The organism is Phenylobacterium hankyongense (assembly GCF_003254505.1).
Classification (GTDB): Bacteria; Pseudomonadota; Alphaproteobacteria; order Caulobacterales; family Caulobacteraceae; genus Phenylobacterium; species Phenylobacterium hankyongense.
Map to the genome: position 1 here is coordinate 2,491,467 of NZ_QFYP01000001.1, position 52,625 is coordinate 2,544,091.

The window sequence follows — 52,625 nt, forward strand, 5'->3', positions numbered from 1 at the left end:
ACGCCGACATGGCCCAGGCGGCCAGCCAGCTGCAGATGGCGCAGCTGTCGGTGCAGGCCGCCGCGCAGGTCTACCAGACCCTGCAGCAGAGCTCCCTGCTCAACCTGCTGAAATAGCGCCGCCTAGCTGAGCGAGAACTCGCCGCCCAGGCGCGCCACCAGCCGCTCGCCGTCCCAGACTTCCGCGGCGAACTGGCCGGCGCTGAGGTCTTCGGCGGTTTCCAGCGCCTCGCGATCGGTGGCGAACGCGTCTTCGATCACTTCGGCGACCCGTTCTTCCGGGCTGAGGACGTAGATCCGATAGGTGTTCATCTCTGCTCCCCCGTGAGCCAATTTTTGTGCGGGAGCGCTTCTCATAGTCTCGCGTCGCTGGCGCTCTTCGATGACCTGCCGACGATGGCTGCACTTTAGCGCAATTCTGTGACGGGGCGGATCACGCTTGCGGGACCCGCAGCCGGCCTCCCGGCTGTTCTGACCGGCGCCCCTCGCAAACCCCTGACCCAACAGCTAAATAGGGGCCCATGACGCTTGCCCAGACCCTGGTCCGCGACGCCCCCGAGGGCCTGCTCGGCGCAGCGCGCGACGCCGTGCGCCTGCCGATTGGGGCCAGGATCGTGGCGGCGATGTCCGGCGGGGTGGACTCCACGGTCACCGCGGCCCTGCTGGCCAAGGCCGGCTACGACGTGGTCGGCGTCACCCTGCAGCTCTACGACCACGGGGCGGCGATCCAGAAGAAGGGCGCCTGCTGCGCCGGCCAGGACATCCACGACGCGCGCACCGCCGCCGAGGGCCTGGGCATCCCGCACTACGTCCTCGACTACGAGAGCCGCTTCAAGGAACAGGTCATCGAGGACTTCGCCGACGCCTACCTGCGCGGCGAGACGCCGATCCCCTGCATCCGCTGCAATCAGACGGTGAAGTTCCGCGATTTGCTGGACGTGGCCCGCGACCTGGGCGCCGAGGCCATGGCCACCGGCCACTACGTCCGCCGCGAAGTGGGTCCGGCGGGCCCGGAGCTGCACCGGGCGGCCGATGCGGCCCGCGACCAGAGCTACTTCCTGTTCGCCACCACGGCCGAGCAGCTGGCCTACCTGCGCTTCCCGCTGGGCGGCCTGCCGAAGCCGGCGGTGCGCGCGGCGGCGGCGGAGCTGGGCCTGGCGGTGGCCGACAAGCCCGACAGCCAGGACATCTGCTTCGTGCCGGAAGGCCGCTACACCACCATCATCGACCGCCTGCGCCCGCACGGCGCGGAGGCCGGCGACATCGTCCACATGGACGGCCGCACCCTGGGCCGCCACGAGGGCGTCACCCGCTACACCATCGGCCAGCGCCGCGGCCTCAACGTGGCGGTGGGCGACCCGCTGTTCGTGGTCCGCATCGACGCCGACGCGCGCCAGGTGATCGTCGGGCCGCGCGAGGCCCTGCTGACCTCCGCCCTGACGCTGAAGGAGACCAACTGGGTCGGCGACGGCGCCTCCCTGGAGGCCGCCTGCGAGACCGGCCGTCCGGTGCTGGCGCGCGTGCGCTCCACCCGCGAGCCGGCGCGCGGCCGCCTGGCCCTGGTCGACGGCCAGCCCGGCGTGGCCTTCGACACCGCGGAGGAAGGCGTCGCCCCCGGCCAGGCCTGCGTCCTCTACGCCCCCGAAGCCCCCAGCCGCGTACTGGGCGGCGGCTTCATCGCCGGCACGGTGCGCCAGAACCTCTAGCCGCGCTCGCGTGTTGTCTCCGCCAAAGGAGACACCTCATGGCTGCTGAGAAGAAATGGATCGCCGGCGCGACCAAGAAGAAGGGCGCGCTGCACGAGGCGCTGCACGTGCCGAAGGACGAGAAGATCCCTGCCGCCAAGCTGCACGCCGCGGCGAAGAAGGGCGGCAAGGTCGGCCGCGAAGCGCGCCTGGCCGAGACCCTGAAGGGCCTGAACCACAAGCACGACTAGCCGCAGGTGACGTGGCGTCAGGATGACGATGCGGGGCGGCGGGCCTATATCCGACCCATGACCCAATCCTCCGATCCCGTCGTCATCGCCGCCTACGCCCGCACGCCGATGGGCGGCTTCCAGGGCGCGCTGTCCGGCCTGAAGGCCACCGAGCTCGGCGCCGCCGCGGTGAAGGCCGCGGTCGAGCGCTCGGGCGTCGACCCTGCGGCCGTCGAGCAGATCCTGATGGGCTGCGTGCTGCCCGCAGGCCTCGGCCAGGCGCCGGCCCGGCAGGCGGCGCTCGGCGCGGGCCTGCCGAAGTCGGTGCAGGCGACCACGGTCAACAAGATGTGCGGCTCGGGCATGCAGGCCGCGATCCTGGCGCATGACGCCCTGGCCGCCGGCTCCGTGGACGTGGTGGTCGCCGGCGGCATGGAGAGCATGACCAACGCCCCCTACCTGCTGCAGAAGCACCGCGCCGGGGCCCGCATCGGCCACGACACCACTTATGACAGCATGTACCTGGACGGGCTGGAGGACGCCTACGAGCCCGGCCGGCTGATGGGCTCCTTCGCCGAGGAGACCGCCAAGCAGTACCAGTTCACCCGCGAGGCCATGGACGAGTACGCCATCGGCTCGCTGAGCAAGGCCCGGGCCGCCGTCGAGAGCGGCGCCTTCGCCCGCGAGATCGTCCCGGTCGAGGTGGTCGGCCGCAAGGGCTCGGTCACCGTCAGCGACGACGAGCAGCCGCTGAAGGCCGACCCCGCCAAGATCCCGACGCTGAAGCCGGCCTTCGCCAAGGATGGGGCGATCACCGCCGCCAACGCCAGCTCGATCAGCGACGGCGCCGCCGCCCTGGTGATGACCCGCGAGAGCGTCGCCAAGGCGCTCGGCATGACCATCGTCGCCCGCGTCGCCGCCCACGCCGCCCACGCCCACGAGCCCGGCCTGTTCACCACCGCGCCGGTCCCCGCCATCCAGAAAGCCCTGAAGCGCGCCGGCTGGAGCGTCGACGACGTCGACCTGTTCGAGGTCAACGAGGCCTTCGCCGTGGTGGCGATGATCGCCGAGCGCGACCTCGGCCTCGACCGCGCCAGGCTCAACGTCAACGGCGGCGCCTGCGCGCTCGGCCACCCGATCGGCGCCTCGGGCGCGCGGATCCTCGCCACCCTGTTGAGCGCCCTGCAAGCCCGCGGCGGCCGGCGCGGCGTCGCCAGCCTCTGCATCGGCGGCGGCGAGGCCACGGCGATGGCGGTGGAGCTGGTTTAGGGATTCAAATTCCTCCCCCGATGGGGGAGGGGGACTGCGAAGCGGTGGAGGGGGTCAGCACGGACCTCGGAGGACCCCCTCAGTCGGCTTCGCCGACAGCTCCCCCAGTGGGGGAGCAACTCGCCGCTGCGCCAGGAGTGATGAATGAGCGAGCTTCGCAACGACACCGCCAGCGCCCGGTACGAGATGGACGAGCAGGGCATGACCTCCTGGGCCGACTACCGGCTGGCGGGAGAGCGCCTCTACATCGACCATGTGGAGAGCCCGCCGGCCCTGCGCGGCTCCGGGGCGGCGGGACGGCTGATGGCGGCGGTGGCCGCCGACGCGCGGGAACGCGGCCTGAAGATCACGCCGATCTGCGGCTACGCCGCCGCCTGGCTGCGCCGCAGCCACGAGTTCCGGGATCTGGTGGGGTAGGGCAGCGCCCTGAAGTTCCTCCCCCTCTGGGGAGGGGAACCGCGAAGCGGTGGAGGGGGTCAGCGCGCACCTCGGAGCCCCTCAGTCGGCTTCGCCGACAGCTCCCCCGGTGGGGGAGCAACTGTCTGGCAAAAGCCCTTAGGCTTATCGAAGCTGGTTAACGCGGGCGGGTTTGAAAACGGATTTTCGACGGCGGCCCTGGCCTCGTCGATCCCCTGCGGCGCCCTTGGGCCGCGGCTGTGCCGGACTGGCTCTGCGGCCTGTTCCGGACCGGGATAGCGGCGTTCGCACCGGCCGGGTCCGCCATGGCGCAACCCGGCCGAAGTCGACGCTGTCGCCCTTAGGTGCGGGCGACGATGGCTTCCAGGGTCTGCACCCGGGCTTCGCAATCCTCGACCATCCGACGGGCCAGGTCGCGGACGCCGGGCGGATAGGCGTCGCCGCCCTCCGAGATCTCGGCCGCGATCTGCTCGACGGCGACAAGCGCCTGATTCAGCGAGCGAATGTGATCCTTGGCCAGGTTCTTGGCTTCCAGTTGCAGGCGGCGAACCCGCTGCGCAACGGTCTCGATCTTAGGCGCCGAAGTCTTCAGGTCGTTGTCGGCGACAACACTCAGAGACGGTGACATCCGATAATACCTCAAATACCCAATCCAGGTCTCGCAAGGTCCGCGGCCCCCGGTGGACCGGCTCCAAAGCCTCGCTCGCCTGCTGTCTCGATAAGGACCAGAGACAGCACAGGTTCCCTGACCGCCGCATGAACGGCGCCAGGACTTTGAAGGTGGGGATTTGCAGCCACACTGTGTAGTTAACCGGAGCCGTAGACGCGGCTAAGATGGCAATTCGGGCTGCGAGATTTTTTGAGGGCGGCGGGAGCGGGGCTATCCGAGAGCCTCATCCGTGAGTTGAACTAGCCCAGACGTCCGTCTAGGTTTGTTGAAAATATGCGTCGCTGCGTGTCCGGGGGGAACGTTTGGCCAGTCAGAAACCAACGCCCGTTGCCGCAAACGATGCGCAGGCGATTGATCTTTCGCCACTCTCGCAAGAACTCGTAATTGGCTTAGTCGGTTATGCGGGCGCTGGGTGCTCCACGGCCGCACGACGGCTTGATGTTTTTCTAAGCAACTTGGATTACGATGTTCATATAATAAAATTGAGTAAGCTTATTAGCGCGCAGAGGTCAGATGTGACGCTGCCGGTAGCAGTTCCTGGGAAAAATGAAGGGCAATTGAAGCTTGATCGAGCGATTGCCCTTCAGGACCTTGGTGATGAGCTCAGGCAAAGGTTTAACGCCAACGCCGTGGCGTCGCTCGCAATCCGAGAAATTCGCGCGATCAGAGGTGTGGGGGATGTTGGTCGAAAAAAAACGGCGTTCATATTGGAATCTCTTAAGCATCATGAAGAGGTAGATCTCCTACGCAAAGTCTACGACCTTACGTTCCGCCTGATTGCGGTACACTGCGAGCGTGAGAAGCGGGAAGCGCGATTGATTGGTACCGCTACTTCAACCGCAAAATATCGCGGCGTGCCCAGGGCCGACGTTCAGAAATTCATGGATAGGGATGAGAAGGACGCCTCGGTCTCCTTCGGGCAAGAAGTCCGGGATGCGTTTTATATTGCAGATTATTTCTTAGATAACTCAACCAATTCGCATGACGGAGCCAACCTGAGTGATGATCTCGAGCGGTTTGTTGCGTTGATCCTTGGTGAGGGCTTGGTCCGACCGACCAAGTCAGAGCGAGCAATGCATCATGCGCATGCCGCCGCGCTGCAATCGGCGTGTTTGTCGCGCCAGGTCGGCGCGGTGCTCGCCTCGGGTGAGGGGGAGATTTTGGCGACCGGCACGAACGATGTCCCCCGCTTTGGTGGCGGCGTTTACCAGGAAGGTGGCGAGCCAGACCACCGGTGCCACGTCTGGGAATGGGGGGAGGGTGAGCTTACATTTGTGGGCTGCCACAATGATCGCAAGAAGAAGGCTCTCCGAGCCGAGATCGGTAGCTGGCTTGCCGAGAACATCGCCTCGCAGATGGCCACCCTCGCTCATCCCATCCAGTCTGGCGAATTTGACGCAGCCGCATCTGCGAGAAGTGCCGCAGAGAAAGCAATAAGAGACTATCTTGCTGCTCCTCCGATATCGTTTGATAAGATTCCGGGTATTAAGGATCTTATAGAGTATTCAAGAGCCATTCACGCGGAAATGGATGCTGTTCTTGCCGCGAGTAGAGCTGGGATTTCCCCGGTCGGAACGGTGCTGTATTGTACTACGTACCCCTGTCACAACTGCGCGCGTCACCTCGTTACTGCTGGTGTGGAGAAGGTATATTTTATCGAACCGTACGTGAAGAGCTTGGCGACGGAATTGCATTCCGACGCTATTACGGCCGAGGATGAGGGTCAGGATAGGCCGACAAAGATGGCGATCTTGCCCTTCACGGGGGTGGGCCCCCGGATGTATGATGATTTGTTCGTCAAGCGTGGCCCCTTGAAGGGGGCTGGCGGCGTTTATGATCCGCCAAAAGCAAGCGTACCTGCATTCGCCGTGCGACTGAAGGAGTTGGCTGGGGTCGAGGAGGCGGCGGCGTCTCTGGTTCCTGAGGTTTCCGGTGGTTGATGTATTAGCGTTTCGCTCGTCTTCTGTAGGCGGAGCTCACATGCCGGAGCGGCAATCCGACCTCTTTAACGCGTTGTCCCACGGTCCTGTGCTCGCGTTCATGGACGTGGCGCGGGTTGGCCAGGATTCTTTTCTAGACATATTGGCGAGAAACGCGGTTGGTCGAGTAGTCGACCTGCGGTCAAGTCCGGTTTTCAGGCGGCCGAGATTTGAACACAAGAAGATAATGTCCTACTTTTCTAAATACCAAATATCATACTTAGAATTGTCTTTGCGGATATCGGTCTTGGGTTCCGAAACTAAAGCGTTCGAGGGAATAGCGTCCGAATGTATTGGAGAGGGTCGAAGCGGGGTAACGCTATTCCTCTTCGATGAGTTGGCAGAGCAGAATGATCGACCGGTGTTGATGAGAAAATTTCTGAAATCTCATGCAGCGCGAGTAATCGAAATGAATTGCAGGGCCCTGCCAGGCTATAAGACGGGCTGACGGCCACGGGCTAGCCCGTGGCCCCCTCTGATGCCGGGGCCACCTACCGCTTCCCCTTCCGGAACCGCTCCGCCGCCTCGGCGCGCGCCTCGGACTTCACCCGCTTCACCGCCTCGCGGTCCACGGCCTCGCCCGGCGCGGTCATGGCGTCGTTGGCGAATTCGAGGTCGAGGAGCTTCAGGCGCTTGATCTCGTCGCGCAGGCGGGCGGCGGTCTCGAACTCCAGGTTGGAGGCGGCCTCGCGCATCTTGCTTTCCAGATCGCGCAGGGTGGCCTTGAAGTTGTCGCCCAGGAACGGCTTGGCGCCGTCCTCCGCCACCCCGACCGGGACGGTGACGCGGTCCTTCTCGTAGGGGCTCGCCAGGATGTCCTTGATCGAGGACTTGATGCTGGCCGGGGTGATGCCGTGGGCGGCGTTGTACTCTTCCTGCTTCTCGCGCCGCCGTTTGGTCTCGGAGATGGCGCGCTCCATCGAGCCGGTGACGCGGTCGGCGTAGAGGATCACCCGGCCGTCGATGTTCCGCGCCGCCCGGCCGATGGTCTGGATCAGCGAGGTCTCCGAGCGCAGGAAGCCCTCCTTGTCGGCGTCGAGGATGGCCACCAGGCCGCACTCGGGGATGTCGAGGCCCTCGCGCAGCAGGTTGATGCCCACCAGGGCGTCGAAGGCGCCAAGCCGCAGGTCGCGGATGATCTCGATGCGCTCCATGGTGTCGACGTCGGAGTGCATGTAGCGGACCCGAAGGCCCTGCTCGTGCATGTACTCGGTGAGGTCCTCGGCCATCTTCTTGGTGAGTACGGTGATCAGGCTGCGGTAGCCCTGGGCCGCCACCTGCCGCACCTGGTCGATGACGTCGTCCACCTGGCTGAAGCCGTCGCTGGAGACCGGCTTGATCTCCACCGGCGGGTCGATCAGGCCGGTGGGGCGGATCACCTGCTCGGTGAAGACCCCGCCGGTGCGCTCCATCTCCCACGGGCCGGGAGTGGCCGACACGTGCACCGTATCGGGACGCATGGCGTCCCACTCCTCGAACTTCATCGGCCGGTTGTCCATCGCCGAGGGCAGGCGGAAGCCGTACTCGGCCAGGGTGAACTTGCGCCGGTAGTCGCCGCGGTACATGCCGCCGATCTGCGGCACCGTCTGGTGGCTCTCGTCGACGAACAGCAGGGCGTTCTCGGGGATGTATTCGAAGAAGGTCGGCGGCGGCTCGCCGGGCCGGCGGCCGGTCAGGTAGCGGGAGTAGTTCTCGATCCCGGCGCAGGAGCCGGTGGCGTCGATCATCTCCAGGTCGAAGGTCGTGCGCTGCTCCAGCCGCTGGGCCTCCAGCAGCTTGCCGTTGGCCACCAGCCAGTCGAGCCGCTCCTTGAGCTCGGCCTTGATGCCGTTGATCGCCTGCCGCAGCGTCGGGCGTGGCGTCACATAGTGGCTGTTGGCGTAGACCTTGATGCCCTTGAGGTCGCCGGTCTTCCTGCCGGTGAGGGGGTCGAACTCGCTGATGGTCTCGATCTCGTCGCCGAACAGGGAGATGCGCCAGGCGCGGTCCTCGTAGTGGGCGGGGAAGATCTCGATGGTGTCGCCGCGGCGGCGGAAGGTCCCGCGCTCGAAGGCCTGGTCGTTGCGCTTGTACTGGAGGGCCACGAGGTCCCCCATCAGCTTCTTCTCGTCGATCCGCTGCCCCGGCTCCAGGGTGAAGGTCATGGCCGTGTAGGTCTCGACCGAGCCGATGCCGTAGATGCAGGACACGCTCGCCACCACGATCACGTCGTCGCGCTCGAGGATCGCGCGGGTGGCCGAGTGGCGCATCCGGTCGATCTGCTCGTTAATCGAGGAGTCCTTCTCGATGTAGGTGTCGGTCCGCGGCACGTAGGCCTCGGGCTGGTAGTAGTCGTAGTAGGAGACGAAGAACTCGACTGCGTTCTCCGGGAAGAAGCTCTTGAACTCGGAATAGAGCTGGGCGGCCAGCGTCTTGTTGGGGGCCAGGATCAGCGCCGGGCGCTGGGTCTGCTCGATCACCTTGGCCATGGTGAAGGTCTTGCCGGAGCCGGTGACGCCGAGCAGCACCTGGTCGTGCTCGGAGCCTTCCAGCCCGGCCACCAGCTCGGGGATGGCGGTCAGCTGGTCGCCGGCCGGCTGGTAGTCGCTGACCAGCTTGAACTTCTGCCCGCCCTCGGACTTCGCCGGCCGCGACGGCCGGTGCGGCTTCCACAGCAGCGGCATGGTGTTTTCGTCGTAGTCGAACGTCGCCGACATGTCGGACACGCCGGATTGCGTGGGGGTGCTGGCGGGGGAACGGGGCATGAACGGCAAGGTAGGAGCGCCGGGGCGGGAAAGCTACCCCGCCGCGGCGCCCTGCTGACGGCAGGCTGGCAGCAGGCTATCAAGCCGGCGCTCATGCCGGGCGGAGTTCGCGATGGTCCAGTCCAACCACCCCCACGCCGAGGCCATCGAGGCCGCCCAGCAGGTCCTGGACGACTTCATGACCGCCTTCAACGCCCGCGACGTGAAGGCCTGGGACGCGACCTTCAACTTCCCCTCGGTGCGGCTGGCGTCCGGCAAGATGGTCATCATCCGGCCCGGCGACCACAAGGCCGAGATGTTCGGCCGCGGCCCGCTGGCCGAATGGGACCACTCCGCCTGGGCCCGCCGCGCGGTGGTCCACGCCGGCGACGACAAGGTCCACCTCGACACCCGCTTCACCCGCTATCGCGCCGACGGGTCGGTGATCGGCGGATTCGACTCGATCTACGTCATCACCTGTGAAGGCGGCCACTGGGGCGTGAAGATCCGCTCCAGCTACGCGCCGTAGTGGTCAAAAATCCGCTCTTCCCGGCGAAGGCCGGGACCCAGACCGGAGCGCGATGGCGGATGGCTTGACGCGGAGTCCGTGGAGAGCAGGTCTGAGCCCGCCATCTGGGTCCCGGCCTTCGCCGGGAAGAGCGGGGTAGGAGCTAGAGCGCCAGCAGGTTGATGAGGTTGTTCGACAGGTCGCGCCAGTCGGGGTTCTGCGCCTCGATCATTCGAAGCTTCCAGGCTCTGCGCCATTCCTTGATCCGGCGTTCCCTGCGGAAGGCAGCCTCTCGCGACTCGTGCGTCTCGAACCAGACCAGCATGTGGACGCCGTAGCGTCCGCAGAAGCTCGTCTTGTCATGGGTCTTGTGCTGGTGGACCCGCGTCGCGAGATCGTCTGTCGAGCCCGCGTAGAGGGTCCCGTTGCGCCGACTCGCCATTAGGTAGGTGTAGAACAGGGCTCGCAGATCCTGCCGTGGGCACGCTTCTGCAAAGCATAGTCCGACCGACGGCTCAGCGCACCCACAGCAAAGCCTCCCCCGAGTGGCTCGGGGGAGGCTGGCTGGCTGGGAGGGCGTGGAGCTAGTGCTTTTCGGCCTGGCCGACGACCGCGCCCGCGGCGCCGCCGACGGCTGCGCCGACCGGGCCGCCGACCACGGCGCCCGCGACCGCGCCGGTGGCGGCCTTCTGCTCGACGTTGTGCCCGCAGGCGGCGAGGCTAAGGGCCGCGCCGGCGGCGGCGAGCAGCATGAATGTCTTGCGCATCGTGGTCCTCCAGTGATGTCGGGCAGACAACGTACGCCTCGCGGTGAAGGTTCCGCTCAAGCTTCGGGAGCGAGGCCGTCCAAGTAGAAGCTCGCGTCGCCCTTGAATTCGCAAGTATGGTTACAGATCGTCGCGCGCCGTAGACCATCCGCGCCCCTGGCCCGTGTCTTGCCCCACCAGATTAAGAGTGGATCAAAAGGGTACAGCACCAAGCGTCACATTAAATCTTATGCTGCACTGCAAAATGGGCTTGCCAGCCCCGCGCTTTGCATTCATAAACCCTTCACCATTTGCCGTCGCCTGCCCCACAACGAGTCCCGGGCAGGCCAGCCGGCGGGCGCTGCCAGCATGAGCAGGGGCGACCGCGGCGACAATTGTCGGGGGGCAACTTCGCCCTCGCCGTGCAGGACACGATCGTTTTGAAAATTGGAACGCAGGCAAGCGCCGAATGGCGCGTGCTGCTCAGCGCCGCGTTGATCGGCTCCGGCGTCGGCATGGCGCTGGGCGCCGCCTACATGGTGGGCGGAATGGCGCAGGCCGCCACCGACTACAGCCGCGCCGCGCGCATCGCCGAAGCCGCCTCCGGGGGGTTCTCGGAATCCGTGCTGCAGCGCGAGGTCGCCGCCATGGATCCCGGGGCCTTGCGCCTGGCCCGCGAGCACGACCCCTTCACCAGCGCCGGCGCCGCCGAGCGCGACCGGCAGGCGGCGATTATCGCCACCCGCCTGGAACGCCGCGCCGACTCGCGGGTCGCCACCATCTCCTATGGCGCGCAGCCCGGCACCGCGCTGGACTCCTCGCGCGACCTCGATTGCCTGACCTCGGCGGTCTACTTCGAAGCCCGTGGCGAGACGCCCCGCGGCCAGGCGGCCGTGGCCCAGGTGGTGCTGAACCGGGTCAAGAACCCCAGTTTCCCGAAGACCGTCTGCGGCGTGGTGTTCCAGGGCGCGGCGCGCCATACCGGCTGCCAGTTCTCCTTCGCCTGCGACGGCTCGATGCGCGGCCGGCGCGAAGCCACCGCCTGGGACCGCGCCCGCAAGGTCGCCGCCCGCGCGCTCTCCGGAGCGGTGCTGGCCGACGTCGGCTCGGCGACCCACTTCCACACCACCGGCGTCGCGCCGGTGTGGGGTCCGCGGATGCTGCGCGTGGCGCAGGTCGGGCTGCACGTCTTCTATCGCTTCAATCCGCATGCGAACGACCGCGGCCTGACGACGGAGCGGGCGGTGTTCGCCAGCCTGCCGACCCCGCCAGCGCCGACCGAGTTTCGCCTGGCTTCGGCCCTGGTGGACAAGGCCTCCGAGGCGGCGGCGCCGGTGGTCATTACGCCCGCTGCGCCGGCTTTGGCCGCCCAGCCGACGCCGACCGCGACGCTTGAGGCCAAGCCGCAGGCGAAGGTCCTGGACGTTCCGCCCGTCGGGCTGACCAAGGCCTCGGATCAAGCGGCCGCCAGGCCCGCGGCCACCAACGCTTCCTGATCTGCGCTTGCCGCCGCCCAGCGCGGTGCCAAGCTGATGGTCGGCGAGCGCCGACCTCGGAGAACCCCCTCAGTCGGCTTCGCCGACAGCTCCCCCAAGGGGGGAGCAACTATCTGGCCTCCCCGCTCAGGCCCGCGCGGCGCGGCGCAGGGCCTGAGGCGGCTGGCCGAAGCTGCGGAGGAAGGCGCGGCGCATGCGCTCGGGATCGCCGAAGCCCACGGCTTCGGCCACCCGGTCGATGGGTTCGTGGCCGGCTTCGACCCGGGTCCGCGCCGCCTCCAGGCGCAGGCGCTCCACCGCCTTGGCGGGCGTGAGGCCGGTGTCGGCGGCGAAGGTGCGGGCGAAGTTGCGCGGGCTCATGGCCGCCTGGGCCGCCAGCCGCTCCACGCCCAGCGGCTCGGCCAGCCGTTCGCGCATCCAGTCCATCAGCCCGGCGAACCGGCCGTACACGCCGCCGTCGTCGAGCAGGGCGGAGAACTGCGACTGCCCGCCCGGCCGGCGCTGGTGGACCACCAGCTGCTGGGCGGTGCGCCGCGTTACCGTCGCGCCCAGGTCCTCCTCGATCAGCGCCAGGGCCAGGTCGATGCCGGCGGTGATCCCGGCCGAGGTCCAGACCTGGCCGTCGCGCACGAAGATCCGGTCCGGCTCCAGCCGCACCTTCGGATAGCGCCGGGCGAAGTCGTCGGAGCGGCCCCAGTGGGTGGTGGCGCGCCGGCCGTCCAGCAGTCCGGCCTCGGCCAGCAGGTAGGCGCCCGAACAGACGCTGGTCACCCGCCGGGCGTGCGGGGCGGCGCGCTTCAGCCAGTCGACGATGGCCGCCAGGCGCCGCAGCGACCGGGTGCCGTCGCCGCCGGCGATCATGATGGTGTCCCAGGGACCGTCGTGCAGGGCGCGGGCCCGCATCGCCACTCCGGCGGAGCTGGCCGTCTCCCCGTCCTCGGCCGCCAGCAGCTCGAGGTCGTAGGCGCCCGGCTGGTAGCGGCCGGCGATCTCGAACGCGGCGATCGGCCCGGCGGCGTCCAGCAGCTGGAAGCCGGGGAAGATCACCATGGCCAACCGGCGGCTCATGGCAGAATCCGAGGGAACAATGTCATTTCAGCCGGACGCTAGGCCTGGGACGATGCACCCGTCAACCGCGGAGCCTCCCATGTCCAAGCTGCAGATCGTCATCCCGCTCTATCCGGACGTCACCCACCTGGACTTCACCGGCCCTCACCAGGTGCTCAGCCGCGCGCCCGGCGCGGAGGTGGTGGTGGCGTCGATGGGCGGCGCGGACGTGGCCGCCGAAGGGCTGATGTTCACCGGCCTCGCCGACCTCGCGGCCATCGAGCGCTGCGACATCCTCTGCGTGCCCGGCGGCCTGGGCGCCACCGACGCCATGCTGGACGAGGCCTTCATGCGTGAGATCCGCAGGCTGGGCGCGGGGGCGACCTACCTGACCTCGGTCTGCACCGGATCGCTGATCCTCGCCGCCGGCGGTTTCCTGAGAGGCAAGCGCGCGGCCTGCCACTGGGCGTGGCGCGATCTGCTGCTCCCGTTCGGCGCCATCGTCGACGGGGGCCGGGTGGTCCGCGACGGGAACATCATCACCGGCGGCGGCGTCACCGCCGGCATCGACTTCGCCTTCGTCCTGCTCGCCGAGCTGGCGGGCGAGGGCTTCGCCCAGGCGGTGCAGCTGGGGCTGGAATATGCGCCCGCGCCGCCGTTCAACGCCGGCCGCCCGGAGCTGGCCTCGGCGCAGGTGCTGGCGGCCTACAACCGGCGCATGGAGCCGCTGATGGGGGTCCGCCGGGCCGCGGCGGAGGAGGCGGCGCGCCGGCTGCAGCCGGCCGGCGCCTGACTGGCGCGATCGCCCCCCTAGGATGTCCGGATCGCCATCTACCCCGAGACCGGGCGGCGGCGCACCCTTTGGCCACCTTCAAAGGGAGACCGACGATGAAGAAGTACGTGATCGAGCGTGAGATCGCCGGCGTGGACCGGCTGGATCGCGACCAACTGCGGGGCGCGGCGGCGACGTCCAACGAGGCGCTGTCGAAGCTCGGACCCCAGATCAAGTGGCTGGAGTCCTTCGTGGTCAAGGACAAGACCTTCTGCGTCTACCTGGCTGAGGACGAGGAGGTCATCCGCGAGCATGCCCGCCTGAGCGGCTTCCCGGCCAACCGGATCAGCGAGGTGACGGAGACGATCAGCCCCGCCACCGCGGCCCCCTGAGCGCCGCTCGCCAGCCGGCCCCGCCCGTGGGAAGATCGCCGCGGGCGGGGCCGAGGAGCAACCGCGATGCTGGACGTGACCGTGGTTCTGCTGGACGACGGCTTGTCGTCGACGGCGATCATGCCGGTGGAGATCTTCCACTCCGCCGGCGTGCTCTGGAACGACCTGCACGGCGTGCCGGCCGAGCCCGCCTTCCGGGTGACCACCGCCTCGCTCACCGGCGAGGCCGTGCGCAGCCCGAAGGGGATGACGATCAAGCCCGAGACCGCCATCGCGGCGGTGGAGCGGACCGACATCATCATCGTGCCGACCTCCGGGCTGGAGCTGGATCTCAAGCTGGTCGAGAACAGCGCCCTGCTGCCCAGGCTTCGCAAGCACTACGCGGCCGGCGCCTACGTGGCCGGGGTCTGCATGGGCGCGGCCTACCTGGCCGAGGCCGGCCTGCTCGACGGCCGCCTGGCCACCACGCACTGGGCGGTCTGCGGCGACCTCGCCCAACGCTACCCGCAGGTGAACTGGCGGCCGGACCTGTTCGTCACCGAGGACTCCCGTCTGCTGTGCAGCGGCGGGGTCTACGCTTCCATGGACCTCAGCCTGCACCTGGTGGAGAAGCTCTGCGGCCACGAGGTCGCGGTGCAATGCGCCAAGGCCCTGCTGCTGCCGATGCCGCGCCAGCATCAGTCGGGCTATGCGGTGCTGCCGCTGTCGCCGCCGCACGGCGACGACCGGATCCGCGCCGCGGAGGCCTTCCTTCAAGGCGCCTACAAGGACGACGTCTGCACCGAGACGCTCGCCCGGCAGGCCGGATTGGGTCCGCGCACCTTCGTGCGACGCTTCAAGGCGGCGACCGGGCGACACCCGACCTCATACCTGCAGGCGGTGCGCATCGCGACCGCCAAGGCCATGCTGGAGCGTGACGGCGCGCCGATCCAGCAGGTGAGTTCCGCGGTGGGATACGAGGACGTCGCCTTCTTCCGCAGCCTCTTCAAGCGCTCGACCCGCATGACGCCCGCCGAATACCGCGCCCACTTCGGGCCGATGAGCGTGCGGGGCGAGCCGGAGCTGGAGGGCGCCTGGGACCTCGCTCCTACGGCCTAGACGGCGTCCAGGCCGATATCGAGCACGCCGACCGAGTGGGTGAGGGCGCCGACGCTGATCACGTCCACCCCGGTCTCGGCGACCGCCCGCACGGTTTCCAGGGTGATGCCGCCGGAAGCCTCCAGCACCACCTTGCCGCCGACCCGCCGCACGGCCTCGCGCAGGTCGCCGAGGCTGAAGTTGTCCAGCATCACCACGTCGGGGGCGTTGGCCAGGGCCTCGTCGAGCTGGTCCAGGCTATCGACCTCGACCTCGACCTTCATCAGGTGCCCGGCGGCGGCCTTGGCGCGGCGCACGGCCTCGCCCACCGAGCCGCAGGCCGCAACGTGGTTGTCCTTGATCAGGATGGCGTCATCCAGGCCGAAGCGGTGGTTCACGCCGCCGCCGCAGCGGACCGCGTATTTCTCCAGCGCCCGCAGGCCCGGCGTGGTCTTGCGGGTGTCGACGATGCGGGCGTCCGTGCCCGCGACCGCCTCCACATAGGCGCGGGTGAGCGTGGCGATGCCGGAGAGGCGGCCCAGCAGGTTGAGCGCCGTACGCTCGGCCGACAGCAGCGCCCGGGCATTGGCTTCCACCCAGGCCAGCTGGGCGCCGGCCGCGATCCGGTCGCCGTCCGCCGCCAGGGTGCGGAAATCGGCGGTGGGATCGAGCTCGGCGATGGCCAGGCGGGCGCAGGCGAGGCCCGCCACCACGCCGGGCTTGCGGGCGGCGAACACGGTGGACAGCCGCGCCTCGGCCGGGATGCAGGCCTGGGCGGTGACGTCGCCGGCCCGGCCGAGGTCCTCGGCCAGGGCGGCGCGGACCACCGGGGCGATCAGCAGGTCAGGCAGTGGCGCGATCATTCGGCGGCGAACCTGAGGCCCGCGGCGGCGGAGTCCAGTTCGGCCAAGGTGACGAAGGTCCGCCGCGGCTCGGCCTGGGCGGTGGCGTCGGCGCGGAAATGGCCGCCGCGGCTCTCGGTGCGGGCGAGCGCGCAGGCGGCGATCAGCCGCGCGGCGACCAGCGGCGGGCAGGCGCCGTGGATCGCCTGGAGGTCGCGGACCTCTCCCAGCAGACGGCCGAGACCGGCGGCGTCGCGGATCACGCCGGCGTCGCGGCTCATGGCCCGGCGAAGCTGCTGCAAGGCGGCGTCAGGCAGCTTCGGCGGCACGTGCGCGGCCAGCGGCTCGCTCGCGACGTCCGGCTCGCCGGCCGCGGCGCGGCCGGCGCGGGCGCCGAACACGGCGGCTTCCAGCAGGGAGTTGGAGGCCAGGCGGTTGGCGCCGTGGACGCCAGTGGAGGCGCATTCGCCGGCGGCGTAGAGGCCGGGCAGGGAGGTGCGGCCCTGCGCGTCCGTGGCGACGCCGCCCATGTGGTAGTGGCAGGCCGGCGCCACCGGGATCGGCTGGACGCGCGGGTCGACGCCGCCGGACAGGCAGGCGGCGAACACCGCGGGGAACTCGTCGGGGAAGTGCTGGCCCACGGCCTCGCGGGCGTCGAGGAAGGCGCCGCGGCCGGCCTCGCGCTCGGCGTGGATGGCGCGGGCGACCACGTCGCGCGGCGCGAGCTCGGCGTCGGGATGATAGCGGGCCATGAAGCGCGCGCCGGCGGCGTCGACCAGCACCGCGCCTTCGCCCCGCAGCGCCTCGGTGGCCAGCGGGGCCGGATCGCGGCCGATGTCGATGGCCGTGGGGTGGAACTGCACGAACTCCGGATCGGCGATCACCGCGCCGGCCAGGGCGGCGAGGCCCAGGCCGTCGCCGACCAGTTCGGCCGGCGTGGTGGTGACGGCGTAGAGGCCGCCAACGCCGCCGGTGGCGAGCACGACTGCGCGGGCGACGATCTCCACCAGCGCGCCGCCCTGCTCGGCGACGACGCCGCGCACCCGGCCGCCCGCGTCCTGCAGCAGGCTGCGCAGCCGGACGCCGGTGCGGACCTCGATGTGCGGCGCGGCGAGGACGGCGACGGTCACCGCCTCCATGATCGCGCGCCCGGCCTGGTCGCCCTTCACGCGGGCGACGCGGGCGCGGCCATGGGCGGCCTCCAGGCTCTGGGCGAAGCCGCCGTCGGCGGTGCGGTCGAAGGGGGCGCCGAGCGCGGCCAGGGCGCGGACCGCGGCGGGACCTTCCTCGGCCAGCAGCCGGGCCATGGCGGCGTCCACCAGCCCGGCGCCGGCCGCCGCGGTGTCGGCGGCGTGCAGCGCGGGCGTGTCGTCGGCGGCGAGCGCCGCGGCCATGCCGCCTTGCGCCCAGGCCGAGGAGCAGCCGTGGTTCAGCGGGGCCTCGGTCAGCACCAGCACCTTGGCGGGCGCAGCGGCCAGGGCGGCGGTCAGGCCGGCCAGTCCTGCGCCGACGACCAGCACGCCGTCGTGGCGAACGCGCTGCATCAGATCAGCTCCACGTCGACGTGGTGGCGGGCCTTGACCAGGTCGTAGCGGGCCGGGCGCGCCGGCGGCGGCAGGTCGACCATCCGCTGCACGGCCAGACGCGCGCGCTCGGCGATCAGCGGATCGACGGTGACCTCATAGCGTTCGTGCAGCAGCGCCTCGTAGATGTTCTCCAGCGTGATCCGCTTCATGTGCGGGCACAGGTTGCAGGGCCGCACGAACTCGGTGTCGACGGCGTCGGCCGCGACGTTGTCGGCCATGGAGCACTCGGTGATCAGCACCACCCGCTTCGGCTTGCGGGTCAGCACGTAGTCGTTCATCGCCGCCGTCGAGCCGGCGAAATCCGACACCTCGAGCACCTCGGCCGGGCACTCGGGGTGGGCCAGCACCTCGGCGTCGGGATAGGCCTCCTTGATCTCCAGGATGTCGGCGGCGGTGAAGCGCTCGTGCACCTCGCAGCGGCCCTTCCAGGCGATGATCTTGATGTCGGTCTGCCGGGCCACGTTTCGGGCCAGGAACTCGTCCGGGATCAGGATCACCCGGTCGACGCCCCATAGCCGCGCGGCTTCCTCCACCACCTGCACGGCGTTGGCGCTCGTGCAGCAGATGTCGGTCTCGGCCTTCACCTCGGCGGTGGTGTTGACGTAGGTGACCACCGGCAGGCCCGGATAGCGCTGCTTGATCAGCCGCACGTCGGCGCCGGTGATCGAGGCGGCGAGCGAGCAGCCGGCCTGCAGGTCGGGGATCAGGACCTTCTTCTCCGGCGACAGGATCTTCGAGGTCTCGGCCATGAAGTGCACGCCGGCCTGGACGATCACCCGGGCCTTCGACTTGGCCGCTTCCTTGGCCAGACCCAGGCTGTCGCCGACATAGTCGCCGACCCCGTGGAAGATCTCCGGCGTCATGTAGTTGTGGGCCAGGATGACGGCGTCCTTCTCCCGCTTCAGCCGGTTGATCTCGGCGATCAGCGGAGCCTGCAGGCGCCACTCCATGGGCGTGACGTGCCGCTTGACCTTCTCCCAGGCCGGCAGGGTCTCGGCTTCGATCTCGGGGGTGAACGCGAACTGGAACCCGTCGGCGGCCATTGACGCCTCCTTATGCTCAATTTGAGCATTTCACCGGCCTAAAAAGACGCCTCGGGAGCCCGGCCCCTTTGGCGTTGATATGCTCACTTGGAGCATAACTGAGGGTACAGATATAGCGCCGCGGAAGCCGAGCGCAAGTCACATCCGCTGGACGTGTCCGGTGGCGGATCGTGGAGCTTTTCCACCTTTTCGCCGGTTTGCAGTCTTACCTGCGCCCCGCGAACCGGCCACAGAGGCCGGCCAGGAACCAGAGAGCCCGAGGATCTGAGCCCAAAACCCGACATAAGACGCCGCGTCGCCCTGGTCGCGGTCCTGGCCCTTGCGGCCTGCGGCCCGACGGGCCGACCCTCGCTCACGCCCGGTCAGCAGCGGCTGGCGGGCCACGGGTTGTCGGACGCCGAGCTGGCGCGCGACACCGGCCGGATGGACCCGGCCATGCGCGCCCTGGCCCTTCGCCACGACCCGGGGCTGCGCCGGTCGGACCCCTGGAACCGCCCTCAGGGCTGGTCCAGCCTCGACATCCGCAAGGTCCCCGACCTCGGCTTCACCCAGGCGCCGCCGCAGACGGCCGAGGAGGTCAATGCGCTGCGGCCCTTCGCACGCTCGCCGATCCGGCCCATGCGGCCGTTCGTGCTGAAGACCGACGCCGCGGATCAGAACCGCGCCCTGCATTGCCTGGCCCAGGCGGTCTACTACGAGGCGGCGCGCGAGCCGACGGCGGGCCAGCAGGCGGTGGCCCAGGTGGTCCTGAACCGGGTGCGCCACCCGGCCTATCCGAAGTCGATCTGCGGCGTGGTCTACCAGGGCGCGGCGTTGCCGACCGGCTGCCAGTTCACCTTCACCTGCGACGGGGCGCTGCGCTGGGCGCCGGAGCCGGCGCTCTGGGATCGGTCGCTGGCGGTGGCGAAGCGCGCGCTCGCCGGCTTCGTGGCCACGGACGTGGGCTCGGCGACGCACTACCACGCCAGCTACGTCGCGCCCTACTGGGCGCCGACGCTGGTGAAGATGACCCAGGTGGGGGCGCACATCTTCTACCGCTGGACCGGCCCCTGGGGCGAGCCGCCGGCCTTCACCGGGCGCTACACCGGTCACGAGTCCGACCTGCCGCCGCAGTTGCTGGCCAGCGCCGACCCGCGCCTGCCGGGCCCGCCGGTCGAGCGGAAGGTCACCCTGGCGGTGGCCGGCGAGGTCCGCACCTACAAGGTCGCCGATCCGGCGGCCGTGGGCGGCGAACGCACCCGGGTGATCGGCACGATCCAGTCGACCCGCCGCCAGCCGACGCCGGAGGAGATCAAGCAGATCAACGCCCGCCTCGCGGCGGTGGAGCAGAAGCTCGACGGCGGATCACCGCCGCCTGCGACCGGCCCGGCCCCGGCTGCTGCGCCCCTGAAGCCCGCGGCCCTGAAGCCCGCGTCGGCCCCGAAGGCGGAGGATCAGCCGACGAATGCGTCCGGATAGGCGACGCTGACGGGCGCGTCGAAGGCCCCCGGCTCGAGCGCCAGGGCCATGAAGGCGGGCTGGCCGGCGTAGGGCGCCGACACCTGCGCCGCCGCCGCCGCGGAGAAGCCGAAGCGCGGATAGAAGGCGGGGTCGCCCAGCACCAGCACCCCGTGGGCGCCGAACTCCTTGGCCATCTCCAGCCCGGCGCGCACCAGCCCTGAGCCGAGGCCGGCCCGCTGCGCCTCCGGCCGCACGGCCAGCGGCGCCAGGGCCGCGAACATCTCGTCGCGGTCGGCCCACAGGCGGCTGAACATCACGTGGCCGACCACCTCGCCGGCCTGCTCGGCCACCATCTCGAACAGCGCGTCGCCGTCGGCGCGCAGTCGCGCCACCAGCCTCGCCTCGTCGGCCTGTCCAAAGGCCGCACTCACGACGGCGTCGATGGCCGCGTGGTCGGCGGGGCGGGCATAGCGGATCATGGCGGCGAGCCTAGCCTTCCCGGGCCGCGCGCGGGAGGGGGAGGGGCGCTATGCCTCGAAGGAGCGTTTTTCGGGCTCGACGCGGCCGTAGTCGCCCTCGTTGCGCGAGACCTCCGCGGCCAGCCGCCGCCAGCCTTCGGCGATGTTCAGATAGACGTCCTTCTCCGCCGGGCTTTCGGCCCGCGCCGCCAGGCGCATGACGGTCTCCGCCTGCGCGAGATATCGCTCACTGTCCCGCATCCGCGCGCAATCTCCGGCGGCCCAACTTTTAAGGGGCGACGAAGTTTCGTGCTCGCCTCGCGATTAGGCGAAAATGCGGCGCAAGCCTTTGGTGAAGCTTACCAAGTTCCGATTTTTTCGGCCTCTTGATGGCTGATCGGGTGGTGCGCCTTGCGGTGGTCCTCCTCGGCCAGGAACCGCACCGCCTCGAGCGCCGCCATGCAGCCCATGCCGGCCGCGGTGACCGCCTGGCGATAGACGTCGTCGGTCACGTCGCCCGCCGCATAGACGCCCTCGACGGCGGTGGAGGCCGTGCCGGCCTTCACCTTCAGATAGCCGGAGGCGTCCATCTCCAGCTGGCCCTTGAACAGCTGCGAGGCCGGCGCGTGGCCGATGGCGATGAACACCCCGTCGCAGGGCAGCACGGTGGTCACGTCGGTGTCGAGGTCCTTCAGCCGCACGCCGGTGACCCCCATCGGGTCCTCCGCGCCGATCACCTCGTCGATGGCCGCGTTCCAGATCACCTCGATCTTCGGATTGGCGAACAGCCGCTCCTGCAGGATCTTCTCGGCCCGGAACTCGTCGCGCCGGTGCACGACCGTCACCTTGTCGGCGAAGTTGGTGAGGAACAGCGCCTCTTCGACCGCGGTGTTGCCGCCGCCGACCACCACCACCTGCTTGCCGCGGTAGAAGAAGCCGTCGCAGGTGGCGCAGGCCGAGACGCCGAAGCCCTGGAACCTCTGCTCGGACGGCAGGCCCAGCCACTTGGCCTGGGCGCCGGTGGCGATGATCAGGGTCTCGGCCAGCCACACCTGGCCGCTGTCGCAGACCAGGCGGAAGGGCCGCTTCGAGAGGTCGGCCTCCAGCACGATATCGTTGATGACCTCCGTGCCCACGTGCTCGGCCTGGGCCTGCATCTGCTCCATCAGCCAGGGACCCTGAATCACCTCGGCGAAGCCGGGGTAATTCTCCACCTCGGTGGTGATGGTGAGCTGGCCGCCCGGCTGGATCCCCTGGATCAGCACGGGGTCGAGCAGGGCGCGCGCAGCATAGACGGCGGCGGTGTAGCCGGCGGGGCCGGAGCCCACGATCAGGCAACGAACGGAGCGGGGGGCGGAACGATCTTCAGGCATCGCCGTAATGTAGGTGCGATTCTGGAGTGGTGCGATGGACGACCATATGAAGCAGCTCGGTATTTGGGCCGGAGTGGGCGCGGCTCTGGGTGTCGGGGTGGCTTTGGGGCTGGGTCTGAGGATGCTGGCGACGGGCGCGGCGGTCGGCGTCGGGGCCGGCGTGGCCCTGGGCGCGGCCAGCAGCCTCAAGCGCCGGACGAACGGCCATGCCGGGATGGTCTCCACGCACGAAGCGCCGGCTCTGCACTAGTTAACGCCCGTTTCAACGGCGGGGCTTAGACTGGGCGGCAAGCCCGTGAGTCCCGCCATGCCTGCACATCCACCCGAGATCGAGATCGCCGGCCGCAAGGTCGGCGCGGCCTATCCGCCGTTCGTAATCTGCGAGCTCTCCGGCAACCACAACGGCAGCCTGGAGCGGGCGCTGGCGATGATCGATGCGGCCGCGGCCACCGGCTGCGACGCCATCAAGATCCAGACCTACACCGCCGACACCATCACCATGGACGTCGACCGGCCGGAGTTCCGCATCGCGGGCGGCCTCTGGGACGGGCGCAGCCTGCACGAGCTCTACCAGGAGGCCCAGACACCCTACGAATGGCACCCGGCGCTGTTCGAACGGGCGCGGGCGCGCGGCGTGATCCTGTTCTCCAGCCCCTTCGACGAGACCGCAGTGGACCTGCTCGCGGACCTCGGCGCGCCGGCCTACAAGATCGCCTCCTTCGAAGCGGTGGACCTGCCGCTGATCCGCTACGCCGCGGCCAGGGGCAAGCCGCTGATCATCTCCACCGGCATGGCCAACCTCGAGGAGATCGAGGCCGCCAAGGCCGCGGCCCTGGAGGCCGGGGCGGCGGGCGTGGTGCTGCTGCACTGCGTCTCCAGCTATCCGGCCGCGCTGGAGGACGCCAACGTCCGCACCGTCGCCGACATGGCCGGGCGGTTCGGCTGCCCGGTCGGTCTGTCGGATCACACGCCCGGCACGGCGGCGGCGGTGGCGGCGATCGCCATGGGCGCCTCGGTGATCGAGAAACACTTCACCCTGGCCCGCGCCGACGGCGGCCCCGACGCCGCCTTCAGCCTGGAGCCGGACGAGTTCCGCACCCTGGTCGCCGACGGCAAGGCAGCCTGGACCGCGCTCGGCCGCGCCCACTACGACCTGCTGGGCTCGGAACGCGGCAACCGCGCTTTCCGCCGCTCGCTCTACGTCGCCGCCGACGTCCGGGCCGGCGAGCCGCTCAGCCGCGCCAACGTCCGCTCGATCCGGCCAGGGAACGGCCTGCCGCCGGCCGACCTCGACGCGGTCCTGGGCCGTCCCGCATCGCGCGACCTGAAGCGCGGCGAGCCGCTTGCCTGGGACATGGTGGGCCGATGAGCGTCCGCCTGCGCCTTGTGGCGCCCGAGGACAGCGCCCGCCTGCTCGCCTGGCGCAATGCGCCGGAGGTGGCGGCCTACATGTACAGCGACCATGCGATCTCGCAGGCCGAGCACGACCGCTGGTTCGCCGGCGCGCTGTCGGCCGCGGACCGCCGCTACTGGATGATCGAGATGGACGGCCAGCCGGTCGGCCTGGCCAACCTCGCCCGCATCGACCCCGCCGCCCGGCGCTGCGACTGGGCCTACTACCTGGGCGAGGCGTCGACCCGCGGACGCGGCCTGGGTTCGCGCATCGAGTACATCGTCCTGCGGTACGTGTTCGAGGCCATGGGCTTCAACAAGCTCTGGTGCGAGGTGCTGGTGGAGAACGAGGCGGTGTGGAAGCTGCACCAGTCCTTCGGCTTCGTCCGCGAGGCCCTGTTCCGCGCGCACGTGTTCAAGGACGGCCGGTTCCAGGATGTCGTGGGCCTCGGCATGCTCCGCACGGACTGGCAGGCCGCCAGGCCCGCCATCGAGGCGCGGCTCCGCGACAAGGGCCACGATCCCGAAGCGCTGGAGCCCGCGCCCTAGACCCGCCGGTCGCCGCCGTAGGTCGCCAGGTCCGGCCGCGACCGTACGAAGGCGCGCACGTCATCCGACGTGAACGCCGGGTTCTTGCCGTAGAGGCCGTCATAGACCGCGGCCACGAACGCGTAGTCGTCGGGGCGGTCCACCGTCCAGCGCACCAGGCCCTCGTCCACCGGCGGCTCCAGGCGGGCGATCCGGTAGCGCTCGGGATGGCGCCAGACGCCCCAGGTGACGTGCTCGTGCTCCTCGGGCGTCGAGGCCTGGGCGGCGGCGCGGCGCAGGGCCGGAGCGGTGATCACCTCCACGTCCTGTCCCTTCGGGAAGCCCAGGGTCTCCAGCCGGTTCTGCGTGTAGTCGGCCCCGCTTTCCAGGTGCAGGTCGATGGTGCGGTCGATCAGCTGAGGATCGATCAGCGGGCAGTCGCCGGTCAGCCGCACCACGTGCTCGGCCGGGCTGGCGTCCAGCGCGCCCACGAAGCGGGCGAGCACGTCCTCTAGCGGTCCGCGATGGACGCGGACGCCCTCGCGCAGCAGCACCTCGACGAGCGGGTCGTCGCCAGGCTCGACGCTGGTCGCCACCACCAGCTGGTCGATCCGCCGCGCCCGGGCGGTGCGCTCCAGCTGCCGCAGGATCATCGGCGCGCCGGCCAGGGGCAGCAGCACCTTTCCCGGCAGGCGGGTGGAGCTGAGGCGGGCCTGCAGGATGGCGAGGATCAAGGGCGGGTCTCCGTCGGCCGATCATAGTCCTGACCCGGCCGGGGTAAGCGTGGGTTAACGCGAGTCGGGTGTGCTCTCCGCGCGGACGTGGGCGTCCAGCCGATCGGAGGGCCTTGGATGGACATCATGACGGAGTCCCGGACGGAGGAGGCCGATGGCCGACTGGCCCGCGCGGTGGTGTCCGACTTCATCCGCAACGGCGCCCACCTGTTCGACGAGCGGGTGGACCCGCAGGCCGCAGCCGAGCTGCTGGCCGAGATCCGCGCCACCCGGCGGTTCGACGACAGCCTCTTCCTCTCGCAAGCCGAGTTCGACGCCGACCCGCAGTACACCGGCGTCAATCCGAAGCCCGGCCGCAACCTGCTGGAGCGCTTCGAACACCGCCTGGGCTTCGTCGAGCAGGCGCCGCACCTGGTCGAGGCGATCACCACCCTGCTGGGGCCCGACTACCGGATCCTCGACAAGAAGGTGGTCTGCGGCGTGCCGGCGCGGTCCGTGCCGCCCTGGCTGCAGGCCCGCATCCTCGGCAATCCGGTGAACAACCTGGGGGCCTACGTGCGGCCCGAGCACCGGGACGTGACCTATTTCTACGGCATCGACTTCCATCAGGACCTGATCGACTACAAGGCCCGCGAGGCCGATTTCCTGACCCTCTACGTCTACCTGCATCCGGTCGGCCGCGCCGACGCGCCGCTGTTCCTGCTGGAGGGCAGCCATCGGCTGGGCGGCTCGGTGTTCCCGCACGAGCTGACGCGCACAGGTCCCGACGCCTGGCTCTACCGCAACGGCCCGTACGGCGAGGTGGCCGTGCGCCAGAGGATGCTCACCGGCGACGCCGGCTTCGCGGCCATCTGGCACGCCTGCACCCTGCACGGCACCCAGCCCGACGCCGCCGACCACGAGCGGATCTCGCTGCGTTACCTGGTCGCGCGCGGGGCGGCGAAGACCTCGGCCATCGACACCGTCAACGCCACCCTGGCCGGACCGCTCAGCCTCACCGACACCCGCAAGGACCTGGGCGCGGACGGCTCGGCGGCGATCCGGCGCAACACGGTCAATCAGGTCTGAGGCTCAGCGCGTCGGCTGGGACGCGCTGTCGCGGATGCGCTGCAGGAACACCGTGGCGATGCGGCCGGCCCCCAGGCCGTCGCAGAGCTCGGCGCTACTGACCGCCAGCTGGCGACGCAGGGCGGGATCGATCATCAGCCGGGTCAGGGCGCGGTCGAACTGCGGGTCGAAGTCCGGCTGGTCGGCGTCGAGCGCCAGCGCCGCGCCGCGGTCGGCGAGCGCGGCGGCGGCGGCGCGCTGGTTCTCCGCCAGGACGATCACCACCGAGGGCAGGCCCAGGGTGCAGCGTTCCCAGGCCGATGAGCCTGAACCGCCGACGGCGATGTCGGCCTCCGCCGTCAGCCGCGCCATGTGCGGGGTGTCCACGTGGATCGCCAGGCGGGGATCGCGCCGGGCGACCTTCATCAGGCCGGGCAGGCTGGGGGCCTGGTCGCCGAGGACGATGTCGAGGCCGGCGTCGCCGACCCGCGGGCGCAGCCGCTCCACCACCCGGGCGGTGATGCCGTCCACGTCGGTCAGCCCCATCGAGACCAGGACGCGCTGCACCGGCTCGCCGCGCCAGGCGAGCGCGGTCTGGCGCAGGGCCGCGAACTCCGGGCGCACCGGCGCGTAGGGAGGGCCCAGCAGCAGGCGCGCGTCGTCGGCGATCAGGCCGTTGTAATCCTCCGCCTTGCGGGCGGGGCCGGAGTCGACCACCACGTCGGCGCCGAGCGGACGGTCGGCCAGGTCGTCGATCACCAGCACCGGCCGGCCCTGGCCCATCGCCCGGTGGTCCCGCTCGCCCAGGCCGTAGTGGTCGAAGACCACGGCGTCGAAGGCTTCCGCCGCTACGGCGGTGGCGAGGTCGCGGGGCTCGGTGGAGGCGGCGGCCAGCTGCGCGGCGTCCGGCGCAAAGGCGTCCAGCACGGCGCTCACCGCCGGCGGACCCATGAAGGTGCAGGACGCGCCCTGCGCCGACAGCGCCCCGGCCAGGGTCAGGGAGCGGATCACGTGGCCGCCACCCACCCGCGGGCCGGCGTCGACGACGAACAGGATTCGAGGTCCGGTCATGGCCGCGGATCACCCGCAAACTTGGCCAGATCGGGGCAGGGGATCGCTGCGGGGCTCATCGCCGGGACAAAAGAGCAAGCCGCCCGAAAAGCAAAGGCGCCTAATTCCGCGCGTCGTAGCGGCGCAGCAGCTCCGCCGCCGCGCGGTCGGTCTCGGCGAGGGGCGTATAGTCCCAGCTCTCGAGGCGGCCGGCGAAGGGCCGGGCGCTCCCGCGCTCGCGCAGGTCGTGGTGGAAGCGGTCGAACTTTTCGCTGCGCCCTTCCAGCGCCAGCACATGCACCGGCTTGCCGGTGGCGGCGGCCTCGGTGGCCAGGTTGGTGGAGTCCTCGGTCACCAGGATCGCGTCGGCCGCGGCCAGGAAGGCGAAGTAGGGGTTGTCGCCGCGGTCGTCCCAGACGACGCCCGGCAGCCGCGCCCATTCCGCCCGCAGGATCTCCCGGGCGGCCTGCGGCGTGCGGCGCGTGAAGCTGACCAGCACCGAGCCGCCGGACGCGGTCACGGCTTCGGCGACCTCGCGGCCCATCCGCGCCGCACGCTCGGCGGGCAGGCCGAAGGCCTTCGACGCGCCCCCGACGATCACCGCCACCCGCGGCCGGGGCAGGCTCTCGAGCTTGTCGCGGAAGCGCTCCAGCTCTGCGGCCAGCTGGGCTGGCGACAGGCGGTTGGGCGAGCCGACGATGGGTAGGACGTTCGCCCCGGTCAGGCGGTCATGGATCGGTGGTACGACGAGGTCGAAAGCCTTGATCGGCTGGCGCGGGTGCTGGGTCTGCACGACGAAGGTCCGGCCGCCTGACAGCCGCCGCAGGCGCGTCGAAAGCGGCAGGGTGGCGCGTCCCGCCGCGATCCAGATGTCCGGCCAGGGCGGATGGAGGCCGCTGCCCGGGGTCAGCGTCGCCAGCAGGCCGGGGTTCAGCCGTGAGGGCAGCCGGCCGAGGCCCCACCTCCAGCCGATGCGCTTTATGACGATCTCGGCCGGCCGCAGGCGCGCAACCGCCTGCGCCAGGCCGTCGACCTGCGCCTCGATGCCGGCGCGGCCGTCGGAAACGGCCCAGATGTTCAAGCGAGGCGCGTCAGCCGCCATCGGGGAGTGGGTCAGCCCCACTCCACCTTGGTGATCTCATAGGCCTTCACGCCGGCGGGGGTGGTCACCTCGACGACGTCGCCGCTTTCCTTGCCGATCATGGCGCGGGCGATCGGCGAGGTGATCGACACCTTGCCCTGGCGCACGTCCGCCTCATGCTCGCCGACGATCTGGTAGCGGGCCTTTTCCTCGGTGTCCTCGTCGACGACCGAGACGGTGGCGCCGAACTTCACCTGCGCGCCCGAAAGCTTGGACACGTCGATCACCTGGGCGCGAGCCATCTTGTCTTCGATCTCGGCGATCTGGCCCTCGATCCAGCCCTGTCGATCCTTCGCAGCGTGGTATTCGGCGTTCTCGGAGAGATCGCCGTGCGCGCGCGCTTCACCGATGGCGGCGATCACGGCCGGCCGCTCCACGGTCTTCAAACGCTTCAGCTCTTCGTCGAGGGCCTGATAGCCCTCGGCGGTCATCGGGACTTTTTCCATGGAGATGATGGCTCGGGTTTCGCCCTAGTGAGGAGTTCGTAGATCCGGCCGCGGGCGCAGGCGTCCGGGGGGAAAGATGATAGAATTGTGCGGCGCAAAACTCAAGGGTCAGACGAGCGCCGGTATCCGAAGCCGGATAGGCGTCCTGCGCGGCCGGGCGCTGCTCTAACATGGTCACGCCGCATTTTTGCGTCATCTCCCCCGACGGCGACGGCTGGCGAACAGTCAGATGGGCGCCTAGCTAAGCCTTTGCCAGGGGCGCTTCGCCAAAAGGAGACCGGCATGGCCGCAAAGCACGGGATCACCCTCTACCATTCGCCCGCCAGCCGCGCGTTCACCGCCTACTGGATGCTGGAGGAGCTGGGCGTCGCCTTCGACGTGAAGACCATCGATATCCGCAAGGGCGAGCAGAAGAGCCCCGCCTACCTGAAGCTGAACCCGGCGGGCAAGGTGCCGACGCTCACCGACGGCCCGGTGGTGGTCAGCGAAAACCCGGCGATCGCCATCTACCTGGCCGACCGCTACGGCTACGGCACGCTGGCCCCGCGGATCGAGGATCCCGACCGCGGCGCCTATCTGAAGTGGATGGTGTTCTCGACCGCCGTGGTCGACCCCGTCGCCTCGCTGCACGCCCAGCACATCGACCTGCCGGGCTTCGACTTCTCCTTCGGGACCTACGACGACATGCTGGGCGTGCTGGTCGGCGCGCTGGCCGGCCGCGAATACCTGCTGGGCGAGCGCTTCACCGCCGCCGACGTGGTGCTGGGCGGCGCGATCTCGAACCTGCTCTACCGCAAGATCGTGCCGTCCGAGCCGGTGCTGCTGGATTACAACAGCCGGCTGACGCGCCGCGCCGCCTATCACCGGGCCGCCGACGTCACCTGGCCGCCCCACCTGTTCGCGCAGGCGACGACGACTTAGGCGCTCTCGCTGCGGATCGCGCCGACCAGCTCGTCGGCGTCGGGCGCCTCGAAGACGCCCTCGATGAACTCGAACATGTCCGGCGAGACCTCGATGGCGAAGGACTCCCCGCGCACCACGTTGCGCTCGCCGACCCGGGCCCGGCGCACCTCCTGCGGGGCGTCGACGAAGTGGAACTGCAGCGGCAGCTCCGTCGCCGTGGCGATCTCCCGCACCCGGGCGCGGTCGGCCTTGCGCATCAGGCCGATGTCGAGGATCACCGAGGTCCCGGTGGCGAGCACGGCGGCAGCCGCCGACCAGATCTGCGCCTCGCAGCGGCCGACCCGCTCGATCATCCAGTCGTATTCGAGCGGCTCGGGCATGTCGGGGCCGAACAGCCGCGCCATCCAGTCGTCGAGGATGAAGGCCACGGCGCGCTCGCGGCGGGCGAAGGCGTGGGCGTAGGTCGTCTTGCCGGCGCCGGAGGGGCCGAAGATCACGTGCAGGGTGGCGGTCATGGACGCGGTTGCTAGCGGACCGACAGGCCGCCGTCGATCACCAGTTCGGCGCCGGTGACATAGCGCGACTCTTCGGAGGCCAGCCACAGGACGCCGTTGGCGATGTCCTCCGGGTAGCCCTTGGCGCCCAGCGGCACCGCCATCGAGGAGATGGCGTCGAGGTCCGGCGGGGCGTTGGTCCCGCTGTTGGCGGGATTGATGATCGACAGCCAGATCGGGGTCTCGATGATGCCGGGATGGACGGAGTTCACCCGGATGCCGTCCTTGGCGTTGGCGCACTCCATGGCCACGGCCTTGGTGAACAGCCGCACCCCGCCCTTGGTGGCGCAGTAGCCCGCCAGGTTCGGGGCGCCCTTCAGGCCCGCGACCGAGGACATGTTGACGATCGAGCCGCCGCCGCCCGCGCGCATCAACGGGATCGCATGCTTCACGCCCAGGAACACCCCGTCGAGGTTGACGGCGGTCTGGCGGCGCCAGTCGGCGAGGGTCATCTCTAGGACCGGCCCGCCGATGCCGATGCCGGCGTTGTTGACCAGGATGTCGAGCCGGCCGTGGCGCTCGCGCACCTGGGCGATCACCGCTTCCCAGGCGGCCTCGTCGGTGACGTCGTGGCGCAGGTACTCGCCCTTGCCGCCGGCCGCGGTGATGGCGGCGAGCGTCTCGGCGCCCTTGTCGTCCTGCACGTCGGTGACGATCACCGCGGCGCCTTCCTGCGCCAGCCGCTCGGCGCAGCCGCGGCCGATGCCGCTCGCGCCGCCGGTCACCAGCGCCACCTTGCCGTTCACCCGCCCTGCCATGCCGTCCTCCCGTTTATTGTTGCGGAAGGCCTAGCTCAGCCGGCTGGCGCCGGCCAGAGCTTCAACCCCGCCGCATTCGTGCTAAGCGGCGCCCGGAGAGCGCCGAGGAGAGGCATGGACATAAGCATCCGGGAATCAGGCATCCGGGACGTGACCATCCGGCGCTGCGCGGCCTCGGACGCGCCGGCGCTGGAACTGGTGGGACGGGCGAGCTTCCTGGAGACCTATGCCGGCGTGCTGCAGGCGGCCGACATCCTGGCCTTCTGCGAGACGGAGCACGCCGCCGCCCGCTATGCCGACTGGCTGGCGCGCCAGGACTATCGGCTGTGGATCGCCGAGGCCGCGGCCGGCAGGGCGCCGGTCGGCTATGCGGTGGTCTCGCCGCCGGACCTTCCGGTGCCGACGGGCGAGGGCGACCTTGAGCTCAAGCGCATCTACACCCTGCACCGCCTGCATGGCTCAGGGCTGGGGCGACGTCTGCTGGACGCAGCGCTCGAAGGCGCGCGCCAAGCCGGCGCCAGGCGCCTGCTCCTCGGCGTGTTCGGCGGCAACGACCGTGCAAAGGCCTTCTACGCCCGCCAGGGGTTCACCCAGGCGGGCGTGCGCAGGTTCCAGGTCGGGGCGAACGCCTACGACGACCTGGTGCTGGCGCGTACTCTTTAAGGCCCTCGGCGCGCCGGTTACTGCATCCAGCTCGGCGTGCCGGATCCTGTGTTCAGGATGCCGTAGATGAGCCCCACCGCCAGAATGGCGACGGCCACGACCATCAGGACCCCCAAAAGGCCTTCAAAGCGCTCCGCAAGATGGCGGTTGCGATGATGGCGAACTTCACCTTGGTGATCGGTATGCATACCGTTTCCTCGCAATCTTCTTCTTCTGCACAAGAGGGCCGGAAGGCCCTCCGCCAGACTGCGATAGGCGTCACGAAGACGCCGTTCCGGCCGCTCTATGGGGCCGCCGGAGCGCGCCCTCGCACCTGTCTAAGCCAGGCGATGCAGCGAGGTTGCGCCCTCAAAGAACATCGGTCAATCAGTAGCTGCGCCGCGCGCCCCGGCGCGCCGGCGGTGTGGTTTGGCGATCACGCAACCTTTACGCTCAGGCGTAGCTTTGCAGCGGCCGGACCTCGAGCGGGCCCTCGGCCATGGCGACGATGGCCTGGGCGGCGGCCAACGCCCCCGCGGCGGTGGTGAAATAGGGGATCTTCATCATCAGCGCCGAGCGGCGGATCTCGAAGCTGTCGACCAGCGACTGCTTGCCCTCGGTGGTGTTGAAGACCAGTTGCACGCCGCCGTTCTTCATGGCGTCGACGATGTGCGGGCGGCCTTCCAGCACCTTCTTCACGTGCTCCACCTTCAGGCCCTCGCCGGCCAGGTAGGCCTCGGTGCCGGCGGTGGCCAGCACCCGGAAGCCCTGCGCCAGCAGCAGGCGGACCGGCTCCAGGATCCAAGGCTTGTCGGCGTCGCGCACCGAGACGAAGACGCAGCCGCCCTTGGGCAGGGTGACGCCGCCGCCGAGCTGGCTCTTGGCGAAGGCCCGCGCGAAGGCGGGGCCGCGGTCCTTTTCGCCCGGGCGCACCCAGTCGAGGCCCATGACCTCGCCGGTGGAGCGCATCTCGGGGCCCAGCACGGTGTCGACGCCGGCGAAGCGGGCGAACGGGAAGACGGCTTCCTTCACCGCCACGTGGTCGTAGGGCGTCTCCACCAGGCCGAAGCCGGCCAGCGGCTCGCCGGCCATCACCTTGGCGGCGATCGCCGCCAGCGGCCGGCCGATGGTCTTGGCCACGAAGGGCACGGTCCGGCTGGCGCGCGGATTGACCTCCAGGACGTAGATCCGCGGGTTTTCGGAGTGCGGCTCCTCGATGGCGAACTGCACGTTCATCAGGCCGCGCACCTTCAGGGCGAAGGCCATGGCCTCGGTCTGCCGTTTCAGCTCGGCGATGGTTTCCGGCTTCAGCGAGAAGGGGGGCATGCAGCAGGCGCTGTCGCCGGAGTGCACGCCGGCTTCCTCGATGTGCTCCATGACGCCGGCCACGAACACCGTCTCACCGTCGCACAGGGCGTCCACGTCCACTTCGGTGGCGCGGCTGAGGTATTGGTCGATCAGCACGGGGCTGTCGCCGGACACCTGCACGGCGGTGCGGACGTAGCGGTCGAGCTGTTCGTCGTCGCGGACGATCTCCATGGCCCGGCCGCCGAGCACGTAGGAGGGCCGGATCACTACCGGGTAGCCGACCTGATGCGCGCCGGCGAAGGCTTCGTCGCGGGAGCGGGCGATGGCGTTGATCGGCTGCTGGATCTTCAGCCGGTGCAGCAGTTGCTGGAAGCGCTCGCGGTCCTCCGCCAGGTCGATGGCGTCGGGCGAGGTGCCGAGGATCGGGATCCCCGCGTCCTCCAGGGGCTTGGCGAGCTTCAGCGGCGTCTGGCCGCCGAACTGCACGATCACGCCCAGCAGCTCGCCGCGCGAGCGCTCGACCTCGATCAGCTCCAGCACGTCCTCGGCGGTCAGCGGCTCGAAGTAGAGCCGGTCGGACGTGTCGTAGTCGGTGGAGACCGTCTCCGGGTTGCAGTTGACCATGATCGACTCCACGCCGATCTCGTCGAGCGCGAAGGCCGCGTGGCAGCAGCAGTAGTCGAACTCGATGCCCTGGCCGATGCGGTTGGGGCCGCCGCCGAGGATGATCGCCTTCTTGCGGTCGGACGGGTCGCTCTCGTTGTCGGGGATCTGGCCCAGCGCCCCGCTCTCGTAGGTCGAGTACATGTACGGGGTGTCGGCGCGGAACTCGCCGGCGCAGGTGTCGATGCGCTTGAACACCGGGCGCACGCCCAGGCCGCGGCGCTGCTCGCGCACTTCGGCCTCGGTGGTGTGGGTGAGCTTGGCGAGGCGGGCGTCGGAGAAGCCCTGGGCCTTGAGGGCGCGGAAGGCCGCCGCGCTGGTCGGCAGGCCGTCGGCGCGGACGCGGGCCTCCTCGCGGACCAGGGTCTCGATCTGGCGCAGGAACCACGGCTCGTAGGAACAGGCCGCGTGGATCTCGTCGCAGGTGAGGCCGGCGCGGAAGGCCTGGGCGATCACCAGCAGGCGGTCGGGCGTCGGCTGGCCCAGTGCGCGCAGCACCGCGGCGTGGTGCATCTCCGGATCGTCGGCGTTGGCGATCTCGATCTCGTCGAGACCGGTCAGCCCGGTCTCCAGGCCGCGCAGCGCCTTCTGCAGGCTCTCGGCGAAGGTGCGGCCGATGGCCATGACCTCGCCGACCGATTTCATGGAGGTGCTGAGGGTGGCTTCCGCGCCGGGGTACTTCTCGAAGGCGAAGCGCGGGATCTTGGTGACCACGTAGTCGATCGACGGCTCGAACGAGGCCGGCGTCGCCCCGGTGATGTCGTTCATCAGCTCGTCGAGCGTGTAGCCGACCGCCAGGCGGGCGGCGACCTTGGCGATCGGGAAGCCGGTGGCCTTGGACGCTAGCGCCGAGGACCGCGAGACCCGCGGGTTCATCTCGATCACCACCATGCGCCCGTCGGCGGGATTGACCGCGAACTGCACGTTGGAGCCGCCGGTCTCGACGCCGATCTCGCGCAGCACCGCGATCGAGGCGCGGCGCATCCACTGGTATTCCTTGTCGGTCAGGGTCAGCGCCGGGGCGACGGTGATCGAATCGCCGGTGTGCACGCCCATCGGGTCGATGTTCTCGATCGAGCAGACGATGATGCAGTTGTCCGCCTTGTCCCGGACCACCTCCATCTCGTACTCCTTCCAGCCGAGCACGCTCTCCTCGATGAGCACCTCGGTGGTCGGCGACAGGTCCAGTCCGCGCTCGACGATCTCGCGGAACTCCTCGACGTTGTAGGCGATGCCGCCGCCGGTCCCGGCCAGCGTGAACGAGGGGCGGATGATCGCGGGCAGGCCGACGAATTCCAGGCCCTCCATGGCCTCGTCGAGGGTGTGGGCGGCCTTGGACTTCGGGCTCTCCAGCCCGATGGCGTCCATGGCGTTGCGGAATTTCTGGCGGTCCTCGGCCTTGTCGATGACGTCGGCCCTGGCCCCGATCATCTCCACCCCGTACCTGGCCAGTACGCCCATGCTTTCGAGAGCCAGCGCGGTGTTCAGCGCGGTCTGGCCGCCCATGGTCGGCAGGAGGGCGTCCGGGCGCTCCTTCTCGATGATCTTCTCGACCATCTCCGGGGTGATCGGCTCGATGTAGGTGGCGTCGGCGACGTCCGGGTCGGTCATGATCGTCGCCGGGTTGGAGTTCACCAGCACGATCCGGTAGCCCTCGGCGCGCAGCGCCTTGCAGGCCTGGACGCCCGAGTAGTCGAACTCACACGCCTGGCCGATGACGATCGGGCCCGCGCCGATGATCAGGATCGAGGAAATGTCAGTGCGTTTGGGCATTTTTCTTCGCGCGCAAGGGCGGCCGCGCGACGAAGCGCGCCCGACACCGGTCAGAACTGCAGGTTAAGGCGCCGATTTAGAGAGGACATCGCGCCCGCGCAAGCGCGCGCTGCCTGCGACGTTCCGCGCAACGAAAATGGGCCGGCGCTGAGGCCGGCCCATCACATTGGCTTGGCGGGGTTTTCACCCCGCAATCCGTCAGTTCGCTAGGCCTGAAGCTGGCCCGCGGAGGTCTTCCCGCTGCGCGGGTCCTTCTCGAGTTCGTAGGTGACCTTCTGGCCCTCGTCGAGCGCGCGCAGACCGGCGCGTTCCACGGCCGAGATGTGCACGAAGACGTCGGGGCCGCCCTCATCAGGCTGGATGAAGCCGTAGCCCTTGGTTCCGTTGAACCATTTCACGGTGCCGGTAGCCATGTAGTTCTTAGTCCTTCGATGGGTCATTCCGATCGACGCAAGCATTTGCGCCGCCGATCAAGTTCGCGAAGGATCGGGAGGCAGGTCCGGCGCCCGGATTCCGAGCGGGGAAAGTCGGCCGAACCGAGACGAATTCGATAGGCGGGAGCCTGAATGAAATTCGCCGCAGAGGCAAGCTGGCCAAAAAAACCTTGGAATTTCGGCAACTAATTCGCGGCCAAGCCATATATCTAACGAGGGTGGCGCAATCTTCCGCGCCGCGACGGTGGAGACGCGTTTCATGAGCCTGATCGAAAAGATCCCCGAAATGAGCGACGAGGAAGTCGTCAATCTGCTGACCAACGCGCGCCGGCTGCAGGCCCAGGGGGACGAAAAACAGCAAGCCGCCGCGGCCGAGCTGCTGCCCACGCTCGAGGAAGTCGCCGACCAGCGCCGCACGGCCCGGCTCGAAGCCACCCAGGCCAAGCGCGCCGCCGCCCGCCGCCCGAAGAAGGTCGCCGCCTGACGGCGGTCCCGCCGGGCATTCAAAAGTAGAAAGCGGGATGAAACCGCCGGCCGCTCGCGCTCGGCGCGGGCCTACCGCGCCCGGTCCATGAACCCGGCGAAGCGCTCGAACAGATAGAGCGAATCCGTCGGCCCCGGAGAGGCTTCCGGGTGGTGCTGGACGCTGAACACCGGGCGGTCGGCCAGGGCGATGCCGGCGTTGGTGCCGTCGAACAGCGAGACGTGGGTCTCGACGACGGGGGCGGGCAGGCTGTCGCGGTCGACGGTGAAGCCGTGGTTCATGGAGACGATCTCCACCTTGCCGGTGGTCAGGTCCTTCACCGGGTGGTTCGCGCCGTGGTGGCCTTGCTCCATCTTGACGGTGCGGGCGCCCAGCGCCAGCGACAGCATCTGGTGGCCCAGGCAGATACCGAACACCGGCGTGCCGGAGTCCACCAGCTTGCGGATCTCAGGCACCGCGTATTCGCCGGTGGCGGCCGGGTCGCCGGGGCCGTTGGAGAGCAGCACGCCGTCCGGCTTGCGGGCCAGGATCTCCTCGGCGGTCGTGGAGGCCGGCACCACCGTGGCGCGGGCGCCGACCGAGGTCAGGGCGCGCAGGATGTTGCGCTTCACGCCGTAGTCGACGACCACCACCTCGTACTTGGGCTTGTCCGCCAGCTTGGCGTAGCCCTGCGGCCACGACCACAGGCCCTCGTCATAGACGAAGGGCTGCAGGCAGGAGGCGTCCTTGGCGAGGTCCAGGCCCACCAGCCCGGTCCACGCCTGCGCCCGGGCGACCAGGGCCTCGAGGTCGAACTCGCCGTCCGGATGGTGGGCGATGACCGCGTGCGGCATGCCGTGCTCGCGGATCTTGCGGGTCAGCGCGCGGGTGTCGACGCCGGCCAGCCCCACGACGCCGCGGCGCGACATCCAGGTCTGCAGGTCGACGTCGGCGCGCCAGTTCGCCGGAGCCGTGGGCACGTCGCGGAAGATCGCGCCGCGGGCGGCGGTCTCGGCCGCGCCCGACATCTGCTCGATGTCCTGCAGGTTGGTCCCGACGTTGCCGATGTGCGGGAAGGTGAAGGCGACGATCTGGGCCATGTAGGAGGGGTCCGTCAGGATCTCCTGGTAGCCGGTCATGGCGGTGTTGAAGCAGACCTCGCCCACCGCCTCGCCGACCGCGCCGACGCCGACGCCCTGCAGGATGGTCCCGTCGGCCAGGGCCAGCACGCCGGTCGCGCCGGGCAAGAGATCGCGGCTCATGAGGCGGGTCCTTTTTCGGGTCGACGGAGGGTCGCAAAAAAGCGGGCCAGGGTGAACCCCGCCGGCCCGCTCAAAACGGTCGCGTAGTTAGGGACTGTAACCCGCGCGGTCAATGCGGCTGACCTTCGCGACGCCGCGCGCTAGCGTGGCGCAACGGCGCAGGGAGGCGCATGCCATGGCAGACGGCCATATCGATCCCGACCGGCAGGCCTGGGACGTCTTCAAGTCCCTGCCGAGGGACCGGCCGATCCAGATGCTCAACCTGATCCGCCTGAAGCCGAAGGCGGAGTATCCGGCCGACCACCCCGACCACGGCAGGGACCTCAGCGGGCTCGACGCCTATCGGGCTTATGGGCGCACGACCGCGGCGCTGTTCAAGCGGCTGGGCGGGCGGCAGGTCTGGGCCGGCCAGCCGCAGGTGATGGTCACCGGGCCGCGGTCCGAGGCCTGGGACCTGGCCTTCATCGCCGAATATCCGAACGCGGACGCCTTCATGGCCATGGTGCGCGATCCCGAATACCGGGAGTTCGTGAAGCACCGGACGGCGGCGGTGGCCGATTCTCGCCTGTTGCGGCTGGCGCCGCTGACGCCGGGCGAGGGGTTCGGCGAGTAGCCGCGGCCTGGACTTGGCCGTGGCCTGGCTTAATGAGCCGGCCATGCGGATCACCACGGTCGGCCTCGATGCCGACGACACCCTTTGGCACAACGAGACCATCTTCCGGCTGACCCAGGACCGGTTCCGCGCCCTGATGGCCGATGTCGCCGCGCCGGAGGTGCTGGAAGCGCGGCTGGCGGCGGTGGAGAAGCGCAACCTCTCGCTCTACGGCTACGGGGTGAAGGGCTTCACCCTGTCGATGATCGAGACCGCCATGGAACTCACCGGCAACGCGGCGCCGGCGCGGCTGGTCTCCGACATCCTGGCCGCCGGGCGCGAGATGCTGAGCCATCCGGTGGAGCCGCTGCCCGGCGTCGAGCAGGCGCTGGCGGAGCTGTCGGAGCACCACCGCCTGGTGCTGATCACCAAGGGCGACCTGCTGCACCAGGAACAGAAGCTGGCGGCGTCCGGCCTGGGCGACCTGTTCGTCGGCGTCGAGATCGTCAGCGAGAAGGACGCCGGCACCTACGCCCGGGTGTTTGAGCGGCACGGGACCGGCGCGGCCGAGGCGGCGATGTGCGGCAACTCCATGCGCTCGGACATCCTGCCGGCGCTGGAGGCCGGCGCCTGGGCCGCCCACGTGCCCTATCCGCTGGTCTGGGCGCACGAGCTGGCGGAGGCCCCGGGCGAGCATCCGCGGTTCGCGGAGCTCGCCTCGATTTCCGAGCTGCCGGCCTGGGTGAGGACCGTCGCCCAGGCTTGATCTAGCCCGCTTACGCTGCCCGCAGCTTGGCTATGTCGATCTTGGTCATCTGCATCATCGCCTGCATCACCCGGCCGGCCTTCGCGCGGTCGGGGTCGCTGAGCAGCTCCACCAGGACGGTGGGGACGATCTGCCAGGAGAGGCCGAACTTGTCCTTGAGCCAGGCGCATTGGCTGGCTTGGCCGCCTTCGGTGAGCCGGTCCCAGAGCTCGTCCACCTCCGCCTGGTCCTTGCAGTCGACGACGAAGGAGACGGCCTCGGTGAATTTGAAGTGCGGCCCGCCGTTCAGCGCGGTGAACCGCTGGCCTTCGAGCTCGAAGTCGGCGGTCATGACGCTGCCCTTCGGCCCGGGCCCGGACTCGCCGTAGCGGACGACGTTCAGGATCTTCGAGTTCTTGAAGATCGAGACGTAGAAATTCATCGCCTCCTCGGCCTGGTCGTCGAACCAGAGGAAGGGGTGGATCTTCTGCATGGCGTCGTCCTCGCGGTTGGCGGTCGTCAGACCCCAGGACGATCGGGCGCGCTCCGCGCCGACACCTCGGCCGGCAAATCGTCTGCTCAGGAGCCGGCGGGCCGCCGCCGCTGCGGACTGACGACTGCGGCGCGCCGAAGCTGGCCGGTCCACCGGCGGGCGGCCGCCAGCAGCGAGGTGGCCATGACGAGGGCGAAGATCATGAACCAGAACAGCTCGCGGGTGCGCCCGTGTGCCGCGTCCTGGACGTCCTCGGCGGATCGACCGCCCAACAGGGAGCTGACGCCGAAATACTCGAGGCCGCCCATCACCATCAGGGTGATCAGCAAAGCGCCCCCGAGGCGCAACCACATCACCATGCCAATCCTCAAAACCGATGCAGCGCTGGCCTTAAGCTTCGCGCCCGCGGGTCACAAGGTCAAATAGGGCGCGGGATGAGCGGCGCCCATGGCCGCGACTCCGTCTCACGCGCTATCATCGCATCGTGCGCTTCGACGAACGCTTCCTCGACGAGATCAAATCCCGCCTTCGCCCGTCCGACGTGATCGGCAAGACGGTGAAGTTGCGCCGGCAGGGGCGCGAGTTCGTCGGCCTGTCGCCGTTCACCAAGGAGAAGACGCCCTCCTTCTACGTCAACGACGACAAGGGCCAGTTCTTCGACTTCTCGTCCGGCAAGACCGGCGACCTGATCACCTTCCTGCAGGAGACCGAGCGGCTCACCTTCTCGGAGGCGGTGGAGCGGCTGGCGGCCGAGGCCGGGGTGCCGCTGCCGGCGGTCGATCCGCGCGCCGCCGAGGTGGAGAAGAAGCGCCAGGGCCTCTCCGACTGGCTGGAGCTCGCCGCCCAGTGGTTCGAGGCCGAGTTGCGCCGGCCGGCGGGCCGCGACGCCCGCGCCTATCTGGAGAAGCGCGGCCTGCCGGAGGCCGACTGGGCGCGCTTCCGCATCGGCTTCTCGCCGTCCGGCCGCACGGCGCTGAAGGACTACCTGGTCGCCAAGGGCGCGCGGCCGCCCGAGCTGATCGACACTGGTCTGCTGATCGCGCCGGAGGACGGCGGCCAGCCCTACGACCGGTTCCGCGACCGCATCATCTTCCCGATCGCCGACGCCCGCGGGCGGGTGATCTCCTTCGGCGGCCGGGCGATGGACCCGCAGGCGCGCGCCAAATACCTGAACGGGCCGGAGACCACGGTCTTCCACAAGGGCCACAACCTCTATGGCCTGGCCGAGGCGCGGAAGATCCTCGCCGCCGCGTCGGCCGGCGAGAGCCCGCCGCTGCTGGTGGTGGAGGGCTACATGGACGCCATCGCCTGCCAGCGGGCGAACATCCCCGCCGTCGCGCCGATGGGCACGGCGCTGACCGAAGAGCAGATGGAGATGCTGTGGCGTCACCATCCGGAGCCGACGCTGTCTTTCGACGGCGACCGGGCAGGGCGCCAAGCGGCGGCGCGGACCATGGATCGGGCGCTGCCGCTGCTGAAGCCGGGCAAGAGCTTCAAGTTCGCCATCGTCGAGGGCGGCAAGGACCCTGACGAGGTGCTGCGCGAGCAGGGGCCGCAGGCGCTGAAGCAGCAGCTGGCGCAGACCACCGCCTTCGTCGACGCCCTGTTCATCCGCGAGCGCGACCTGGAGACCCTGGACACCCCGGAGCGCCGGGCGGGGCTGAAGGGCCGGCTGCGGCAGCTGGCGGGCGGCATCGCCGACAAGGACCTGCAGCAGGCCTATCGCGAGGCCCTGTTGGAACGCTTCGACCAGCTTGCCGCCGACCGGCGTCCGGAGCGGCGGCCCGATTCGCCCGGACGCGGGCGCGGCGGGGGCGAAAAATGGGGCCGGGGTGGGCCGTCGACCTGGATGGAGCCCTCGACCCCGCAGGGCAAGGCTGCGGCAAAACGTCTCGCCCTGGGACTCGAGTCCGTATCGGCGGCGCTGGCCAGGTACGCGGTGGACGATCCCGCCGTGCTGGACGACCACCTGGAAGACGCTTTCACGGCCCAGGGGTTCGGTCACGAGGCGCTTGCGAAATTGACCAAGGAAATCATTCGCCTTCGTCTGGAGGCTGACCATCTTGACTCCGCCGCCCTTCAACGCCATCTGGCCTCGTGCGGATTTAGCGCGCTGTTGACAGACATCGATCGGGCCGCTGCGACTTCGGGCGCGCCCATTTTGAATCAAGATGTCTCCCTCGATGCGCGGAGATCCCAGTGGTCACGTGGTTTCGCAGCCCTTTCACGGGCGGCGGCGCTGGATGACGCCATCGACGCCGCGAAGGGAAACCTGCGCGACCGTGACGATATGGCGGCCTTCGAGCGCCTCAAAGGCGAGCGGGATGCACTGAAACGCGCGATCAGAACGGGAACGATTTGGGCGGAAGACGGGTCGTAATGACGCGGCCTCTTCTGGGACGACCGCCCGACACCACTTTCGGCCCGCGCCTTGCATGGAGGCGCGACGCCGATTTCGGAGAATTCGATGAGCACCAACACGGCCGAAGCGGAAACGCCTGAGACTACCGGCGGCGACGGCCCGCTGCTCGACCTCACGGACGCCGCGGTCAAGAAGTTCATCAAGCAGGCCAAGGCCCGCGGCTACGTCACGATGGACGAGCTGAACAAGGTGCTGCCCAGCGAGGAAGTCACCTCCGAGGCCATCGAAGATACGCTCGCCATGCTCTCCGAGATGGGCGTCAACGTCGTCGAGGCCGAGGAAGACGCGGAAGGCGGCGAGGTCGCGGTCCGCGAGGAATCGGCCGTGGTCGAGACGACCAAGGAGCCGGCCTACGACCGCACCGACGATCCGGTGCGCATGTACCTGCGCGAGATGGGCTCCGTCGAGCTGCTGTCCCGCGAGGGCGAAATCGCCATCGCCAAGCGCATCGAAGCCGGCCGCGACACCATGATCCGGGGCCTGTGCGAGAGCGCGCTGACCTTCGAAGCCATCATGGTCTGGCGCGAGGAGCTCGGCTCGGGCCGCATCCTGCTGCGCGAGGTCATCGACCTCGAACAGACCTATGGCGGCGTCAACGCCGCGGCCGCCGAAGAGCTGGCCGCCAACGCCCCGCCGGTCGAGGAAGTGGAAGAGTCGGCCGAAGTCACCGAGGACGGCGAAGCGGTCGCCAAGGGCGATGACGACGACGATTTCGACGACGGCGCCGGCCCGACCATCAGCGCGATGGAAGGCGAACTGCGCGAAGGCGTCATGGCCACTCTCGACGCCATCGCCAGCGAGTTCGAGAGCTTCCGCCTGCTGCAGGAGAAGCTGGTCAATCAGAAGCTCAAGGGCCAGGACCTCTCCGACGCCGACCGCAAGGCCTACGCCGCGGCCACCGGCGCCATCGTCCAGCACCTGAAGACCCTGAAGCTGAACAACAACCGCATCGAGGCGCTGGTCGAGCAGCTCTATGCGATCAACAAGCGCCTGATGGGCCTCGAGGGCCGCCTGCTGCGCCTGGCCGACAGCTATGGCATCAGCCGCACCGAGTTCCTGAAGGCCTATTTCGGCTCCGAGATGCGTCCGGACTGGGGCGACCAGGTCAAGGCGCTGGGCGTGCGCTGGACCAAGTTCGCTGAGAACGACGCCGGGCAGATCGGCGACATCCGCCACGAGATCGCCGCCCTGGCCACCGAGACCGGCGTGCCGATCGACGACTATCGCCGCATCGTCCAGACCGTCCAGAAGGGCGAGCGCGAAGCCCGCCAGGCCAAGAAGGAGATGGTGGAAGCCAACCTCCGCCTGGTGATCTCCATCGCCAAGAAGTACACGAACCGCGGCCTGCAATTCCTTGATCTCATTCAGGAAGGCAACATCGGCCTGATGAAGGCGGTCGACAAGTTCGAGTACCGCCGCGGCTACAAGTTCTCCACCTACGCCACCTGGTGGATCCGGCAAGCGATCACCCGTTCGATCGCCGACCAGGCCCGCACCATCCGCATCCCGGTGCACATGATCGAGACGATCAACAAGATCGTCCGCACCTCGCGCCAGATGCTCCACGAGATCGGCCGCGAGCCGACCCCGGAGGAACTGGCCGAGAAGCTGGCCATGCCGCTGGAGAAGGTGCGCAAGGTCCTGAAGATCGCCAAGGAGCCGATCAGCCTCGAGACCCCGATCGGCGACGAGGAAGACAGCCACCTGGGCGACTTCATCGAGGACAAGAACGCCATCCTGCCGATCGACGCGGCCATCCAGTCGAACCTGCGCGAGACCACCACCCGGGTGCTCGCCTCGCTGACGCCGCGGGAAGAGCGCGTGCTGCGCATGCGCTTCGGCATCGGCATGAACACCGACCACACCCTTGAGGAGGTCGGCCAGCAGTTCAGCGTGACCCGCGAACGGATCCGCCAGATCGAGGCCAAGGCGCTTCGCAAGCTGAAGCACCCGAGCCGCTCGCGGAAGCTGCGCAGCTTCCTCGACAGCTGAGTTCGACGCCGATCCACAGCCGTCCTCAGGAACCCCGCCCCGGAACCCCGCGGCGGGGTTCTTGTTGTCCGCTAGCCGCGAGCGATCTGAAAAAGCGTGAGCGCGATCTCCGCCACGATCAGGATGACGACCGCGGCCTCCAGGCGCAGGGACCGCTCGGTGTCGATCAGGTCGGTCATCAGCCGGGCCGTCTGACCGATCAGCCGGAGCTTGCGGTTCAGCACCTCGGCGCGCTCGTCCAGTTCGTACTCGGTCTCCAGCCGGGCGTAGAGGCGCTCCAGGTCGGGACGATCCCACAGCAGGTCCGGCTTCTCGCCCACCGCCACCCGCCCGCTCACCCGGTGCTCCACCAGCAGCGCCGAGCCGATCATGCGGATCATGGCGCGGCGGCCGCCGGGCGCGCGGCCGCGCGTCGCAAGGTCGCGCGACCAGGGCTCAAGCGCGTCGAACACCTGCGACACCTGGCGCTCGTCGTGCGCCAGGGCGGCGCTCTTGGCCAGGGCGTCGGCCACGATCAGCAACCGGGCGGGCGAGCGGTCGGCGATGCGAACCACGCCCTCCGGGTCGATCCGCTCCTCCCGCCCGGGCGCGAGCCGTACGGCCTCCTCCTCCCGGATGGGGAAGGGCCCGACCACCCGTGGGGCGATGCCGCGCAGCGCCTCGTCCTCGGCCAACGGATCGAGCCCGATCAGCACCACCACGCCATAGCGGAAGACCACGGCCACGGCCTGGTCGCCGACGCGGAAGGCGAGCGGCATGGTCGAGAGCGCGTCGCGCCGCTCAAGGCCGGCGGTGTCGATGCGCTCGCCAAGCAGGACGGCGCGCGCCGTGAGCGGCGCAAAGTCGGTTTCCGCTCCGGTCATGGTGTCGGCGGCCATGCCGCAGGGGAGCACAGGCGACGGCGGGCGGCCAGTGTCCCTGCCGCCAAGTTCGTTTCGGCGCGCCGTCCGGCTTAGCGCCAGCCGTAGTTGAAGCTGATCGAGATGCGCTCGGCCTTGGCGCGGTTGGCCGGCACCTCGTGGCGCAGCCAGCTCTCCCACATCAGCACCGTCCCGGGCTCGGGCGTCAGGTAGACGAAGGTCTGGCCGGTGTCGGGCGCGTCCGCACGCTTTGGCGGGGCGGCCATCATCAGCGGCAGGCGCGGGTCCTCCAGCTTCAGCGCGCTGGCGCCCGGCGGGGTCGCCACATAGACCGTGCCCGACAGCACGCTGTGCGGATGGATGTGGCCGGAGTGGGCCGCGCCGGGCTTCAGGACGTTCACCCACAGGCTGTCCAGCCGCAGCCTGCCGCCGCCGAGGTCGAACGCCAGATCCGCCGCGAAGGCGGCGGCGTGGCGGTCCAGCTTCTTCTTCAGGTCGGCGAAGACCGTCATCCGCTGGGGCAGGTCGTCCAGCGAGGCGTAGGAGGTGTAGCCGCCGTAGCCGTGGGCCTTGCACCAGGCCCGCCCGGCCTGGTCCTCCGCCGCCAGCATCTGGCAGGCGTCCTCCAACTCGGCGTTGAAGCCCTCGAAGCCGCGGTCGGCGGCCAGGGAGGCCTGGTACAGCTGGGTGATGAACAGGGGGCGCAGCGCCATGGATGGCCGCTAGCCTTCCCGCCCGGGCTTGTCAAAGTCCGCCGCCTCCAGGCGGCGCGAACCCAGCGACACTGCGATGCGTTTTCCGGCCGCGCCAAACCGGAAGTTCTAAAGTCCGCACGCTGGCGCTTTGCCTGAACGTCGATTAGTCTGCCTCAAAATCTGAAGCTTCGCAGCATGCGGACGAGGCTCGGGGGAGGGACGATGATCAGGCTCATGGCGACGCTGGCGCTGGCCGGCGCGGTGATCGGCGGCCAGGCCCAGGCGGCCGCGCCGAAGGCGAAGCCGACGGCCGCCAGCTATCGCGCCCCGCGCGGTCCCGACGGCGTCCACCCCGACCTGAATGGCGTCTGGCAGGCGATGACCACCGCCAACTACGACCTCGAGCCGCATGCCGCCCGCGCGGCCCTGGCGATGCGCCCGGGGCCGTTCGGCCCCGTGCCGGCGAAGGACGTCCTGGCGCTCGGCGCGGTGGGCGCGGTGCCGGCCGGCCTGGGCGTCGTCGAAGGCGGCGCGATCCCCTACACCGCCGAGGCCCGCAAGCAGCGCGACGAGAACCGCGCCGACTGGCTGCGCCGCGATCCGGAGATCAAGTGCTACCTGCCGGGCGTGCCGCGGGCCAACTACATGGCCCTGCCGTTCCAGATCTTCCAATCGCAGAAGGCGACGCTGATCGCCTACGAATACGCCGGCGCCGTGCGCAGCCTGCTGTTCACCGACCCGGGCCCGGCGCCGGTGGATTCCTGGATGGGCCAGTCGGTGGCGAAGTGGGAAGGCGACACCCTGGTGGTCACCGTGACCGGCCAGAACGACTCCACCTGGTTCGACCGCGCCGGCAACTTCCACTCCGCCGACATGAAGGTGGTCGAGCGCTGGACGCCCACCGGCCCGATGACCCTGCGCTACGAGGCGGAGATCACCGATCCGGCGACCTTCACCCGGCCGTGGAAGGTGAGCCTGAACCTCTACAAGCGGGTGGGCGAGGACGCCCGGCTGCAGCAGTTCAAGTGCGTCGAGTTCGTCGAAGAGCTGATGTACGGCGGCCTGCGCAAGGAGCCGCTGAAGTGACCGCCGAGCCGAAACCAGCATCCCGTCCCAGGAGCGTTCCATGACCCGTCGTCGCCTTATCCTCCCCACCCTTGCCGGCGCGGCCTTGCTGGCCGCCGGCGCGTTCGGCGTTCAGCAGGCCTCGGCCCACCACGCCTTCGCCGCGGAGTTCGACGGCAAGACCCCCGTGCTGCTGCGCGGCAAGGTGACCAAGGTCGAGTGGATCAATCCGCACGCCTGGGTCCACCTGAACGCGGTGACCCCCGGCGGGACCCAGGAATGGATGGTGGAGGGCGGCACCCCGAACACCCTGCTGCGCTCCGGCATCGACCGCAATTCGCTGAAGGTCGGCACCGAGATCGTGGTCCGCGGGTACCAGTCGAAGGACAAGGCCTGCACCCCGGTCTGCAAGGCCAACGGCCGCGACGTGACCTTCCCCGACGGCCGCAAGCTGTTCATGGGCTCGTCGGGCACCGGCGCGCCGAAGGACGGTTCGGATCCCAACGACAAGTAGTCGTCGGCCGGACGGCCGCAGAAGGGGAGCCTTGCGGCTCCCCTTTTTCGTGGCGGCTCAGTCGGCGGCGTGGGCCTCGCCGGCGTTGGCCATCGCCTTGCGGGTCAGCCAGATGCACGGGATCGTCAGCACGATCAGCCAGGCCGACACGCGGAAGAAGTCCAGCGCCGCCAGGGTGTAGGCCTGGTTGACCACCTGGTTGGTGATCGACCCCAGCGCCTGCTGCGCGCTCATGCCCGCCGCCTGCAGCTTCTGCAGGGTCTGCACGAAGGCCGGGTCGCTCGAGCCCATGGCCTCGGCGAGGCGGGTCTGGTGCAGGGCCTCGCCGCGGTCCCAGATGGTGGTGGCGAGAGAGGCTGCGAAGCTGCCGGCCGTGATCCGCAGGAAGTTCGAGAGGCCGACGGCGGAGGGCACCTGCTGGGCCGGGATGCCGTTCAGCGACAGCGTCACCATGGAGATGAAGAAGGTGCTCATGGCGATCCCCTGCACCAGCATGGGCACGATCAGCGAGCCGAAGCTGGCGTCCGGCGTGTAGCCGGAGCGCAGGAAGTAGGAGCCTGCGAAGGCCACCAGCGAGACGGTGGCGGCCCAGCGCGCATCGACCTTGGTCATCAGCCGCGCCGCGAACGGCGTCAGGAACACCGCCACCGCCCCGGAGGGCGCCGCCACCAGGCCCGCCCAGGTGGCGATGTAGCCCATCCGGGTCTGCAGCCACAGCGGCAGCAGGAGGTTGTTGCCGAAGAACACCGCATAGCCGAGGCAGAAGGCGATCGTCGCCAGCACGAAGTTGCGCGACTTGAGCAGCGACAGGTCGACGATCGGGTGCTTCTCGTGAAGCTCCCAGATCACCCAGGCGATCAGGCCCACGACGGCGACGATCAGCTCGACGACGATGGCCGGCGAGTTGAACCAGTCGGCGTCCTTGCCGGTGTCCAGCATCACCTGCAGGGCGCCCACCCAGACCAGCAGCAGCATGAAGCCGGTGGTGTCGATCGGGACCTTGCGGGTTGCGGTCTCGCGGCTCGCCATCCCCCGCCAGCAGACCACGGTGCAGAGGATGCCGATGGGCACGTTGATCAGGAAGATCCACGGCCAGGAGAAGTTGTCGGAGATGTAGCCGCCCAGGATCGGTCCGCAGATCGGCGCCACCAGGGTGGTCATCGACCAGATGGCCAGCGCCGTCCCCCGCTTGCTGGCCGGGAAGATCATGATCAGCAGGGCCTGCGAGCCGGGGATCATCGGCCCGGAGACCGCCCCCTGCAGGATCCGGAAGATGATCAGCGACGCCATGTTCCAGGAGATGCCGCAGAGGAAGGAGGCGACGGTGAACAGCGCCACCGACGCCACGAACGTCTTCACCACCCCGTAGCGGCCCATCAGCCAGCCGGTGAGCGGCACCGAGACCCCGTTGGCGACGGCGAACGAGGTGATCACCCAGGTGCCCTGGCTGGAGCTGACCCCCAGGTTGCCGGCGATGGTCGGCACCGAGACGTTGGCGATGGTCCCGTCCAGCACCTGCATGAAGGTGCCGAGCGCCAGCGCGATGGAGGTGATGGCCAGCGCCATCCCGGTCATCGGCGCGGGGGTGGCCGGAGAGGCGGCGGCGTCAGCCATGGAAGGACTCCGAACCTAGCGGGCGTTGGAGATGTCGATGGCGGCCTTCATCGACAGGCCGATCCGCAACGGGTGCTGGGCGAGCTCCCGCGGGTCGAGCTGGATGCGGACCGGCAGGCGCTGGACCACCTTGATCCAGTTCCCGGAGGCGTTCTGCGCCGGGATCAGCGAGAAGGCCGACCCCGTACCGCCCGACAGGCCCTTCACCCGGCCGTGGAACTTCACGCCGCCGCCGTAGAGGTCGGAGGTGAGCGTCACCGGCTGGCCGATGCGCACGTTGGTCAGCTGCACTTCCTTGAAGTTGGCGTCGACGTAGGCCTCGGTGGTGGGGACGATGGCCATGAGCGGCGTCCCGACCTGCGCCTGCTGGCCGATCTGCACGGCCTTCTTGGAGACCACTCCGTCGATGGGCGCGCGGATCACGGTGCGCGACAGCGCCAGCTTGGCCGCGTCGAGGCGGGCCTGCGCGGCGGCGACTTCCGGGTTCTGCTCCAGCGGCGTTCCGGAGATCAGCACCTCGTTGGCCTGCCGTGAGCCGGCGGCGGCCTGCAGGTTGGCGCGGGCCTGGGCGACCTGGGCCTGGGCGCTGGCGAACTGGTTCTTGGCGGTGGTCAGCTCCTCGCCCGACACCGCGCCGGAGGCGGAGAGCGCCTGGCGGCGGTCGAGGTCGGTGCGCGCCCGCTGGAGGTCGGACTGGGCGCGGTTGATGTCCGCCTGCCGCGCAGCCAGCTGGCCGCCCAGGGCGGTGTCGTTGGCCTCATAGCCCCGCACCTTGCGTTCGGCCTGGCCGACAGCGGCCTGCGCCTGCGCGACGGCGATCCGTGCGTCGGCGTCGTCGAGGATCACCAGCGGCTGGCCGGCCTTGACGATCTCGGTTTCGCGCACCAGCACCTGGGCCACCGGCCCGGCCACCAGCGGCGTCACCTGGGCGGTGTCGGCGCCGACGTAGGCGTTGTCGGTCTCCACCGTGTGGCCCGAGAAGACCAGGGCGTAGATCCCGTAGAGCACGGCGCCGACCACCACCACGGCGGCCAGCAGGGTCAGCAGGCGCCGGCGCTTGTGGGCGGCGGCCGGGGCGGGAGCGGTGTCGGACATGGGAGGCCTCGAGAGCGGAGTCGTGTTGTGAGGTGCGAAGCGGCCGGTCAGGCCGAATGGAAGCCGCCGCCGAGGGCGCGGACGAGGGCCACGTCGAGGGCGAAGCCGCGCGCCTCCAGGTCGGCGACCCGGCGACGGCGGCTGAGCACCGCCTGTTCGACGGTCAACAGCTGGGTGTAGGTGGACAGGCCGCCCTGGTAGCGCATCCGGGCGATCCGGTAGGCGTCCTCGCTGGCGGCCAGCGCGGCGCGGGAGCTGTCCAGCTGGGCCCCCAGGGCCTTCTGGCTGGCGACCACGTCGGCCACCTGGCGGAAGGCCTCGGCCACCGCGCCGTCATAGCTCGCCACCGCCGCGTCGCGGTCGGCTTCCGCGCCGCGCAGGCCGGCCCGCAGGCTTCCGCCCTCGAAGATCGGCAGGCTGATCGCCGGGCCGACCGCGCCGATGTCGGAGCCCTGGCTGAACAGCTGGTCGAGGTGCAGGGCCTGGGCGCCGATGAAGGCGGCCAGGTTGATGTCGGGATAGAAGGCCGCCTTGGCCTGCTTGATGCGGTGCGAGGCGGCCTCGGCGCGCCAGCGGGCGGCGACGATGTCGGGGCGGCGGCCGACCAGATTGGCGGCCAGCTCGGCCGGCAGGCCGAACGGCTTCAGGGCTGCGGCGGCGGGGCGCGTGATGGCCAGGCCGCGGTCGGGGCCGGCGCCGACCAGGGCGGCCAGGCGGTTGCGGGTCAGCGCGATCTGTTCGTCCACCGCCGCGAGGTCGGCTTGCGCCTGCAGCGGCTCGGATTCGGCCTGGCGCTGCTCGCCGCGGGTGTCGAGCCCGTTGGCGACCCGGCTGGTCACCAGGCTGCTGGTCTCGCGTTGCACCGCGACCGTGCGCTCGGCCACGTCGCGCTCGGCATAGAGCCGGGCGAGGTCGGCGTAGGCGGTCGCCACGTTGGTGGTGAGCATCAGCCGGGCCTCGGCGGCGTCGGCTTCCGCCGCGCGGCTCTCCGAGGTTGCCGCGGCGACCGCCGCGCGGTTGCGGCCCCAGAAGTCGAGCTCCCAGTTGAAGTTCAGGGTCAGCTGGCCGGTGTCGTTGTAGCCCTGCGGGACGAACTGGGGCGGGATGCCGTTGTTGTAGCTCTGCTTCATCTCCTGGACCGCGCCGTTGGCGGAGACGGAGGGCAGTTCGCGGGCGTGGGCCTGGGCGGCGACGGCCTCGGCCTGCCGCAGGCGGGCCTGCGCCGTGGCCAGGGTCGGCGAGCCGGCGAGGGCCTCCTGCATCAGGCCGTCGAGCTGGGTGTCGCCGTAGGCGGTCCACCAGGCGTCGGCGGGCCACTCGGCGGCCGGGGCGGCGAGCGACGCCTGGGTGGCGTAGCTCTGCGGCGCCTTGGCTATCCGGGCCGGCGCGGCGGCCGGCAGGGTCGCACAGGCGCTGAGGGCGGCGGCGCAAAGGCCCGCCAGCAAGGCGGCCTTCATTCGCGGCGGCGGGGTGAGAGACGGGGCGGATGCGGGGGACTGTGCCATCGGGCGGCGCCTTGAAATACCGTACGGTACGGTCATATTGGAGCCATATAGGGGCGGTCATTAGCTAGTCAAGCTGACCGTACCGTACGGTAGGAAAAAGATGCAGCAGACCAAGCCAAGACTGGATCGGGACGCGCGCCGGGAAGCGATTCTCGACGTCGCGCAGGACGTCTTCCTCGAGGAGGGCTATGCCGCCGCGTCGATGTCGACGATCGCCGCGCGGCTCGGCGGTTCCAAGGGCACGCTCTACAACTACTTCAAGAGCAAGGATGAGCTATTCGAGGCCTACGTCCAGCGCCGCTGCGTCTGGCAGCAGGACGAGATCTACGGCCTGCAGTGGCAGGGCGAGACGGTCGCCCAGGCTCTCAGCCGGCTGGGTCGGTCGTTTCTACGCCACGTGCTCAGCGACGATAACCTTGGCCATTTCCGGCTGATCATGGCCGAGGCGGAGCGCTCCCCGGAGATCGGCCGCGCCTTCTATGAGGCCGGGCCGAAGCGCGGCGCCGAACGGCTGGCCGTGGTCCTTGCGGAATGGGCCGCGCTGGGCTGGCTCGACGTCCGCGATCCGACGATGGCCGCCCACCAGTTCCTGGGCATGTGCCAGAACCGCCACTTCAAGGCCCGCCTCGCCAACTACGTGCCGGAGCTTACCGAGGCCGAGATCGAGGCCGAGGTGAGCGCTGCGGTGGACACCTTCCTGCGGGCGTTCGGCAAACCCCAGGCCGCTGGTCAGACCGCCTGATCAGGCGAAGGCGATCCAGCGGCCGGCCGCCGCCGCGGTGACCCACACCAGGATCCCGGCGTAGCCGGCCAGGCGCGCCAGCCGCCCGCCCGGCTGGCCGCCCTCCGCCCGGAACAGCTGGACGAGCGCCGCCCCCAGGATCCAGGCCGCGAACACGGCCGCGAAGGCTTTGTTGACCGGGGTGAGAGCTGCGTAGTCGTCCGGCCTGACGAGCAGGTGGGTGGCGACGAACTGGGCGGCGATCAGCGCCAGCAGCCCTATCAGGTAGACGAAGCGCAGCCGTCCGCGGGCGACGAACAGCACCACCAGGGCGGCGGCGGTCAGCACGTGGAAGACGCCCGGATTGATCAACGCCGAGGTGGCGAACACCCAAAGTCCGAACAGCCAGACGGTGAGACCTGCGACCAGGCCGATCTTCGCACCGGCGCTGACGGCGCCCTCGGCCTTGGCGATGGGTCCGCTGACGCCATAGGTGAAGACGATCCCCGCCAGCAGGGCGGCCATCTTCACCGTGAAGGCGTTGCTGTCGTAGAGCCGCTCGGCGTTGGCCGTGCCGATCAGCAGGCCGGTGACCACGATGCCGATCACCCCGGCGTTCAGCCACGGCCACAGGTTGCGGCGCACCTCGGACGGCGGCTCGTCGGTGATTCCGGCGCCGATCAGGCGCAGGTTCAGCAGGATCGCTGACCCGCCCAGCACCACCAGCGACAGGATGTGCAGGATCTCCCAGATGGCGAACTGCGGCTTGACGAAGGATCCCGGCGCGACGTTGCCGAGGTTCACAACCCACGGGCGGATGTGCGGAAACAGGTCCTCGAAGGTCATGCTCCGGCCCTCGCCAGGCGGCTGACGGCGTGCTTCTCAACGGCCCCGGCTTCGGAGGCGGCGCAGGACTCGACGACGTTGATGAAGTGGGGCTGCGGCTTGCCGCACTCGAACCAGTCGTAGGCGATCAGCCGGCCGAGGCTGATCACTACGATCCAGGCGCTCAGCGAGAGGGCCGCCGAGGCTCGCGCGCTGAACGGCGGCCGCGCCGCCGCGTCCCAGTCGCTGCGGTTGCGCTGCACCCGCACATGGAAGACGGCGATGTTGACCAGGGCGAAGGCGAGCAGGACCAGCTTCAGCCGAAACCAGATATTGTGATAATAAAACAGCGGCTTGGCGTAGAAGAGCGCCACGCCGGTGACGACCGCCAGCGTAAAGCCGGCCACCGTCAGCGGGAGCACCCGGTCGCTGACCACCGACACCGGGGTGCGCCGGAAGGTCACGCCCAGCAGCCGCAGGTCGACGACGAAGATGGTGCCGGCGAACAGCATCAGCGCCAGCAGGTGGGTGCCTTCGAGCAGGCTCCAGAAGTTGAGCGATTCCAGCAGCGCCTCGCTCCAGGACCGGGCGAGGTCGCCGGAGCCCTTTCCGAGCTGCGTCTGCAGCCAGACCAGGA

Annotated in this window: 57 protein-coding genes (2 of these 57 cut by a window edge); 26 read left to right on the plus strand and 31 right to left on the minus strand. The window is 69.6% G+C overall.

Going from position 1 to position 52,625, the window contains the following annotated elements:
* Positions 1–116, plus strand: the end of a protein-coding gene (locus DJ021_RS11990; protein ID WP_111457767.1) for a flagellin. 817 nt of this gene lie to the left of the window's left edge; the window shows 116 of its 933 coding nt (coding positions 818–933); its start codon lies beyond the left edge, outside the window; the stop codon is at positions 114–116.
* Between the two features lie 6 nt (positions 117–122).
* On the opposite strand, the gene DJ021_RS11995 is transcribed toward DJ021_RS11990, so the two are convergent.
* The gene (locus DJ021_RS11995; protein WP_111457768.1) at positions 123–311 is read right to left on the minus strand and encodes a hypothetical protein; all 189 of its coding nucleotides are present in this window, start codon (positions 309–311) and stop codon (positions 123–125) included.
* A 209-nt stretch (positions 312–520) separates the two neighbouring features.
* Between DJ021_RS11995 and mnmA the strand changes: the two genes are divergently transcribed.
* The 4 genes from mnmA to DJ021_RS12015 all read left to right on the plus strand — a co-directional run bounded on the left by mnmA (position 521) and on the right by DJ021_RS12015 (position 3,600).
* Positions 521–1,705, plus strand: a complete 1,185-nt coding sequence (mnmA, locus tag DJ021_RS12000; protein WP_279386488.1) for a tRNA 2-thiouridine(34) synthase MnmA — start codon at positions 521–523, stop codon at positions 1,703–1,705.
* 38 nt (positions 1,706–1,743) lie between these two features.
* A complete protein-coding gene (locus DJ021_RS12005; RefSeq protein ID WP_111457769.1) occupies positions 1,744–1,935 on the plus strand; it encodes a hypothetical protein in 192 nt (63 codons plus the stop codon).
* 57 nt (positions 1,936–1,992) lie between these two features.
* Positions 1,993–3,183, plus strand: coding sequence for an acetyl-CoA C-acyltransferase (locus DJ021_RS12010; protein ID WP_111457770.1), 1,191 nt, complete (start codon positions 1,993–1,995; stop codon positions 3,181–3,183).
* A 144-nt stretch (positions 3,184–3,327) separates the two neighbouring features.
* Positions 3,328–3,600 (plus strand): GNAT family N-acetyltransferase, encoded by a 273-nt coding sequence (locus DJ021_RS12015; protein ID WP_111457771.1) that lies wholly within the window; start codon positions 3,328–3,330, stop codon positions 3,598–3,600.
* A gap of 340 nt (positions 3,601–3,940) precedes the next feature.
* Here the strand turns inward: DJ021_RS12015 and DJ021_RS12020 are convergent, their stop codons facing one another.
* Positions 3,941–4,228 (minus strand): hypothetical protein, encoded by a 288-nt coding sequence (locus tag DJ021_RS12020; protein ID WP_111457772.1) that lies wholly within the window; start codon positions 4,226–4,228, stop codon positions 3,941–3,943.
* Between the two features lie 344 nt (positions 4,229–4,572).
* Between DJ021_RS12020 and DJ021_RS19100 the strand changes: the two genes are divergently transcribed.
* Positions 4,573–6,210 carry an anti-phage dCTP deaminase gene (locus tag DJ021_RS19100; protein ID WP_133254999.1) on the plus strand — a complete coding sequence of 546 codons (1,638 nt, stop codon included), beginning with the start codon at positions 4,573–4,575 and terminating at the stop codon, positions 6,208–6,210.
* Positions 6,211–6,740: 530 nt separating this feature from the next.
* On the opposite strand, the gene uvrB is transcribed toward DJ021_RS19100, so the two are convergent.
* The gene (gene uvrB, locus DJ021_RS12030) at positions 6,741–8,993 is read right to left on the minus strand and encodes an excinuclease ABC subunit UvrB (protein WP_111459085.1); all 2,253 of its coding nucleotides are present in this window, start codon (positions 8,991–8,993) and stop codon (positions 6,741–6,743) included.
* 112 nt (positions 8,994–9,105) lie between these two features.
* Here uvrB and DJ021_RS12035 point away from each other — a divergent pair, with 112 nt between their 5' ends.
* A complete protein-coding gene (locus DJ021_RS12035) occupies positions 9,106–9,501 on the plus strand; it encodes a hypothetical protein (RefSeq protein WP_111457773.1) in 396 nt (131 codons plus the stop codon).
* Positions 9,502–9,643: 142 nt separating this feature from the next.
* Here the strand turns inward: DJ021_RS12035 and DJ021_RS12040 are convergent, their stop codons facing one another.
* Together DJ021_RS12040 and DJ021_RS12045 are read right to left on the minus strand one after the other, a co-directional pair.
* Positions 9,644–9,949, minus strand: coding sequence for a GIY-YIG nuclease family protein (locus DJ021_RS12040; RefSeq protein ID WP_165837281.1), 306 nt, complete (start codon positions 9,947–9,949; stop codon positions 9,644–9,646).
* Positions 9,950–10,064: 115 nt separating this feature from the next.
* Positions 10,065–10,247 carry a hypothetical protein gene (locus tag DJ021_RS12045; RefSeq protein WP_111457775.1) on the minus strand — a complete coding sequence of 61 codons (183 nt, stop codon included), beginning with the start codon at positions 10,245–10,247 and terminating at the stop codon, positions 10,065–10,067.
* Between the two features lie 455 nt (positions 10,248–10,702).
* Between DJ021_RS12045 and DJ021_RS12050 the strand changes: the two genes are divergently transcribed.
* Complete coding sequence (locus DJ021_RS12050; protein ID WP_243625977.1) at positions 10,703–11,722, plus strand: cell wall hydrolase; 1,020 nt, start codon at positions 10,703–10,705, stop codon at positions 11,720–11,722.
* 126 nt (positions 11,723–11,848) lie between these two features.
* Here the strand turns inward: DJ021_RS12050 and DJ021_RS12055 are convergent, their stop codons facing one another.
* Positions 11,849–12,790: a GlxA family transcriptional regulator gene (locus tag DJ021_RS12055; RefSeq protein WP_111457776.1), complete on the minus strand. Its 942-nt coding sequence runs from the start codon at positions 12,788–12,790 to the stop codon at positions 11,849–11,851.
* Between the two features lie 79 nt (positions 12,791–12,869).
* Here DJ021_RS12055 and DJ021_RS12060 point away from each other — a divergent pair, with 79 nt between their 5' ends.
* The 3 genes from DJ021_RS12060 to DJ021_RS12070 all read left to right on the plus strand — a co-directional run bounded on the left by DJ021_RS12060 (position 12,870) and on the right by DJ021_RS12070 (position 15,031).
* Positions 12,870–13,562 carry a DJ-1/PfpI family protein gene (locus tag DJ021_RS12060; protein WP_207801827.1) on the plus strand — a complete coding sequence of 231 codons (693 nt, stop codon included), beginning with the start codon at positions 12,870–12,872 and terminating at the stop codon, positions 13,560–13,562.
* 95 nt (positions 13,563–13,657) lie between these two features.
* Entirely contained in the window at positions 13,658–13,933 is a 276-nt protein-coding gene (locus tag DJ021_RS12065; RefSeq protein ID WP_111457778.1) for a DUF4242 domain-containing protein, read from the plus strand.
* 66 nt (positions 13,934–13,999) lie between these two features.
* Positions 14,000–15,031 (plus strand): GlxA family transcriptional regulator, encoded by a 1,032-nt coding sequence (locus tag DJ021_RS12070; RefSeq protein WP_111457779.1) that lies wholly within the window; start codon positions 14,000–14,002, stop codon positions 15,029–15,031.
* On the opposite strand, the gene nadC is transcribed toward DJ021_RS12070, so the two are convergent.
* Genes nadC through nadA form a run of 3 tightly spaced genes read right to left on the minus strand, consistent with a single transcriptional unit; the run spans position 15,028 to position 18,481 of the window.
* Positions 15,028–15,873 (minus strand): carboxylating nicotinate-nucleotide diphosphorylase, encoded by an 846-nt coding sequence (gene nadC / locus DJ021_RS12075; protein WP_111457780.1) that lies wholly within the window; start codon positions 15,871–15,873, stop codon positions 15,028–15,030. The genes DJ021_RS12070 and nadC overlap by 4 nt on opposite strands.
* Positions 15,870–17,396: an L-aspartate oxidase gene (locus tag DJ021_RS12080; RefSeq protein ID WP_111457781.1), complete on the minus strand. Its 1,527-nt coding sequence runs from the start codon at positions 17,394–17,396 to the stop codon at positions 15,870–15,872. Before DJ021_RS12080 ends, nadC begins: the two co-directional genes overlap by 4 nt.
* Entirely contained in the window at positions 17,396–18,481 is a 1,086-nt protein-coding gene (nadA, locus tag DJ021_RS12085; RefSeq protein ID WP_111457782.1) for a quinolinate synthase NadA, read from the minus strand. The genes DJ021_RS12080 and nadA overlap by 1 nt, the downstream gene beginning before the upstream one ends.
* Before the next feature lie 387 nt (positions 18,482–18,868).
* Between nadA and DJ021_RS12090 the strand changes: the two genes are divergently transcribed.
* The gene (locus DJ021_RS12090) at positions 18,869–19,939 is read left to right on the plus strand and encodes a cell wall hydrolase (protein ID WP_111457783.1); all 1,071 of its coding nucleotides are present in this window, start codon (positions 18,869–18,871) and stop codon (positions 19,937–19,939) included.
* Here DJ021_RS12090 and DJ021_RS12095 read toward each other — a convergent pair.
* From DJ021_RS12095 to trxB, 3 genes are all read right to left on the minus strand, one after another.
* Positions 19,915–20,400, minus strand: coding sequence for a GNAT family N-acetyltransferase (locus tag DJ021_RS12095; protein WP_111457784.1), 486 nt, complete (start codon positions 20,398–20,400; stop codon positions 19,915–19,917). The genes DJ021_RS12090 and DJ021_RS12095 overlap by 25 nt on opposite strands.
* A gap of 48 nt (positions 20,401–20,448) precedes the next feature.
* Positions 20,449–20,640 (minus strand): hypothetical protein, encoded by a 192-nt coding sequence (locus tag DJ021_RS12100; protein ID WP_111457785.1) that lies wholly within the window; start codon positions 20,638–20,640, stop codon positions 20,449–20,451.
* Between the two features lie 98 nt (positions 20,641–20,738).
* Complete coding sequence (trxB, locus tag DJ021_RS12105) at positions 20,739–21,752, minus strand: thioredoxin-disulfide reductase (RefSeq protein WP_111457786.1); 1,014 nt, start codon at positions 21,750–21,752, stop codon at positions 20,739–20,741.
* 34 nt (positions 21,753–21,786) lie between these two features.
* On the opposite strand from trxB, the gene DJ021_RS12110 reads away from it, so the two are divergent.
* From DJ021_RS12110 to pseH, 3 genes are read left to right on the plus strand one after another with little or no spacing between them, the layout of a single operon-like run.
* A complete protein-coding gene (locus DJ021_RS12110) occupies positions 21,787–22,002 on the plus strand; it encodes a hypothetical protein (protein ID WP_207801828.1) in 216 nt (71 codons plus the stop codon).
* 57 nt (positions 22,003–22,059) lie between these two features.
* Complete coding sequence (gene pseI / locus DJ021_RS12115; RefSeq protein WP_111457787.1) at positions 22,060–23,121, plus strand: pseudaminic acid synthase; 1,062 nt, start codon at positions 22,060–22,062, stop codon at positions 23,119–23,121.
* Complete coding sequence (gene pseH, locus DJ021_RS12120) at positions 23,118–23,693, plus strand: UDP-4-amino-4,6-dideoxy-N-acetyl-beta-L-altrosamine N-acetyltransferase (RefSeq protein WP_111457788.1); 576 nt, start codon at positions 23,118–23,120, stop codon at positions 23,691–23,693. Before pseI ends, pseH begins: the two co-directional genes overlap by 4 nt.
* Here the strand turns inward: pseH and DJ021_RS12125 are convergent.
* The gene (locus DJ021_RS12125; protein ID WP_111457789.1) at positions 23,690–24,406 is read right to left on the minus strand and encodes a cytidylyltransferase domain-containing protein; all 717 of its coding nucleotides are present in this window, start codon (positions 24,404–24,406) and stop codon (positions 23,690–23,692) included. The genes pseH and DJ021_RS12125 overlap by 4 nt on opposite strands.
* 126 nt (positions 24,407–24,532) lie before the next feature.
* Here DJ021_RS12125 and DJ021_RS12130 point away from each other — a divergent pair, with 126 nt between their 5' ends.
* Entirely contained in the window at positions 24,533–25,474 is a 942-nt protein-coding gene (locus DJ021_RS12130) for a phytanoyl-CoA dioxygenase family protein (RefSeq protein WP_243625978.1), read from the plus strand.
* Between the two features lie 3 nt (positions 25,475–25,477).
* Here the strand turns inward: DJ021_RS12130 and pseG are convergent, their stop codons facing one another.
* The 3 genes from pseG to greA form a co-directional block, all read right to left on the minus strand.
* Positions 25,478–26,524 (minus strand): UDP-2,4-diacetamido-2,4,6-trideoxy-beta-L-altropyranose hydrolase, encoded by a 1,047-nt coding sequence (gene pseG, locus DJ021_RS12135; protein WP_111457791.1) that lies wholly within the window; start codon positions 26,522–26,524, stop codon positions 25,478–25,480.
* A 100-nt stretch (positions 26,525–26,624) separates the two neighbouring features.
* Positions 26,625–27,584, minus strand: a complete 960-nt coding sequence (locus DJ021_RS12140) for a mitochondrial fission ELM1 family protein (RefSeq protein ID WP_243625980.1) — start codon at positions 27,582–27,584, stop codon at positions 26,625–26,627.
* 32 nt (positions 27,585–27,616) lie between these two features.
* Complete coding sequence (greA, locus tag DJ021_RS12145) at positions 27,617–28,090, minus strand: transcription elongation factor GreA (protein ID WP_111457792.1); 474 nt, start codon at positions 28,088–28,090, stop codon at positions 27,617–27,619.
* Between the two features lie 282 nt (positions 28,091–28,372).
* On the opposite strand from greA, the gene DJ021_RS12150 reads away from it, so the two are divergent.
* A complete protein-coding gene (locus DJ021_RS12150; protein WP_111457793.1) occupies positions 28,373–29,011 on the plus strand; it encodes a glutathione S-transferase family protein in 639 nt (212 codons plus the stop codon).
* Here DJ021_RS12150 and DJ021_RS12155 read toward each other — a convergent pair.
* The gene (locus DJ021_RS12155; RefSeq protein WP_111457794.1) at positions 29,008–29,508 is read right to left on the minus strand and encodes a P-loop nucleotide/nucleoside kinase family protein; all 501 of its coding nucleotides are present in this window, start codon (positions 29,506–29,508) and stop codon (positions 29,008–29,010) included. The two genes, DJ021_RS12150 and DJ021_RS12155, sit on opposite strands and share 4 nt — an antisense overlap.
* Positions 29,509–29,519: 11 nt before the next feature.
* Entirely contained in the window at positions 29,520–30,305 is a 786-nt protein-coding gene (locus DJ021_RS12160; RefSeq protein ID WP_111457795.1) for an SDR family NAD(P)-dependent oxidoreductase, read from the minus strand.
* 114 nt (positions 30,306–30,419) lie between these two features.
* On the opposite strand from DJ021_RS12160, the gene DJ021_RS12165 reads away from it, so the two are divergent.
* Complete coding sequence (locus DJ021_RS12165; protein ID WP_111457796.1) at positions 30,420–30,968, plus strand: GNAT family N-acetyltransferase; 549 nt, start codon at positions 30,420–30,422, stop codon at positions 30,966–30,968.
* A 17-nt stretch (positions 30,969–30,985) separates the two neighbouring features.
* Here the strand turns inward: DJ021_RS12165 and DJ021_RS18940 are convergent, their stop codons facing one another.
* From DJ021_RS18940 to DJ021_RS12175, 3 genes are all read right to left on the minus strand, one after another.
* Positions 30,986–31,156: a hypothetical protein gene (locus tag DJ021_RS18940; RefSeq protein WP_165837203.1), complete on the minus strand. Its 171-nt coding sequence runs from the start codon at positions 31,154–31,156 to the stop codon at positions 30,986–30,988.
* A 244-nt stretch (positions 31,157–31,400) separates the two neighbouring features.
* Positions 31,401–34,691 (minus strand): carbamoyl-phosphate synthase large subunit, encoded by a 3,291-nt coding sequence (gene carB, locus DJ021_RS12170; protein ID WP_111457797.1) that lies wholly within the window; start codon positions 34,689–34,691, stop codon positions 31,401–31,403.
* A gap of 206 nt (positions 34,692–34,897) precedes the next feature.
* Entirely contained in the window at positions 34,898–35,104 is a 207-nt protein-coding gene (locus DJ021_RS12175; protein WP_111457798.1) for a cold-shock protein, read from the minus strand.
* A gap of 280 nt (positions 35,105–35,384) precedes the next feature.
* Here DJ021_RS12175 and DJ021_RS12180 point away from each other — a divergent pair, with 280 nt between their 5' ends.
* A complete protein-coding gene (locus tag DJ021_RS12180; RefSeq protein ID WP_111457799.1) occupies positions 35,385–35,609 on the plus strand; it encodes a hypothetical protein in 225 nt (74 codons plus the stop codon).
* A 71-nt stretch (positions 35,610–35,680) separates the two neighbouring features.
* Here the strand turns inward: DJ021_RS12180 and carA are convergent, their stop codons facing one another.
* Positions 35,681–36,850, minus strand: a complete 1,170-nt coding sequence (gene carA / locus DJ021_RS12185) for a glutamine-hydrolyzing carbamoyl-phosphate synthase small subunit (protein WP_111457800.1) — start codon at positions 36,848–36,850, stop codon at positions 35,681–35,683.
* A gap of 175 nt (positions 36,851–37,025) precedes the next feature.
* Between carA and DJ021_RS12190 the strand changes: the two genes are divergently transcribed.
* Positions 37,026–37,463 (plus strand): DUF1330 domain-containing protein, encoded by a 438-nt coding sequence (locus tag DJ021_RS12190; protein ID WP_111457801.1) that lies wholly within the window; start codon positions 37,026–37,028, stop codon positions 37,461–37,463.
* A gap of 43 nt (positions 37,464–37,506) precedes the next feature.
* A complete protein-coding gene (locus tag DJ021_RS12195) occupies positions 37,507–38,208 on the plus strand; it encodes an HAD family hydrolase (protein WP_111457802.1) in 702 nt (233 codons plus the stop codon).
* 10 nt (positions 38,209–38,218) lie between these two features.
* Here the strand turns inward: DJ021_RS12195 and DJ021_RS12200 are convergent, their stop codons facing one another.
* The gene (locus DJ021_RS12200; RefSeq protein ID WP_111457803.1) at positions 38,219–38,680 is read right to left on the minus strand and encodes a VOC family protein; all 462 of its coding nucleotides are present in this window, start codon (positions 38,678–38,680) and stop codon (positions 38,219–38,221) included.
* Positions 38,681–38,766: 86 nt separating this feature from the next.
* On the minus strand, positions 38,767–39,039 hold the full coding sequence (locus DJ021_RS12205) for a hypothetical protein (RefSeq protein WP_111457804.1): 273 nt from the start codon (positions 39,037–39,039) through the stop codon (positions 38,767–38,769).
* Between the two features lie 125 nt (positions 39,040–39,164).
* Between DJ021_RS12205 and dnaG the strand changes: the two genes are divergently transcribed.
* On the plus strand, positions 39,165–41,060 hold the full coding sequence (gene dnaG, locus DJ021_RS12210) for a DNA primase (protein WP_111457805.1): 1,896 nt from the start codon (positions 39,165–39,167) through the stop codon (positions 41,058–41,060).
* An 87-nt stretch (positions 41,061–41,147) separates the two neighbouring features.
* The gene (gene rpoD / locus DJ021_RS12215; protein ID WP_111457806.1) at positions 41,148–43,094 is read left to right on the plus strand and encodes an RNA polymerase sigma factor RpoD; all 1,947 of its coding nucleotides are present in this window, start codon (positions 41,148–41,150) and stop codon (positions 43,092–43,094) included.
* A gap of 71 nt (positions 43,095–43,165) precedes the next feature.
* Here the strand turns inward: rpoD and DJ021_RS12220 are convergent, their stop codons facing one another.
* Together DJ021_RS12220 and DJ021_RS12225 are read right to left on the minus strand one after the other, a co-directional pair.
* Positions 43,166–43,972: an RMD1 family protein gene (locus DJ021_RS12220; RefSeq protein ID WP_207801829.1), complete on the minus strand. Its 807-nt coding sequence runs from the start codon at positions 43,970–43,972 to the stop codon at positions 43,166–43,168.
* A gap of 74 nt (positions 43,973–44,046) precedes the next feature.
* A complete protein-coding gene (locus DJ021_RS12225) occupies positions 44,047–44,667 on the minus strand; it encodes a TIGR02466 family protein (RefSeq protein WP_111457807.1) in 621 nt (206 codons plus the stop codon).
* 204 nt (positions 44,668–44,871) lie between these two features.
* Between DJ021_RS12225 and DJ021_RS12230 the strand changes: the two genes are divergently transcribed.
* Both DJ021_RS12230 and DJ021_RS12235 read left to right on the plus strand, forming a co-directional pair.
* Positions 44,872–45,735 (plus strand): hypothetical protein, encoded by an 864-nt coding sequence (locus DJ021_RS12230; RefSeq protein WP_111457808.1) that lies wholly within the window; start codon positions 44,872–44,874, stop codon positions 45,733–45,735.
* Between the two features lie 40 nt (positions 45,736–45,775).
* The gene (locus DJ021_RS12235; protein WP_111457809.1) at positions 45,776–46,228 is read left to right on the plus strand and encodes a DUF6152 family protein; all 453 of its coding nucleotides are present in this window, start codon (positions 45,776–45,778) and stop codon (positions 46,226–46,228) included.
* A 57-nt stretch (positions 46,229–46,285) separates the two neighbouring features.
* Here DJ021_RS12235 and DJ021_RS12240 read toward each other — a convergent pair whose 3' ends face one another.
* From DJ021_RS12240 to DJ021_RS12250, 3 genes are read right to left on the minus strand one after another with little or no spacing between them, the layout of a single operon-like run.
* Complete coding sequence (locus tag DJ021_RS12240) at positions 46,286–47,842, minus strand: DHA2 family efflux MFS transporter permease subunit (protein ID WP_111457810.1); 1,557 nt, start codon at positions 47,840–47,842, stop codon at positions 46,286–46,288.
* A 15-nt stretch (positions 47,843–47,857) separates the two neighbouring features.
* Positions 47,858–48,937, minus strand: coding sequence for an HlyD/EmrA/EmrK family protein (locus DJ021_RS12245; RefSeq protein WP_111457811.1), 1,080 nt, complete (start codon positions 48,935–48,937; stop codon positions 47,858–47,860).
* A gap of 47 nt (positions 48,938–48,984) precedes the next feature.
* On the minus strand, positions 48,985–50,382 hold the full coding sequence (locus DJ021_RS12250) for an efflux transporter outer membrane subunit (RefSeq protein ID WP_243625983.1): 1,398 nt from the start codon (positions 50,380–50,382) through the stop codon (positions 48,985–48,987).
* Positions 50,383–50,542: 160 nt separating this feature from the next.
* Here DJ021_RS12250 and DJ021_RS12255 point away from each other — a divergent pair, with 160 nt between their 5' ends.
* Positions 50,543–51,184: a TetR/AcrR family transcriptional regulator gene (locus tag DJ021_RS12255; RefSeq protein ID WP_111457813.1), complete on the plus strand. Its 642-nt coding sequence runs from the start codon at positions 50,543–50,545 to the stop codon at positions 51,182–51,184.
* Here the strand turns inward: DJ021_RS12255 and DJ021_RS12260 are convergent, their stop codons facing one another.
* Both DJ021_RS12260 and DJ021_RS12265 read right to left on the minus strand, forming a co-directional pair.
* Positions 51,185–52,009: a DUF6644 family protein gene (locus tag DJ021_RS12260; protein ID WP_111457814.1), complete on the minus strand. Its 825-nt coding sequence runs from the start codon at positions 52,007–52,009 to the stop codon at positions 51,185–51,187.
* Positions 52,006–52,625, minus strand: partial view of a DUF6644 family protein gene (locus tag DJ021_RS12265; protein WP_111457815.1) — the 3' portion only. Its footprint extends 13 nt past the window's final position; 620 of the gene's 633 nt are visible here — the last part of the coding sequence; its start codon lies off the right edge, out of view — the gene reads right to left on this strand; the stop codon is at positions 52,006–52,008. Before DJ021_RS12265 ends, DJ021_RS12260 begins: the two co-directional genes overlap by 4 nt.

Coding starts and splice junctions, on each gene's coding strand:
- DJ021_RS11995 (WP_111457768.1), bottom strand. CDS start 311: ATGAACACCTATCGGATCTACGTCCTCAGCCCGGAAGAACGGGTCGCC.
- mnmA (WP_279386488.1), top strand. CDS start 521: ATGACGCTTGCCCAGACCCTGGTCCGCGACGCCCCCGAGGGCCTGCTC.
- DJ021_RS12005 (WP_111457769.1), top strand. CDS start 1,744: ATGGCTGCTGAGAAGAAATGGATCGCCGGCGCGACCAAGAAGAAGGGC.
- DJ021_RS12010 (WP_111457770.1), top strand. CDS start 1,993: ATGACCCAATCCTCCGATCCCGTCGTCATCGCCGCCTACGCCCGCACG.
- DJ021_RS12015 (WP_111457771.1), top strand. CDS start 3,328: ATGAGCGAGCTTCGCAACGACACCGCCAGCGCCCGGTACGAGATGGAC.
- DJ021_RS12020 (WP_111457772.1), bottom strand. CDS start 4,228: ATGTCACCGTCTCTGAGTGTTGTCGCCGACAACGACCTGAAGACTTCG.
- uvrB (WP_111459085.1), bottom strand. CDS start 8,993: ATGCCCCGTTCCCCCGCCAGCACCCCCACGCAATCCGGCGTGTCCGAC.
- DJ021_RS12035 (WP_111457773.1), top strand. CDS start 9,106: ATGGTCCAGTCCAACCACCCCCACGCCGAGGCCATCGAGGCCGCCCAG.
- DJ021_RS12045 (WP_111457775.1), bottom strand. CDS start 10,247: ATGCGCAAGACATTCATGCTGCTCGCCGCCGCCGGCGCGGCCCTTAGC.
- DJ021_RS12055 (WP_111457776.1), bottom strand. CDS start 12,790: ATGAGCCGCCGGTTGGCCATGGTGATCTTCCCCGGCTTCCAGCTGCTG.
- DJ021_RS12060 (WP_207801827.1), top strand. CDS start 12,870: ATGTCCAAGCTGCAGATCGTCATCCCGCTCTATCCGGACGTCACCCAC.
- DJ021_RS12065 (WP_111457778.1), top strand. CDS start 13,658: ATGAAGAAGTACGTGATCGAGCGTGAGATCGCCGGCGTGGACCGGCTG.
- DJ021_RS12070 (WP_111457779.1), top strand. CDS start 14,000: ATGCTGGACGTGACCGTGGTTCTGCTGGACGACGGCTTGTCGTCGACG.
- nadC (WP_111457780.1), bottom strand. CDS start 15,873: ATGATCGCGCCACTGCCTGACCTGCTGATCGCCCCGGTGGTCCGCGCC.
- DJ021_RS12080 (WP_111457781.1), bottom strand. CDS start 17,396: ATGCAGCGCGTTCGCCACGACGGCGTGCTGGTCGTCGGCGCAGGACTG.
- nadA (WP_111457782.1), bottom strand. CDS start 18,481: ATGGCCGCCGACGGGTTCCAGTTCGCGTTCACCCCCGAGATCGAAGCC.
- DJ021_RS12095 (WP_111457784.1), bottom strand. CDS start 20,400: ATGATCCGCTATGCCCGCCCCGCCGACCACGCGGCCATCGACGCCGTC.
- DJ021_RS12100 (WP_111457785.1), bottom strand. CDS start 20,640: ATGCGGGACAGTGAGCGATATCTCGCGCAGGCGGAGACCGTCATGCGC.
- trxB (WP_111457786.1), bottom strand. CDS start 21,752: ATGCCTGAAGATCGTTCCGCCCCCCGCTCCGTTCGTTGCCTGATCGTG.
- DJ021_RS12110 (WP_207801828.1), top strand. CDS start 21,787: ATGGACGACCATATGAAGCAGCTCGGTATTTGGGCCGGAGTGGGCGCG.
- pseI (WP_111457787.1), top strand. CDS start 22,060: ATGCCTGCACATCCACCCGAGATCGAGATCGCCGGCCGCAAGGTCGGC.
- pseH (WP_111457788.1), top strand. CDS start 23,118: ATGAGCGTCCGCCTGCGCCTTGTGGCGCCCGAGGACAGCGCCCGCCTG.
- DJ021_RS12130 (WP_243625978.1), top strand. CDS start 24,533: ATGACGGAGTCCCGGACGGAGGAGGCCGATGGCCGACTGGCCCGCGCG.
- pseG (WP_111457791.1), bottom strand. CDS start 26,524: ATGACCGGACCTCGAATCCTGTTCGTCGTCGACGCCGGCCCGCGGGTG.
- greA (WP_111457792.1), bottom strand. CDS start 28,090: ATGGAAAAAGTCCCGATGACCGCCGAGGGCTATCAGGCCCTCGACGAA.
- DJ021_RS12150 (WP_111457793.1), top strand. CDS start 28,373: ATGGCCGCAAAGCACGGGATCACCCTCTACCATTCGCCCGCCAGCCGC.
- DJ021_RS12155 (WP_111457794.1), bottom strand. CDS start 29,508: ATGACCGCCACCCTGCACGTGATCTTCGGCCCCTCCGGCGCCGGCAAG.
- DJ021_RS12160 (WP_111457795.1), bottom strand. CDS start 30,305: ATGGCAGGGCGGGTGAACGGCAAGGTGGCGCTGGTGACCGGCGGCGCG.
- DJ021_RS12165 (WP_111457796.1), top strand. CDS start 30,420: ATGGACATAAGCATCCGGGAATCAGGCATCCGGGACGTGACCATCCGG.
- DJ021_RS18940 (WP_165837203.1), bottom strand. CDS start 31,156: ATGCATACCGATCACCAAGGTGAAGTTCGCCATCATCGCAACCGCCAT.
- carB (WP_111457797.1), bottom strand. CDS start 34,691: ATGCCCAAACGCACTGACATTTCCTCGATCCTGATCATCGGCGCGGGC.
- DJ021_RS12175 (WP_111457798.1), bottom strand. CDS start 35,104: ATGGCTACCGGCACCGTGAAATGGTTCAACGGAACCAAGGGCTACGGC.
- DJ021_RS12180 (WP_111457799.1), top strand. CDS start 35,385: ATGAGCCTGATCGAAAAGATCCCCGAAATGAGCGACGAGGAAGTCGTC.
- carA (WP_111457800.1), bottom strand. CDS start 36,850: ATGAGCCGCGATCTCTTGCCCGGCGCGACCGGCGTGCTGGCCCTGGCC.
- DJ021_RS12190 (WP_111457801.1), top strand. CDS start 37,026: ATGGCAGACGGCCATATCGATCCCGACCGGCAGGCCTGGGACGTCTTC.
- DJ021_RS12195 (WP_111457802.1), top strand. CDS start 37,507: ATGCGGATCACCACGGTCGGCCTCGATGCCGACGACACCCTTTGGCAC.
- DJ021_RS12200 (WP_111457803.1), bottom strand. CDS start 38,680: ATGCAGAAGATCCACCCCTTCCTCTGGTTCGACGACCAGGCCGAGGAG.
- DJ021_RS12205 (WP_111457804.1), bottom strand. CDS start 39,039: ATGGTGATGTGGTTGCGCCTCGGGGGCGCTTTGCTGATCACCCTGATG.
- rpoD (WP_111457806.1), top strand. CDS start 41,148: ATGAGCACCAACACGGCCGAAGCGGAAACGCCTGAGACTACCGGCGGC.
- DJ021_RS12220 (WP_207801829.1), bottom strand. CDS start 43,972: ATGGCCGCCGACACCATGACCGGAGCGGAAACCGACTTTGCGCCGCTC.
- DJ021_RS12225 (WP_111457807.1), bottom strand. CDS start 44,667: ATGGCGCTGCGCCCCCTGTTCATCACCCAGCTGTACCAGGCCTCCCTG.
- DJ021_RS12230 (WP_111457808.1), top strand. CDS start 44,872: ATGATCAGGCTCATGGCGACGCTGGCGCTGGCCGGCGCGGTGATCGGC.
- DJ021_RS12235 (WP_111457809.1), top strand. CDS start 45,776: ATGACCCGTCGTCGCCTTATCCTCCCCACCCTTGCCGGCGCGGCCTTG.
- DJ021_RS12240 (WP_111457810.1), bottom strand. CDS start 47,842: ATGGCTGACGCCGCCGCCTCTCCGGCCACCCCCGCGCCGATGACCGGG.
- DJ021_RS12245 (WP_111457811.1), bottom strand. CDS start 48,937: ATGTCCGACACCGCTCCCGCCCCGGCCGCCGCCCACAAGCGCCGGCGC.
- DJ021_RS12255 (WP_111457813.1), top strand. CDS start 50,543: ATGCAGCAGACCAAGCCAAGACTGGATCGGGACGCGCGCCGGGAAGCG.
- DJ021_RS12260 (WP_111457814.1), bottom strand. CDS start 52,009: ATGACCTTCGAGGACCTGTTTCCGCACATCCGCCCGTGGGTTGTGAAC.